Raw genomic sequence first — 55736 nt, 5'->3', positions numbered from 1 at the left:
CGCCGGTAGCGAGCTGCAAATCCACGACCTGAAATACGGTTTCCTGAAGGTGGACGCCGAGAACAATAAACAGCTACAGCTCTACGCCCTCGGCGCGTTGGCCTATTTCAGTCTGGCGCAGAACTTCGACCGCGTACGGTTGTTCATCCATCAACCACGCCTGAATCGTACCTCGGAATGGGCGCTCAGCGTCACTGAGCTGGAAGCGTTTTTCGAACAGGCAAGGGAAGCCGCGGCCGCGGCAATTGTCACGGCGAACATCACCGATTGCGAAGGGGTCGATACCCTGCCCGCCGACGTGTTCACACCTGGCGAAAAGCAATGCCGCTGGTGTAAAGCCGCCGACGGTCGCTGTAAAGCCGAGACGGAATACTACCTCAATCTGACCGCGGGGGATTTTGTCGACCTGACGCAACCGTTGGCCCCGCAACTGGCCAACGCGCCGAAACGGGTCGCGGCGCTTACACCCGATGAGCTAAAGCCAGCAACAAAGCCCACCCCTTGGTTATCGACACGGATCGCACCCCACTGGCCGCCGCCGATGGCAAACCCTACTCGGGTTGCTATGTCAACGCCACGACACCCTCTTCGCGTACGACAGCAAGGCAACAAAGGCATCTCCGCATCCCTCGGTGGGGTCCAGTTCCTGCGTGATGACGACGCTTTTGGCGGTGGCGCACCGGCGTCCGAAGAGGATTTCGAGGACCTGACCGTAGGTGCTAACGCGGAAGAATTCGCTTAAACCCACCGCATTTACCCGCCCGGCCTCGCGCCAGGTGCTCCGGTCAGCCATCGATAACGGATTTACCCTATGACTTCCCCACCTCCGCTTTTCGCGGACCTTGAGACGTACTGCGAAACGCCGCTTAACTGCGGTACGCACCGCTATGCTGAAAACGCCGAAGTACTGCTGTTTGCCTGGGCGATCGGCGATGGCCCGGTCAATGTGTGGGACCTCACTACCTGCGACCCGATGCTCGAGGCGTTAAGCGCTGTGCTTGATGACCCGCAGGTCATAACTGTCTGGCACAACGGCGGCATGTTCGACTCCGTGGTGCTGCAACATACTTTAGGTATCGATATTCCGCTCGAGCGTATACACGACACAATGGCCCAAGCCTATGCGCACAGCCTGCCCGGTTCGCTGGGTGCGCTGTGTGAGGTACTGAACGTCCCAACCAACCAGGCCAAGGACAAATCCGGCAGGCAGCTTGTTAAGATCTTCTGTAAACCACAACCACGGACTCACAAAATCCGTCGCCCGAACCGCGATACGCACCCGGAAGAATGGCAACGTTTTGTCGAGTACGCCGCGGCAGATATAGAGGCGATGCGGGTAATCTGGCAACGGATGCCACGCTGGAACCTCACCCCGTTTGAAATAGCGCTATGGCGTCTTGACCAGCACATCAATCGCCATGGCATGTGCATGGATATGGCGCTGGCCGAAATTGCGATGGCCGCCATCACAGAGGAGAAAAAACACCTCGACAAGCGCACGGAAGAGCTCACCGACGGCGAGGTGGGGTCCACCCCGGCGCGACGCCATGATCAACCATATCGTTAACGCCTTCGGCATTACCCTGCCGGATATGCAGAAAAGTACACTTAAGCGGCGTATCAACGACCCCGATCTGCCGATAGCGTTGCGCGAACGGCTGATCGTCCGTCTCCAATCCTGTACAACCAGCACCAGTAAGTACGAGAAATTGGTCGAATCCGTCAGCCGCGATGGCCGTTTACGCGGCACCAAGCAGTTTTGTGGTGCCTCACGTACCGGGAGCTGGGCGGGGCGGCTTTTTCAGCCCGACAACCTCCCTCGGCCATCCATGTCACAGGCAGAGATTGACCTGGGGATAAAGGCGCTGAAAAAGGGCGTGGCAGATTTGGCGTTCGACGTTATGCCGCTCACCAGTTCTGCACTACGCGCCTGCATCCGCACGCCCGAAGGTAAGAAGCTAGTAGTATCCGACCTGAGCAATATCGAAGGCCGGATGCTGGCGTGGCTGGCGGGCGAGGAATGGAAGCTGCAGGCATTCCGCGATTATGACGCTGGTATCGGCGATGACCTGTACAAGCTGGCCTACGCCAAGGCGTTCCACATCGACCCAAGCGAAATGACCAAAGCGCAAAGGCAAGTCGGTAAGGTGATGGAGCTCGGATTGGGGTATGGCGGCGGCGTGGCAGCCTTCGTGACCTTTGCCCTCGCCTACGGCCTTGACCTCGATGCGCTGGCCGATGTGGCCCTGCCCTCCATACCGGCGACAATTATCCGCGAGGCCGGAAACTGGTACGCCGAGTCCGTAAAGCGGAAGAAAACCTACGGGCTGACAGAGCGCGTGTTTGTTGCCTGTAATTCGATAAAACGCCTGTGGCGGGACGCGCATCCAAAGACCATCTCGTTCTGGCGGACACTGGAGGACGGGGTACGGCACACCATTGAACACCCGGGTGCACGCTGCCTTGTCGGCGCGTCAAAATCCGGCGCGACGGTGCGTGGCTGCGCATCGCCCTGCCCTCGGGCCGGGTCGTCTGTTACCCGGGAGAGGGGAAGTGACCTACATGGGCATGGACCCGTACAAGCACAAATGGGACCGGCTCAAAACATATTCCGGAAAAATTGCGGAAAATCTCACCCAAGCAGCCACGCGTGACGTGCTGGCAGCAGCCATGCCCGTGATTGAAGAGCACGGCTACGAGATTGTTTTAACGGTACACGATGAGGTGGTCTGCGAAGCGCCGGATACCGATGACTACACGCATGACGCGCTAAGCACCCTACTGGCAACTACCCCACATTGGGCCGATGGCCTGCCGCTTAACGCTGGCGGGTTTGAAGCGCTTTATTACCGGAAGGAATAACTCGATGAACATTGAAAAACCATCCATGACCATCGTACCGTTCGCCAACGCTAACTGTAACGCGTGGGACTTCGGCAACGGCAACGTTGTTTATGACTTTTTGACCGCTGACCGTATGGCAAAACCCTCGCCCAACACCAGCACCGGCGCTTTAGCGAGAGCCATTAATGACGGGAAGGCATAAGCATGTACTACCTAAGAGAAAAAGCCATCGAGCAACAGCTTATCCGCGCGGTAAAAGCCACCGGCGGCATCGCCTACAAGTTTGTATCGCCGAGCAGGCGGGCGTACCTGACCGTCTGGTCGTCTTACCTGGTGGCCGGGTGCTGTTTGTGGAATGCAAAGCGCCGGGGCAGAAAGCACGCCCCTCCCAGAGGCGCGAACACGACCGGCTCAGAGCGCTGGGGGGCGAAGTCATCGTGCTGGATGATAGAACGCCTGAAATCATATTTTAGCCAACGCCGAAGTATTCACTTCACATAGTCAGCCAAGTGATGCAAGACCTACGTCGCAATGGCAGCATTCGCGAAGACGATATCAACACACTTACCGACAACAGCTTCTGCACCTTTTTCTTTTACCATCTGGAGAAGAGAGTGCTTCTCGCGGTCTCCAAGGTTAGCAGCGTTGATGAGATTCTCTAATTGATCAAGGGTCTGTTTATGTATCTTGATTTCAAACGCATTAATCTCAGAGCCAACGGTGCCCACACGCCGACAGCAGTAAGGCCCATACATCCACGATTAAAATGCACCATCCCGTCAGCACCAATTATCGCTGCATCCGCCTGAACCAGACCGATGGATGTCAAATAGGTTAAATCACGCGCCAGAACATCGTCACCAAAGGTCTCCCGGAGGTGGTCGAACGTTTCTTCATCAATGGGTGCCATAAGACGGTCGGGATTGTTCAACGTGCGAAGTAGCATAGTATGCCTCTCGTTTAACGTTCGCATTTTTCTTTCCTCTCGTAGCTGTTTGGGATGAGCACATTTTAACCGATTCCTTTGCATTGGGGAATGCAGGAACCCTCGCCGCCTGAGAGGGTTATCAAATTAGGCACCACAAGCAATCTACGGAGAATTGGATCATGAAACTGGATAATGCACGGGTGCTGACCTTCAGGCACCCCAATATAGGAGAAGTGGTGGCCATCACCAACGGCGGCGAGAGTATCGACGATGCCCGCTATCTGGTCAGTCTGGGCAGGCAACCTAACGAAGACTGGGAGACCCGGACGCTCAGGGCAGTGATCGAATATATGGCCGAAGACAACAAGCGACTACGCAAGCAGGTTCGCCGTCTGACGCAGGAGGTATGTTGCTGAAAGTGGAGGGTCGAGCAGGCATCGAACCCGCGTCCTTACGGTTTGATAACACGTACGCTCTTCCAATCTGAGCTACCGACCCAATTGGCGCAGGTGTAGGTTAACACCCATAATTGATTTGAAAACAAAGAGATAAGGTATTTTTGCCGCACCCAAATATACACCCGATTGGCGCATTACAGAACAGGCATTACAAATGCTTTGACCACCAACGACAAAATACCGATAACCCCAAACCCCAGCATCCAGCGCATGAGTTTTTGCTCTGAGCGAATACCCGCCATCTCAAGCTGTAAATCTTTGCGGACTAACTGCATATCCTTACGAACGTCAGATATCTGCGCCTCTGTTTTCTCGAAGCGATGAGCTATATCCTTACGGACATCGGCGATCTCTGCGGATAGGTCCTTACGGACATCGGCGACATTCCGATTTACCTCAGCGATATCGGCCTTTGTAGCCACATCCGCCACTTCATGCGACTTGCGTACAACGAGCGAAATCGCCCGCGCTTGCTCTCTAGAGATGCCAGCGGTTTCAAGCTCTTCTAACGCCTGCAATGTATCAAATGCGACTTGGCCCATAGGGGATCCTCCTGTGTAAAGCCAAGTGTAAGCGATCTGACCGCCAATCTGCAAAATTTTGCAAGTTAGCCCCCTAATACCTTTTAAACAAATCCGTTTAATTATGGAGAAATCGTTATATCTAAATTAGTTGTCATTGAAAATACCGTTGTTCGCCAAGATGTTTTTGGGCGTTACTGCCTGAATGATCTGCACAAAGCAGCCGGAGGACTGGAAAAAGATAAGCCCAAATTCTGGCTTGCCAACGAAAAAACCGGAGACTTAATTGCTCAATTTGTAAGCGAGGGTGGAAATCCTCCCTCGGTTATCCGTGTGGGATCTGAACAGGGAACGTATGTTGCCAAAGAACTGGTTTTCGCCTACGCCGTAGACGCACCGGAGGGCTCCGCGACCGGCTCAAGTGAGGTCACACATTCGCTTACTGAACTGCTGGCTCTGCACGGTAAGCCCTCCAGCGTGCAATCTGGATATCGTCGGTTGGCAATGTTGGCGATCGTTGAGCGCAAGTCACGCCCCAGCAGTAAGCATCCCGACAAAGAGAAGCTGTTCTGGTCGCTAACGGAGAAAGGCTTACAGTTCGGAAAGAATCTGACCGATCCAAATAATCCGCGCCAGGCGCAGCCACATTTCTACGATGCACATTTCCCCCGCCTGCTGGCCGTCATGATGAATGAAGCCCCACTGGCTCTGGTTCAAAGCACTGAAGGGGTCGTCTGTGCCTAAGGCTGACTGGCAGATAATAGCTTCAAAAGCGGAAGCGCTGGAACGCCGGAGACTGTACCGGCGGGCCGCAACATTGTGGCGTCAAACAATCCCGCTGGCTGATTCAATCATGCAGATGAATCTCAGCCTTAGCGCCCTCGAGCGTTGCTCGAAGAGAGGTCAATACGGGCTTGGCACGAGCGGTGACTAAAGGAATACCCGAACAGAAGCGCCCACATCAACGCATTAATAAAAACGCATTAATAAATAAGCATAAAGCTATATTCTTTGAACTTTCTTTTTGATATTTTACCTTTACCATTGACTGACGGAAGAATAACCCATGCGCTATAGTCAATCCGCACCTGCAAATTCAGGTGTCGGGTTTGAGACCCCGGTTATCTAAGAAGGCGCATAACACGCCGAGAACGTGTTTTTTTATGCGTCAGTCCGCCATATCAGAATAATGGTGGGCTGGATGGGGGAGCCGCAAGGCTCGCCGGGTCCTTCTTAGCCGGTAGTCTCAACCCTGTTCAGCTCGCCACCAATATGAGTTTGAGACCTCTAGGTGGTGATGTTCCTTAACTAAGAAGGAAATCATTACTATGACAACCTTAATGTTCCGTAACACCATTCTTGAAACCATTCCCCACAACGGGCAGATCTGGTTCACCTCTACCGAACTTGCTAAAGCACTCGAGTATGCAGATCCTAAAGCAGTTTCCGGGCTTTATAACAGCAACGAAGATAAATTCGCAACAGGCATGTCATTGGTGGTCGAATCAACCACCAATGGAATAAACAATAGTTTACGTAAAATTAAAACCAGCATTTTCTCCCTGCGGTGCACATCTCGTCGCCATGTTTGCCCGTACGCCAATCGCCAAAGAGTTCCGCAAATGGGTGCTGGACATCCTCGATCGCGAAGTCGGCCAACCCGTTTACCAGCCTGAAGCACCTGCGCGTTTTACCCGCATCGATACCACCCGTAACCTTGCTCGCTTAGTATGGTGCATTACCCACGGCTTCCGTTTTGAACAGGCATGGACCAATGCCGTTTACTATTCTCTGCGCGATGTGACCGGCACCCCATCGCCGATGCCCTTTGAAGCACAGCACATCCCCTTGCTGGCCGAAGAGTGCCGCTGTATTTACTACGTCACCGAACCCCTGCGTGAAACCATCCACGAAGCGGAAAAGCAAACCCTCAAGCGCATTCTGCGCAAACGTGAAGACGTCCATACCGTGCTGGCCGATATACAGCGGCTTTTCGAGAACTGCCACCGCCAGCAGCAACGGGGCGTGGAAGATCGCCTTGACCACTGGCACGAAGACGAAGTTAAACACTTCCTGACACGCCACTAACCCAGTCATTCCGCCCCGGGATCGCACCGGGGTTCCATTAATCACATTAACTTGTGAGGAGCTTCAACATGCAAAACTTAATAAACGTACAAGATTTAGCCATCAATAGTGACAACGAAATCGACTCTCAGCGGTTGCTGAACATGGTCAACGAAACGCGCAAGGAGTACGGCGAACCGCCGATCCGCATTTTTGTAGGTCAAAAAAACGGCGCTGATATTGAAATTATCCATATGACGCTCAAGCAAGCTCTCCGCGTTGCGGCACGTGAATCCAAAGCGGTTCGCCGCTCGCTGATTGATAAGTTGGAGCAACAGGCCGCACCTAAATCACAGGCTGAGCTTAACCTTGCCTACGCATTGGCACAGGTTGCCCAAGAACACCGCCTGAAATCGGTGGAAACGCAAGTCGAGCAGGTTGCCGAAGAAATCGACCATATCAAACAAGGCATTATTCCCGCCGGTTATCAGGGCTACAGCTTCTGCAAGCGACTTACGGCCTCAGCAATGCCAAAAGCAAGCAGCTGGTCATGGCGTGGAGCGTCCCGCATAAAAAGGTTCCCCATGTCGCACCGGGCGGTCAGGTCACGCAAATGTCCGTTGTTCATGAAAATAATTTCGTTTCTGCACTGTGCAACATGATGCACGAGGCAGCGCGGCACTCAATGGTATCACCCGAAAATAGGACGCTTTTCTATTGCCGGATGGGAAAGCGATGGAAATATCGCTGACCATTCTGGCAATAACGGCTCAACCAAGCCATTAGCGCATTAATTTAAAAGGGAGAAAATTATGAATAACATTATTTGTAGCGACAGTGTAAGAGATATGGTTCTGTTTGATGACGCCTCATCAAAACTATGCACAACCGCCGCCGACGAAATTATGTCGCTCAAGAGCGAACTGGCAAAATGGAAGGCACTGGCTGAAGGGCAAGAATGGCTTTTAAAAGAGGGTGATGCATTCAAACGGTCAATTATTAACATCTACAAAAAGGGTTTGAAAAATAAACCCATATCAACTGAAATTCTTATCGATATTATCGTAGACAACTACGCCGCATTAGGATATTCGGGGGATAGCCATGAGCAGGAATTATAACCAAACACGCGTTGTGCATAATGGCCTCGAGAAATGGGAGTCAATTCATAACGGGCTTACTGTCTCTCGTAATCATGAAGGTCTTATTGTTATTGAAGCTAGCGAGATGGGCATTGCGCACGTTAAATTTGAACTCACCAATGAGCAGAGCGACGAGTTAGTAGAAATCCTCGCGCAGGCATAGCCACAAGCCATAAACAAGTCAGATATTCATATGCGCAAAATACTCAGGCGTAGGAAATTCTGTCTTTACGACGGACCTTACCACGGAGCTACTATTATGCTGCATTACGAAAACACATTAATTTTCACGGCGAAAGGCCAGCGCGGAAGATACAAAGGCACTCACCCCGACTTATATTGGGAGGCACTGAGTATCGGCTAGAAAAGTATTTACCCCGCGCCCTTATCAGGCGCGGATGGTAACACATATTCTCACACACCCGCACTGCAATATCTGGGCAGGCATGGGTATGGGAAAAACCGTTGCCACATTAACGGCGCTGGACACCTTATTCAAATCGGGCATTGAAACGCGACCGGCTTTGGTGCTGGCCCCACTGCGCGTTGCGACGTCCACCTGGCCGGATGAGGCGCTGAAATGGACGCATCTGCGTGGCCTCGTGGTGCAGCCCATCACAGGCACACCAAAGCAGCGACAGGCGGCGCTGGCGAAGGTGGCCCATAAATACGTTGACCGCTGAGTCAAGCTGACCGGCACCCCCGCCCCTAACGGCTTAATCGACCTGTGGAGGCAGGCGTGGTTTGTGGACCAGGGCAAGAAGCTTGGACGCACGTTCGGTTCGTTTGAAAGCCGCTGGTTCAGGAAACTACAGTTCCCCGACCAGCCGTTCTCAAAGCTGATACCGCTGGAGTACGCGCAAGAGCAGATACACGCTGGCCGAGTTCACGCTATCGCTCAACCCCGCCGACTGGTTCGACATCGACCTGCCTATCCACAACACCATTAACGTCACCCTGCCGCCAAAAGCCCGCAAGCAGTACGAGGAGATGGAGCAGGAGATGTTCCTTGAACTGGAAGATATCGGTATCGAAGCACCTAACGCCGCTGCCCGCACCATGAAGTGCCTGCAGCTTGCCAGTGTTGCTGTGTATACCGATGACGGCGGCGAGTGGTTGAACGTGCACGATGAAAAGCTCAAGGCGCTGGAGAGCATCATCAGCGAGTCCGACGGTACACCTGTGCTGGTACGCCTATCACTGGAAGCACGACCTTGAGCGTCTGCTTAACGCCTTTTCCGATGTCCTTCATCTGGACGCCAATCCGCAGACCATCAGCGACTGGAACGCCGGATGGATACCGCTACTGTTCGAGCACCCTGCCAGCGCCGGGCACGGGCTGAACCTTCAGGACGGCGGTAATGTCCTGGTGTTTTTCTCCCACTGGGGGGCCTTGAGCATTACCAGCAGATTATCGAGCGCATCGGCCCTACCCGGCAGGCACAGGCCAGGCACCCGCGCCCGTTATTTATTCACCACATTGTCGCCACTGATACCGTCGATGAACTGGTCATGGAGCGACGCGACTCAAAGCGTCAGGTGCAGGACATTCTGTTAGAGGCGATGAAACGGAAAAAGCATCGCCGATAAATACAGTCAGGAGAAAAGAGAATGAGTGAATTATTTCTTAAAAAAGAAGAAGTCATTAAATTGACTAAATATAAGTACAGTGCGTACCAGAAAAAATGGTTGGCTAAACGTAATATACCCTTTTGGGAAGATAGAGAAGGAAGCCCTGTTATCATGCGCTCGTATTTTTTGAATACTGAAAATACGAGCATAAGCGCAGAAGACAAACCCAATTTTGGAGCGCTTTAAATGGGCCGGAAACGACTTAACCCTGAGCATAACAAACTACCTAATAGAGTTTACACTAACGGCTACAGTTATGTCTGGAAACCAACATCAAGCGAATCAATCACGCTGACGCTAATCAAAGATGGCATTGCCGCTGTCTGGAAAAAATACGAGGAAGTTGTTAATCAGGCACGTAAACCCATTACCTTTAGCCAACTATGGGAAAAGTTTATTAGTAGCACGTATTTCATTGAGTTAAAACCTCGCACCCAACAAGACTACATGCAGCACCAGAAAAAACTATTTTCTGTATTCGGAGAGATGAAGGCCGATGGCATTAAACCGGAGCATGTCCGGGAGTTTATGGATAAACGTGGGCTACAGAGAAAAACGCAAGCGAACCACGAAATGGCGAGTATGTCCCGTGTCTATCGCTGGGGGTATGAAAGAGGCTATGTTAAAGCTAATCCCTGTGCCGGCGTTATGAAGTTTAAAGCTGTCAAGCGCGATCGGCATATTACCGATGAGGAATATCTTGCTATTTATCGAGCTGCTGACGATATAGTCAAAATTGCTATGGAGATAGCCTACCTTTGCGCCGCTCGATTATCTGATGTACTTGGGATGAAGTGGCAACAAATCACTGAGCAAGGAATTTTTATTCAGCAGGGAAAGACTGGAATTAAGCAAATCAAAGCCTGGACGCCAAGGATTCAAGCTGCGATAGATCGCGCCAAGGTTTTTTCCACACCAGCAAATGCTACCTCCGCCGTCATCATGGGGCAGCATAAGGGGCATTACAGCAAACGGGGCTTCAGTAATCGATGGATGGAAGCGCGTTCAAAAGCAGCTGCCCAACTTGGCTAAGATCTTGACTGTACATTTCATGATTTGAAAGCTAATGGTATTTCAGACTACAAAGGAAGTACAAAAGATAAGCAACTATTTAGTGGGCATAAATCAGAAAGTCAGGTTTTGGTGTACGACAGAAAGGTTAAAATATCGCCTACCCTTGATGCACCGCTCCCGCCGGACGAGGCAAAATATTCCAAGTGAATATTCCAAGTCAATTCTAAGAGAACTTTTTGAACAACCAGGAAATCAACCTAAGACATTGATAATTATGTATAAGTAGGTAAGATTCGAACTCACGAAAGGTCGCCCTTCGCCGGTCGCACAGACCGGGGAAGCATAAATTCTGCCATGGCGGGATGAATTTCAAAATTCGTTACACTAGGAAATCAGATTACTTCACTCATATTATAAAGTTTCTAATAATTGGAAATTTACATTACATTTGTTTTCGTCGGTTTTGCTGGCGGTAAACCCGGTGCCATTGCGGGACGCCTCTCGGCTATGACAATCAGTTAACTTACTGAATTAATTATAACTCTACATAAACCCTGCGTGACACTCACCCCAAGCGAGAATGAATCCTCGCGCCCTTAATTAGAAGCATTCTGATAAACCATAAACAGAGGTTTAGTTTCCGGTTAACATTTGTCCGCTCAACAACTGTTATAATGACCATTTATTCCCATAGATCAATAAGCCATCGTATATACTAATTGGCTGAAGAGGCGGCCTCATGGACGCCAGTATCCCAGTATCTAAAACAGGCGGAGAACAGCATGCCGAGCTTGACTGACCCATTATTGGTGATTACCGATTTAGACGGTTCTTTACTGGATCACCATACCTATAGCTGGCAACCCGCCGCGCCCTGGCTGGCGAAACTGAAAGCTAACGGAATACCGATTGTCATTTGCTCGAGTAAAACGACGGCTGAAATTGTCACTCTACAGGCGCAAATGGGACTGGTCGGGTCGCCGTTCATCGCTGAAAATGGCGCGGCCGTACAGCTTGATGCACATTGGCCAAACGCACAGGCATCGGTCGGTGGCTTTGCCGGAAGGACTACACCACCCTGCGTGCGGTGATGACACGCCTGCGTGAAGTCCAGGGCTATAAATTTTTTGGCTCTGGCGATGTAACCGCTAACGAAGTTGCAGAATGGACCAGCCTTAGCGTGAAAGAGGCGCAGTTGGCCAAAACCCGTGAAGCCTCGGAAGCGTTTATCTGGCGCGATACCGATGACAAACTCGCCGCTTTCGCCGCCGAATTGGCGATGGAGGATCTGGCCATCACCGAGGGCGGCAGATTTTACCACGTGATGTCCCGCGGTAGCGGTAAAGGCGCGGCAGTACGCTGGCTTCTCGATCAGTATCGCCAGCACGACGGCAGGGAATGGCATACCGTGGGATTGGGGGATGGCCCTAATGACATTTCCATGCTTGATGTGGTGCATTATGCCGTAATCATCCGTGGTTACAGCAAAACACCGGTTACATTGACCTCAACGCACCCGTCGGTTTATCGCACCCACGCCTATGGACCGGAGGGCTGGAGGGAAGGCCTGGACCATTTTATTACCGAGGCGTGATTAACGTCGTACCCGCAACAATTTAATAAAAACGACAGCCATTGGGGGTTAATTATGAGCGATTTTCACCAAAACGGAATTATTACCAATTTCCATAATCTCGCCGATAGAAAAGTGGAAGAACTGGAGGCCGAACTCGTCGGCTTTTCCCGCAAGCAAAAAATGGGACTGATACTGCCTTCACTGTTCTCCGAGCTTGAAGGCCCGGCGCTGACCCATATCATCGATGAATTGGCGCGTGTACCCTATCTGGAAGAGATAGTGATTGGTCTGGATCGCGCCGATCGCGATCAGTTCCTCCACGCCCGCGAGTTTTTTTCCCACCTGCCGCAACATCATCGTATTTTGTGGAACGATGGACCACGGCTGAAAGCTCTTGATGCGGAATTGGAAAAAGAAGGGCTCTCCCCTACCGGAGCCGGGCAAAGGCCGCAATGTCTGGTTTTGTACGGGTTACACGCTGGCTTCGGATCGCGCGATGGCGGTCGCTCTCCACGACTGCGATATCGTCACCTATGAGCGCGGTATGCTGGCGCGCTTACTCTACCCGGTAGTGCACCCCCGCTTCAGCTACGAATTTTGTAAAGGGTTTTACGCCCGGGTCGCCAACGGTAAGATGAACTGCCGCGTGGTGCATCTGCTGGTTGGGCCGCTGTTACGCTCGCTGGAAAATGTGTATGGTCAATCTGAATATCTGGATTACCTCAACAGTTTCCGTTACCCCCCTGTCCGGCGAATTCGCGATGCGCACCCGGGTAATACACGATATGAAAATCCCCGGTGATTGGGGGCTCGAGATCGGCCTGCTGTCGGAAATCTACCGCAATTACTCGCCCAATCACATTTGTCAGGTGGAAATCGCCGATAATTATGATCACAAACATCAGCCGCTGGCGGAAGAAGATGGTTCTGGCGTGCTGAAACGAATGAGTAACGATATTATCCAATCCCTCTATCGTAAACTGGCGACCATGGGGGTCAGTCTGACCAGCGACTCTTTCCGGGTTCTGAAAGCGACCTACTATTGTAACGCCTTGGATATCTTGGAGTTTTACCATCATGATGCTATCATAAACGGCTTGAGTTTCGACCAGCACAGTGAAGAAGCAGCAGTGGAATTATTTATGCAGTGTATTCTCGACGCCAGGCAGGCGTTTATCGAACGTCCGAACGATAAGCCATTCATCCCGATCTGGAGCCGCGTGCAATCCGCCTTTCCGGATATCATGCAGCGTATCTATGATGCGGTCGAAGAAGACAATAAAGGAAATGTTTGACGTTCCTCGCCGTTGCCGGCAGCGGCAGCTACGTCCTTTAGCCTCTCCTTGCCTGCGACAGCATCGGCAGCACCGCTGTCGCTGATAATAACGGCGTGTGCTGAATAAATAAAACAAATTAATATAATTGAATAAAAAAGAACTTTTATGAATAGCATTTGATGGCGATTAGAGTACTATAATTCAGTAGTTGAAAATTTCCCTGGTGTAACTTGAGATCTCTTAGCCCGCTTAAAGCGGGCTTTTTTAGTGCGCCCAGCATAGGCGCACTCTTGTGGGTGCAAGTCCCGCCGCAAGCTGGCCACAGTGAGCGAAGCACAACTGCGCAAGGGTGACCGAGCGTGGGGAGGAAGTGTGGAGCGAAACTGCGAGCCAATGAACAAGAATCGGATAGAAGGCGCTGGTGAGGGCGAGAAACCGTGAAACTCTTGTGGTCAAGGCGAGGTGGCGTAGTTCCGGCGGTTGTGCAGTGAAGGAGTGCGTTCTTACCTGGGGGGAGATCTCGCCTGAAAGGGCGACGGTGCAAGCCGGAGCGGGAAGTCAGCAGAGGTCGTAGTAGCCGCTCTGGGTGAAGGGCCGAACGAGAAAGGAGCGTCAAACGCCTTGCCGATGAATCGTGTATTGCATCAGATGTCCGCGCTAGCGGAGCAGATCGTTTCAGGGCGAAGTGAAACCTCGTCCAAAGCGCTCAGCGATGAAACCCGACTCCCGCGGCAAGAACCGGAAGACGCAGGGCGAGACTTGCTCATGCAAGCACTCGCGAGGGAAAATATGCAATGCGCGTGGAAACGCCTGAAGGCAAACAAGGAGCTGCGGGGGTCGATGGTCTGAGTATTGCGCAGACCGGACAACACCTGAAGTACGCGTGGCCGACCATCCGGCCACAACCGGTACGACGCGTAGGCATCCCAAAACCGGATGGAAGCGAACGTGAACTGGGGATACCCACCGTCATCGATCGTCTGATTCAGCAGGCACTGCTCCAGGTGCTGCAACCGCTGATCGATCCCACTTTTAGTGAATATAGATACGGGTTTCGCCCCGGTCGTCGTGGGCATGACGCTGTTCTTGCATCACATCAGTACGTACAAGATGGCTACCGCGTGGTGGTTGATGTTGATCTATCGAAGTTCTTTGATCGGATTAACCACGACATTCTGATTGATCGTTTAAGGAAGCACGTTAACGATGCTGGAGTGATCCGGCTGGTGCGTGCTTACCTGAACGCAGGAATCATGAAGGGCGGTGTGGTTGTCGAGCATGCGGAAGGGACGCCGCAAGGCTGCCCCCTCTCGCTTCTGCTGACCAACGTGCTTCTCGACGAAGTGGATCGGGAGCTTGAACTACGGGGACACCGCTTTGCCCGCTATGCCGATGACTGCAATGTCTATGTGCGCAGTGAGAAGACTGGCGAGTGATGAAACTGCTCAAGCGCTGCTACGACAAGCTGTACCTGAGGATCAATACATCGAAAAGTGCGGTTGCAAGCGGCTTTGGCCGCAAGTTTCGGGGTTATACCCTCTGGGAAGCCCCGAACGGCGAGATTAGACGCTTGGTGTCGAGAAAGGCGCTGGAGACGTTCAAGCAAAGGATCAGGCAATTGACTGGTCGATCGGGTGGACGCAGCATAAGCCAGGTAATCAAAGCACTACGCCGCTATGTACTGGGCTGAAAAGCGTATTTCCAACTAGCACAACACCTGTCGGCGGTACATAACGTGTTGACGATTGCTTACTTGGATTCCCTTGGCATGCCTAGCCTCACGTAACCTCAACTGCTCGAACCGCACGGTGCGGACCCGTATGCCGGGTGGTGTGGGAGGGGACCGGCCAGTTACTGACCGCCCCTATCCCGATCGTGCGCATTATATGACGCGTCTCTTAAATATTAGCTGTTTATCATAGATTTAATTTACTAGTGGTACGACATGCTTGCCATACAGGATTGATACGTTCGGTAGGAAAGTAAAATGCGAGGCAAAAAATGAAGCAAAAGTTTAATAAAAATAAACATAATGAAGCCCGGCACCCAGAATGAAAGACCAGCAAACTGGGGCGCTGGCCGGTGCCGAAGCTCAAAGGTCCATTTTTTAGCGCTAATAGCGGATGATGGTGCGAAGAGGACAGGGATTTTGTGGAGATGGTGCTGGCAGGCCGAAAGCCCTGCCAGCCGGGACAAACCTGGGCTCTAAGAACCCCACGCTGCCCTGCTCGCCCATGATCAAAGCCACTACGAGCGTAGCAATGCGCCAGTGAGCCAGCTTATCAGCCTTGGCTAATCAGCAAACGCTAAGCGGCTCCGTCAGCCGCCTTTGCCGTCAGATTTTACAGCCTTCGCAATCGTCTTCCGCCGACAGTGGCTCCGGCACTTCGTCAGCTTTCTTGTCGGCGTTTTTTTCTGCCTTCGCCAGTTCGGCATCAATATCAAATTCAAAAATGTCGTCATTCATCGCGCGATCTCCTGGAAGTCCTGGAGGTAGTATACCGGTTTTCCAGCCTGATTTTTATCACCCGGGGCTTTTTGGCACCGATAAATGACGTGGCGGCCTTGCGGGCCCGCAGACAAAAAACCCGGCTTCTCGCCGGGTTGACTGCAGTGAACAAACCGCTCAGATATCGAGGTCCTTTTTGCTCTTTTTGTCTGCACGTTTTTCCTTCAGTGTCTTCTCTGGTTTCTTCTTGGCCGCTTTATCTTTACCTCTGCTCATAAACGCCTCGCTTACTTGTGGGTTGAAGATGGGTTACCAAAAGATTCCCGATCATACACGGGCATAATTAGACCTACCAAACCTGGGCCGGGATTGCAAGCTGGACTTTGCCCGCCTCGGCAGCTAGCCTCAGCCTCAGCCTCAGCCTCAGCCTCAGCCTCAGCCTCAGCCTCAGCCTCAGCCTCAGCCTCAGCCTCAGCCTCAGAGACAAGTTCGTTAACTTGCGCGCGTCAAGGACTATTTTTTCTGGCCGTGCTCCGCCAGCCATTGCTGCATCGTTGCGATTTCAGCTTTTTGCGCGCTGATGACATTTTCCGCCATCTTGCGCATGGCCGGATCTTTACCGTACTTAAGTTCCACTTCCGCCATATTGATCGCGCCTTGATGATGAGGAATCATCCCTTGGGCAAAAGCGACGTCCGGATCGGCCGCTTTCACGCCGGCACTCATATCGCCGTGCATATCTTTCATCGAATCGAGATAAGCTTTACTGGCAGCGGAAAGCGTTCCCTGATCCTTTGAACCACTCATGCCGGCCATCTCATGGTGCGCGTCAGCGGCGCCGGCCACTAATGGCGCGATCAACAGTAACAGCGGAAAGAAAGGGTATTTACGCATCGTTTTCTCCTTAAGTTTTGTCTCCTAACGGTCAAACCTCTTAAGGCTTACCGAGTACAGTGCTATTGTCAAGACAAGGTTTCGCACCAAGCCCTGCGACGTTAGGCGTCCTTATCGCTATGCGAAATGATAAAGGAGGAAAACTGCGGCGACATCCAGGTGGTAAACCCGTGATCGGTTTTGGTAATCAAGAACACCGCCAAGCCTTCTTGCAGCGCCAGTTGCTTGGCTTTTTCCGTGCCGAGCACCATTAAACCGGTATCCCAACCGTCCGCTTCCAGCGCCGTTGTGGCAATGACCGTTGCCGAAACCAGTTTGTGATCTATCGGTCCACCGGTGACAGGATCAATAACATGGCTTACACGCTTCCCCTCAAGCTCATAGTAGTTCCGATAGCTGCCGGAGGTGCTGATACCGTGTCCCTGTAAATCCACGACAGCCTCCGCCGCCACGAATTCATCCGTCGGATGCTGGATAGCCACTCGCCAGGGCTGCTGGCAGGAAGACAAACCGCGGGTCAACACCGCGCCGCCTACCGACACCAGATAGCGGGTAATGCCCCGCTGCTCCAGCAAGGCAGCCAGGTGGTCGGTGGCATACCCCTCGCCGACGGTGGAAAGATCGACATACATGTCGGGCATCGATTTTTGCAGCCACTGCCCCTCACTGGTTTCAATAAGCCGCAGATGCGCCAGCCCAACGCGGGCGCGGGCGCTTTCTATTTGCTTAGCATCCGGCGTCTTTGTCGGTTGTTTTTCCGGGCCGAATCCCCACAGGTTCACCAGCGGCCCAATGGTAATATCCATCTCACCGCCGGTTTTCGCGCCAACACGCAACGCGGTAGAAATAATATCCGCCATGCCTGGGGTAATCGGTTGCGGCTCGGTGCCGTGATAACGGTTAAATCGTGATAAAATCGTATCGTCTTGCCAGGTGGAAATCTGGTGATTATCCTCAGCCAATCGTTGCTCTATTGCTTCATTGAGTCCCGTCAGAGCGGCCGCAGGCGGGTTTGCCACCAGCACGCGATAATAGGTCCCCATGGTTTTCCCTTCGGCACGCCAGGACTGCGCCTGTTCCGGCGGCGTGGCGCCGTCGCATCCGCCAAGCAACATCAGTGTTGCCATTATTACCCCTGTCAATCTGGTCATAGCATATCCTTTAACAGCCAATATCGCCGCCCAAAGCCTCAAAAATAGAGCCTTCTCCCAGCGGCAGAAAACGGTCAATATGCTGCCTGAGTCAACACGCAAAATCCATGCCCGCGCCGAATAAGAAAGGGGTAATTGATACAGGTGAGGTGTTGGCAGCCCAAAATACACCCGCTTTTTTTAAACGGTATTCAGGCAGACCATGAGCCGTCACGGCAAAGCCTAAGGGGTGGTGGTGACAAGACAAGCGAACTTCAGCCGCCAGCGCTGGCGAATAGCGCCAACGTCAGAAACCGTTTTTTACCCTCATAGCCCTGAATGCGGATTACCCTGGGCGTAATTAAACATTCGTTGCACCACCTCATCCGCGCCCTTGATGACTTCGGACAGATGTCGGTCGCTGCGATTCACCGCCTGGGAATAGGCTATTTCATGAGCTTCATCCACCATGGTAATGATCCTGTCGCGGGTTTGGACATCAAGATTACCCAGGATAGTGGTCAACACGACCTGATAGGCATGAGACGTCACCGTTAGTTGACGCTCCCGCGCCTCAAGCGCTTCAATACGGTCCAAAAGGACTTGATAATAGGGATCGTTCGCCATAATGATTTCCATTGCTTGACAAAAACAGCCGAAGCAGGATGATTGACTCAGCGCTCGACGGTAATTAAGGTCGCTTCGACTTTCGTCAGAGCGACAGCAATAATGGTCCGAGACGGCCCTTTGTCGAACGTTGCGATACCTAAGCCTTGACCCCATCATAGGCCCGTTCGTACTGACAAATAAAGCCCGACAGCCCTGCGCCGGCCGTCGTGGACGCGCGCACCGCTTAGCGACTGATTATCATTAGTATAGACAATTCCGGCACGACGGCGGAAACAGTAAGCGTCAGTTTGGCGAGAGAATAGCCCTGCCGGAGCAAAGCTATCATGGCAGATGAGAAAGGTCTAACGGCGGCTGGCAATCACCCAGACGGCATGGACAATGCCTGGGATATAGCCCAACAAAGTTAACAATATATTTAACCAGAATGCGCCGCGAAAACCCACTTCCATAAAAACGCCTACCGGCGGTAAAAGAATAGCAAAAATCACTTTAACGAAATCCATATCTACTCCTGATAAACACTCTTTCTCAGGACGAACATCGACAAACGTAATGGTCGAAAGCGCAGGGGGAACGTGAGATAGGTGTCACCGCCAGACGGCGCTGGCGGTGTTATTGCCTGTGGAAAGCCGGCGTTAAACGCCGTGAAGAACGGCTTTATTTCCCTTTATGCATGCCGCCTTTTTTTCCCTGCCTCAGAGGCTTTTTGTTTATCTTCAGCAAAATTTCCGGAACCGCTGAGATGTTCAGCCATAATAGCCTCCATTGATGATCATGACAGTATGTCATTAGCAAAAACCCGTGTTGTGCTTTGATATTGACAACGGAATGTATCGCGCTATCAATGCTGAAAGCGTAGTCAGCCGTTCACTCTTTCGCCAGACGGTCGAGCGGGCGAGATGGCAGTAATTGCTCTAGGCGCTTGATTGGAAAATTATTAACCTTTAATCATTAACTTATCGACTAAACAGAGTTCCGGGCTTCCGGTTGCTCCAACCAGGATGGCTCATTTGGCTGAGGCGTCATCGCCGGTGCGCCTCCCCACTCATCCGCGCTTATCAAGCACATCGGGTAAACCACCAGCAAATAAGCGACGCCGCGCAGACTATGACCACTCCCTGCCAGAAAGCAGAGGTTAAATCGACACCAGCCATAGGCTGGCGAACTCCTCCGAAAACACGAGGGTAAAATAAGAAGCGGTGGCAAGCAGTGTCATATTGCCCTGAATAATGCTGATGTTCCATGCGGCGTAAGACGTGCCCATTATGGCGCCGGCGTATTTCCGTGTCACATTGCAATAAAGGGCCCAAATGATGGCTCCGCAGAATGCCAGAGTGTAACTCAACGGATTTTGTCTGATATTGTGCAGCATAATGCGTAACGGAGTCCAGGTTCCATCAGCGCACATTAACCAACCAATACCGAAGAGAGAAAGCAATAACCCGGCATACACCGCCGGTCCCCCGCGCTGGCCGTTCATCAAAATTGCCAGCATCAGGTTAAACACGGCCACAGATAATTGATCATGCCCAATTCGATGGCCTGGCCCCGATCACTGGCATAACCAAGGGACAGCGCCAGGCAGATTTCGTAGATGGCAAACAACAGACCGCCCCAATAAAAATAGGCCCGGGAACAGCCGCGCATTTTCGGCCAACCGATGAGCAAGAATAAAAACACCGTGCTTACTCTATAAAGCATCGCAGCACCGCCCGCTGCACCTAACTCTTCACTGATATCGCGTATTAGCGCAACACTGGTGCTCCAGAGTAAAATCGCCGCGCCTCCCAGCAGCGTGGCGTTATTACGCTAAATAACAATTGGCATGATACAACAGTTTTCCTCTTTTACCTGTTTGGTGTCGCCGGTAACTGATGCCGCGGGCGGTAACCCCATAACGCTTAAGGTTGTGTGGCGGCAAGCAGGCAAATCTATCGGGTCAGCAAATAACTGCTAATAAAGGCGCTGACCGGTAAAAATTCAAAGCGCGAATGAAAATTATGGGCGCCGGTAAAGTAGTTAGGGGTAAATATTCCTCTGACGGACAGCGCCGCACCGCCAGTGCCGCCGCGCATGGGAATGATTTTAGGCGCAATCGCCAGCTGCTCCAACGCATGCAACAGTAAATTAATGGCGCGCCGGCCTATTTCAGCCGCAGCGGCGTTGAAGTTTTCATAGACCACCTCGTCTTGTTCACAGCAATCGATGGTATAGGCAAAATCCACCGCAAACCGGCCGAGATCCAGCGCTTTGGCGCCCCGCAGGCCAATTTCTTCATCGGGCACAAACGCCACCACAATATCACCATGGGGCGTCGCGGACGTCAGATTTTCCAACAGGGTCATGATCACACTGATGGCGGCTTTGTTATCCGCGCCAAGCACGCTCTGGTCCCGCGCTAAACAGAATATCTTGCCCGACATAGGGCAAAATTTCAGGATGCTCCGCCACCCGAAACCAAATATCCTGGCGCAGATTAAGGCAGAGATCGTCTCCGGTAAACGCTAGCCGCTGTCGATGAATGTCAGCCGACAGCCCGATATCCACAGTATCCAAATGCGCAATGAAGCCGATACGTGGCGCACCGGGCTTATTAGCCCGTTTGACTGCGGTGACCGTAGCTTGTCCATCGATGACGATGTCATCAAGCCCGAGAGAGGTTAACTCCCGGGCCAGCATAGCCGCAAGCTGCTGCTGCCCGGGGGTACTGTGCAGTTGAGCGGACGCCACATCGCTTTGTGACGTCACCGCCAGATAGCGGAAAAAACGGTGGACCAACTGACTTTCGATCGCATCAGACATGGGGGCGTCCTTGGGGATAACGGCTTAAATCCGACCTGGAGCAGGTTAACACCTGCAGGCATAATGATCGGTTTTGCCTGCGGGAACCACTCTTTGTCCGGGCGTCCCTCAATCAAGACAGAGAGAGTCTATTTCAATCCTGACTTCAGCTCTTTTTCCATCATGACCCATTTAATGCAACCACGTAGCACGCTGATAAGAACGTAGACAAAAAAAGCGACATTAAATGAACATCCTCCCCCTCGCGTGTGACCAGTCAGACAATATGCACCGAGGTATGGCCGAGCATCACTTCTGCCCGTGCGGCTAAGGCTATAATATCGGTGAATATTTGAATTTGAATAATTATTTTTTCGCATTGCCGTTAGATGGTAGCTTCATTAGGTCATCCCGCTCCGATGATGACGAAAGTGATGTTGGGCACCCACGTTTTTTTCGGTGGATGTTTTTTCGCTTGTAAGACGTCCGCCTTCAACGCCAGAGGTTAACGCCTGAACGCTATTTAATGAGATCGTCGAGACGTTCATCGGCGAGATAGCGGCCGGCTCCAGGTGTGCGGAAACCTCAGCCGCGACGAACAATGCCTTGACCGCAGCTTCGGCCCGATCGCAGATGGCATGCCCTGCATCGACGGTAAGTTGCCCGTCCACTTCCACATGCAGCTCCACGAAAACCCTGTCGCCGCCGTTGCGGGTACGCAGGTCATGTACCCCTTCTACGCCAGGACAATTGAGCGCCGCGGCGGTAATACGCCGACGATCGGCGCTATCCAGTTCGCGATCGAGTAATTGCAGCATAGCTGACTGAATTATACCGCGCGCATTCCATACCATATAGCAGGAAATCGCCAGCGCACCGCTGGCGTCGGCCCTGACCCATCCAAACTGATTTTCAAGGACCAGCGCGCAAAGAACCGCGATATTTACCGCTATATCGGTTATGTAATGCGCACGGTCGGCGGCTATCGCCGTCGATTGCGTATACTTCACTACCCGCGTTTGCATCGTCACCAGCAGGCTGGCGCATAGCGTACTGGCCACGATCACAATGATACCGAGTCTCTGCACGGCAAGCGGCTGAGGGGTGATTGGACGGCTGATGGACTCTACGCCCAACGCTACCTCCGCCGCCGCCAGCCGCCGCGCCTGCACGAAAGCGGCGATAGCTTCGGCTTTACCATGACCGAACCGGTGGCCGCGATCTGCCGGCCGCTGAGCATAATATCCCCCCACCAGCGTGACCATTGACGCCAATACATCAACCAAGCCATCCGCCGCTGAGGTCAGTAATGCAATGGAGCCGGTTTCAATCCATGCCCAAATTTTGATGTATACCAGCGTTAACGCAACGCCAAGGGATACCAGGGAGGCAAGACGCGTCAGGCTTTTTTTAGACAGCTTAGCAATCATGATGCTTAATCCAGATGATAATCATTTACCGTCTATGCTATAAAATAATAAAATTTATATGCTTATTATGTGAGTTCAGGTTTTAAAAAAAAGTTTTTTTTGCTAATGAGAAATTAAAGGCGCCAAATAACGCATTAGGCTCATACATTACCTTGCGCAAAGTAAAACAACGCCATAATGACTATTATCACCCCTTATAAAACGGCGCTACCGATAGGGTTCGCAGCTCGCTGGTAGCCCGCTTTCCAATAGAGACGTTCAAACTACCTCAGGGAGATTATAGGTAATACATCACCTCTACACTTATCACCAAGGTGATAGAGAACATTTACTTATTCTTCTCTTTTTGTGGAAAGGCGCCGATCAGGTTCATCGTCTATCGAAAAAAGGTTGCTCAGGGATTAATCTTAAACTTTGCACATCGCGGCTATGTGGGGGAGGTCTTGTAGCCAACATCGTTATAACTTCGTCCCCACGATGATCGTAAGGCAGATATGTTGGATTGGGACATCATGAAAATCAAACTATAATTATTCTCATCAAGACTTTTCAGTAAGATTACCCGTCATGAGGCATCCCAGACAGTGACTTACGATTTATTGCTAGCAATTAGCACTGAGTCACTTTTTCGCACCCTAGAGGAAGTATGACATATTTCCCCCAACGGTTAACTCTGGTAAAGGTAAGCTAAAATTATTATGCATACATTTATCTTTTACCTTGAAAGGATTAGCTATGAAATTGACATTTTCTTATCTGACGTTAATCAGTTTTATGATGGGTATTTCTGCTCAAAACGCGCTGGCGGCGAGCGGTTGTACGGCCAAACAGCAGTCGGTACAAACGCAACTATCTCATGCCCGCGCCCAGGGTAATACTCTGCGCGTGCAGAAGGTCTGGAGAAAGCATTGTCTGAAATAGCCACCCATTGCCACGATGACCAGCTTCAGGCAGACCGTCAACATCAAGTCATCGACAAGAAAAGCAAATTGGCGCACGGCAACGTGAACTCGCCCAGGTCCGCCAGACGGGCGATAGCGATAAAATTAACAAAAAAAGGTTGCGCGCGCTGAGCAAGAACTGGCGGAGGCACAATCTGCATTAAAGCAGTAAGTCGACGCGCAGACGAGGAAACGACTATTAACCTATAAGCGCTGCGTAACGGCGCTAGCCGTCAAAAGAACAGTCTGTTTTACCAACACAAAAATATGCGGTAATGCTAAGCCTTCTTTTACGACGTCGCCGTTTACGCCATTTTCTTCGTTTCTTACATCAGGTATATCCAAATGCCGAAAGGAGATCGCGCTGCGCAAAAACCACGCTTGCCACCGGGTAAGTTTTAGACGAATTTTTTACGTATTGTCGTAATGCGCGATTGACTGGCAGCGGGCGACTCGCTTTTTACTCCCCTGCCCGTCGCAGCAATCTGCTCAGCGCTGTATACAGCGCTTCTTCATTATCGTCTTCTAGAGTGATTCCCGCATTGTTAACAATAGTGGACAACTCTCTATTTATTGCATCCATCCATTCTTGACTATTCATTTCAGGGGCGACGTTCCCTTTCTGGGCATTATCGCCCACCACCGCTATCAGTTTTTTCATGGCGATATCCTGGCTTGGGCACAGCTGTGTTTGGCCGCACCGTTTATTACCACCGTAATGCTTACACGAAACAAAGTCGCTAATCATTACGATGTCAAATACGTTAAACTGCTAAAGATAATTCTGAAAAATCCCCTGTCTATCTTTGTTCTGCGGCAGCTCCAGTTGCATTAGGCACGATTGGATAACGCCCATCGATAGGAAAGCATTATGCTTTGGCGAAGACTATCAATTCTAACGATTAATACTTTTGATTCTTTTATAAGGTTAAAGCTGAGGGCTCAGATGTGAAAAGTGCTCGCTTTACCGACCTTATACGGTAACACTCTTAAAGGTGACATAGAGACCGTATCATTTTCATTAATTAATTAAAGCAAATAATTTTAAATCATCACTTGACGTCATCGGAATCCCTCCAACCTATACATACCGGAGATAAGCAATCTGGCCAGCAGTTTTTGGGTCGTCATAGAATAACTATTAAACGGAATGTGTCGCTTGTCAATACATTTCCCCCAACCCTGAAGATTTATTTCTTAAGGAATTGGCATTCAGGCCAATGGGCCAATATTATCCACAAGAATTCACCGAACGCCATCAGAAAAATCCTTTTATTCTAGCAAGTGTTAATTTGATCGAATGGTTCTAACGCCCTTATTGTCCAGAAGTAGTCCCCATCCTATATGGGTATAATTATATAAAGATTAATTATAAAAGAAATTTTTTACATTTCACGCAGTTAACCACATAGCGACACTCCCGCATTGCTGTATAGAACGTTGGTGCTAATGCTTTCTCACCGTCGACGTGAGTAACAGGGAGCGTAGGATGCCGTTTTACTGGACGTGCACCCCTGACGTTGTGTGACCCGGGGCATCTTTGCCTTAATGCGTTAATCATTCTTTATTAAGGGCTAACTACCGCCATTTTCCTCTGAATGGCATAACCAATGCCAGCCAAGGCAGGTAAACAACGCCAAGTTTAAGACGGTCGGGTTTGGGGTCGCGTTAAACATGTGTTACCGGAGCGCTGATTCGTTATCTGCTCGTCCTGGCCTCAAAAGGAATTTAGTTTACTTTAAAAAAATTATATTAATTATTATTAAAATAAATTTAATAAATAATACAATGCTACAAAAGCCGCATGATAAAGGGTGCGTGAATTTCTCGCCAGAGCGGAAGTTTTGCTGCTATTATTCACAACGCTCGTAGCACCTAGGCCAAGAGAAACAGGTGAATGCAATTCAAAATTTATATATAGAACAATAATATATTCACAAATTTTATTTATTGGGATCGCGTAATTAGAGACGCGCATCTTTTTAATCGACCTCAGGGAGAAGGCGTGAAAATTTTCATCATCAATCTGAAAGAATCCTTTAGGCGCCGTCAATGTATTGAATATCAGTGCCGGCGTTACAATCTGGATTATGAATTTACCGAAGCCGTAAATGGTCACTCTCTCAGCAGCGAGGAAATCGTGCAGCATACACGTACCATCAATTACGCCACCCGTCCGGGTGAAATAGGGTGTGCGCTTAGCCATATCTATATCTATCGCCTTATTTGCGAGCGGGGCCTGGAACAGGCTCTGATCCTTGAGGATGATGCCAAGATTACGCCGGAAGCCATTCCGCTTATTCAACAAATCGCTCTGCGCAATGATCCCAATCGGCCGCTGCTGACCCTGCTCACTACCTGCAATCAATACTTGAAGAAACCCATTCATGTGCTGGATAAAACGCATAGCTTGCACAGGGTCATTGATGCCGCCATGACGCACGGCTATGTCATTAATCGCGCGGCCGCGCGCAATATGGCGGCGGCCCTCTATCCGGTATGGATGGTGGCGGACAAATTTTCTCTCTTTCAGGATTACTCGCTGTGCCAGGTTCGCGCCGTCGTGCCGCCGGTCATTTTGCATAGCATACATGCCGGTCAGTCCAACATCGCTAGCACCCCTAAACCCACGGCGACGCGCCTGGCCATATGGCAAAACTTAAAGCATCACATGCCCTGGCGGGTGAAATGCAAACATTCGCTTTGGCGACTATTAGTCAGACCGTTTTTGTCTATAGTGAAACATCGCTAATCCATGGGCCTCTCCATAAATGATGCCGCCGACCCGACGCTGGCTCAGCTCCACCTTGATCCGAACAAAGGGGAGCTTTAACGAAGTCATGGAAGAAAAGCTTTCGCAACCAGCCAGAGCAAAGAGGTAATGATCCATCCTTATCGGAATCTCCTCACTGTAAATCGCGCATTTAGACGAATAATGGCGTTTCCCAAAAGGTCCCCTGTCCTTATGTGCATACACCCTTCTTGGCTCTGAAAAGCAGATATTATGTCACTGACAGGTCTAGTCTGGTGGTGCTCTATCACCCGGCAAAGCGCCGCCACAGCCCGGTGATGTCGATCGTGATCCCCTGCAGGACAGCGCTTTTGGGCCTATGACTCAGTCTCGCCAGTGGAAAAGAACCCTGGTTCAAAGATTCGCTCGATTCTTCCTTTTTCCCCTTATTCGTATCAGGCCGCGAAAACTTCCGCGCCCAGTCTTTACCTTTAAAGCCCGTTAATGGGCCTGATAGACGAACACCCATTCCAGGATAACGATACCGTTTACGTATAGCCGGGCGGAGCGAAGCCGGACTTTCATTAATGCCACGCGCGCATAAATCTTGTCTATGGTCTACACGCCTAAGTTAGCTGTAAGGAAAAGAATAACTTTATTAGAGTGAGATTCATCGCGTTACTTCATCAAATAAAAAGGGCTTTCATCTGCGGATTAAGACCGTTTTTTTGCAGACGGAATTGTATTTGCCACGAACGTAAGTAGCGCAACAAATGATAGGCGCGTAGCCCATTTCGCCAGCTTCAGCGCCCGTCAACTCTGACGCATTTAACCTCCCCCCGTATCGGGGGCGGATTTCAGTGTCTTTCGCTAAATGTCGTTTTCGTGGTGCCTCACTGCCATTTAGCTTAATTCCCTGAATATTAATATAATAATATGGAGATCGTTTGAAATGGAAGAAACAACAAACATACCTATCGTTCTGGTTCATGGCTATCATGGCAACCCCAGCGTCATGAACAATCTTGAGAATTTCTTTCTACAACACAACCAACCTAATATCTACAAGTTTGACTATAGTAAATCAACGTAACAACGCATTGAGAATAACGCCAATAGACTCTGGGCATGGATAAATAAAACTATTTCACCCATAGGAAAAATCATTCTGATCGGTCACTCTATGGGCGAGTTGGTCATCATAAAGATGGCTGCTGACCACCCTAGCCTTGATGTGGTGAAGTTGATCACGTCAGCCAGTCCAAACTATGGTGCCATGCTTGTGGGTTGGTGTCCTAGCCCAATCGGTGGCATATGCACAGACGCTGTTAATGATATTGCGCCATCCTCCTCTTTTTGAAAAAATTAAACGAAAAAACTAGCAACACCTATTCTGAAGACAGCGTATTGACTTATGTTATTGAAAATGATGAATTGGTCAAGGTAAAACAGGGCATTATCGAGTAGGCGTTGTATCTGGTGGTCAATGCCGATCTAAAGCGGGGAACCAGTGAGAAACACAGTCGTATTCTAGAACAGCACGACGTTTTTGAGGTTTTATTAAAGTTTATCCAAGGAAAGATCAGAACCATTGCAGCCGGTCCTAAACTGTGGGACGCAGAGTGTTCGAAGAGTTTCACTCTTCATGATAGCGATGCGGAAAGGATGTCAGATTACGCAAGATCCCGCGGGGAATAAGATGTTTAAGGGTCGCCCAGAAATACGATATTCAGACATCGCCCAATAGAAAGTAACGTGCTCGTAGAAAATCTGAAATTCAGGTCACTGCGTCGCAGAGGCAGCATTTTGCAAGCTTAGAGAAAATTCATTATTTTGCGGAAATCAAATCTTGATTTGGTGAAAATTATAGTGCGGAGTGCTCAACAGAGCAAAAAACTTGTCATGAGCTACTGAAAATGGCAGAGAGACAGAGATTTGAACCCTGGAAGGGATTGTTCCCTTAACGGCTTTCGAGACCGGTTTAAAATCATTATTTTTCAATTTCTTACTACAAATCCTTGGAATAAAAGGTTAGATTTCATACACGAAATGGCTTTGTTGAATAAATCAGAACTTGTGACTACGCCCCCCTAGCAGATCGATTGTTACGCGATCCGGATGCTGTTCGGCATTCCTAACAGCGTCATTTTGTTAAGCGCTTTGACCATCGCCATTGCCTCACCTACCTGCGCATCATAGTCACGCAGACTTAGATGATCGCCCATAAGCGTTTTGAACCGGAATATCGCTGTTTCAGCCACTGAGCGTCGATGATAGCCCACTTGCTTTTTCCATACATCGTTACTGCCGCTTAGATGCTGATTCGCAACGGCGTAGTTACGCTCATGGTATCGGTCTGGCCAATATTGCGCCCCACCTCGTGGAGGAATAAGAGGCCTTATTTTCTTCCTCAGCAGAGCATCATGACAGTAGCGGGTATCGTAAGCGCCATCAGCCGACGCTTCCCTGATTTTCCGCTGGGTCTGGTTTATCAGAGCGGGTAGGGCCTGAGCATCCGTCGTACCGCTGAGCGATAAGTCAGCACAGATAATCTCATGCGTTACACTGTCTGCGGCCATATGCAGCTTACGCCACACCCTCCGTCTGTCGGCACCATGCTGTCGGACTTTCCATTCGCCTTCGCCAAAGACCTTCAGGCCGGTTCCGTCAATGACTAGAGGTGAGATTTCACCACGGGTAGGCGTTTTTATGCTGATCTTAACTGTCTTTGCTCGCTTGCTGATCAGCGAGTAGTCTGGGCATCTTAGCAGCAGCACCATCAGTTTAAAAATGGCGTCAACGAAGCCCTGTAAAGCGCTTAACGAAAGGCCAAACACGCGTTTCATCATCAGAACAGTGGTGATAGCCATATCTGCGTAGTGAAGCGGCCGGCCACGCCGTTCAGGCGTTGTTTTTTCCGTCCATGCAACAATTGCCGACTCATCCAGCCATATCGTCAGAGCCCCGCGCTGCTTGAGAGCTTTGTTGTAAGTGGACCAGTTGGTTATTTTAAACTTTTGCTTTGCCATGGAGTGCAGATGTTGAAATGACGGTAGTGATCTGAGCAGACGATCACCTAAAAGTTATATTTATCCAACAAAGCCTTGGAATCCTGTAGCATCATTTTCGGTAGGGCCTATTCCGCAATGGTTTAGTAATATCTATTGGCTAATGTATGGACTCGGCGGTATAATTAATATCTTTTTTATTAATAATCCCAAAACCTACATTCTGTCTGCATCTATATTTTTATTATTTACATTTTATGCAATATACAAATCCCATGTAATTAGCTCATTAAAAATATTCATTACATTATCTTTGCTTGGCATCATGCTATCCTTTATCATTAGTTCTACTGAAGACGAAGAAAAACACGCTCAATTCTTTGTGAATATAATATATTTAGGTCTTTCTATTATATTTACCGCAGCCATTAAATCAAAAAATAGTTAGTGTGTTTTTTATCTCTATTTTATTCTTATCTCAACTTTATTCTCATACTCAAGAACCCAAAAAACTACTACCCCGGTCCGCAAATCAATTATATACCTTTGTTAAAGAGAACAACCTAACTTATGGTTATAGTCTTTATTGGGGTGCTCAAGCATTGGCTGTCAGTTGGATTTCAGGATGGCATAACATTATACGACCTGTAATGTTCGATAAAAAAAACGGCTCTATAATATTTTCAGGACGATCCCAGACTTTCACATATTGGTATAATAATGTTCATAAAGGAAGAACTTTTATTGCCATCATGAAAGATGTTGAAGAGTGTCATGACTTAGATAGATGCTTAATCGGAGTAAAACATCGACCAGGAGAGCCTGATGAAATACTAACTCATAAAGATATGACATTTTATATATACAAAAACGGCATATTTATTAAATAATCTATGAAGCCAATATTCAGTATATATTGACATTTATATTTCTTCATGTATTCATATACATTGTAACCACCTCATCATGCCGTTTAAATCAAAGAAGCAGTAAGACCTGCTTCTTATTCTACTACAAGCTACACAGGTGGATTTACGATTGCATTTCTAATCATTGTAAAACTATTATCATCATAGAAAAAACCATCATAATACATCTCTGGCTGACAAAATGTTTTCTCGTCGTACCTAACGGTGTAATAACCGTCGTGCTTATAGTCATCGCTGGCGACAATGATATTTTTAACCCTGTTGCTGTTTTCAGGTATCAGCGCATACGATCCTGTGTGTTCCTTTATAAGTACTCCTCGACAATAATCAGACCATCGCCACCGTGTCCAGAACCATAGTTAGTATTTTCATCGGCATAGGCCCCCATCGCACTGCCTCCACCGGGAAACGAACCATAATCGCCACTTGTAGAGACATGGGGCAGTGCGTTATAGCTGCCAAAAGAAGCCCCGCCGACGCCGTTGATTAAAAAACCGGAAGCGTAGGTTCCCCCTTCCCGGACTGCCCACCGACCATCATTACGTTTCCACCTGCGGGTTCACCGCCTTTGGCTAACCCTTTGCCAATCAGACCACCCTTGCCGCCGCCACAGATAACATGCTTGCCAAAATACGACCCGCCCCCATCGCCACCATCCAGTGAAACACCGTCTGCCGATGCGGCTCCGCCCGTACCCACTTCAACACTCACGGACGAAAACGACGTTGCATCCAGTAGCACCTCGGCATAGGCCCCGCCCGCGCCGGACACCGAACCCCGACTTTGTTTGGACATGCGTGCACCACTGCCGCCAGCGCCCCAGCATTTCACGCGGATTTTCCGTGTCCCCGGCGTGGGAGTATAGATGCCGCTTTCGGTGAAGGACTGGATATTCAGCAGGCGGCCACCACTGAGATTATCGACTATCGCCTTCACGGCTTTTGGCATCGCAGCCAGCGTCTCACTGTCGCTGTTAGTGGCGCTGCTGAGTTGGGTGATACCCGCCGTTTTCAGTGATGCGGCTGGCACGGTATTATTGACATTCTTAGAGAGCGCTTGAATTAACCCCGCCTGAAGTTTATCCAGGTCGCCGTCGTCAGCCACATCACTATTATTGGTATCGGCAATAAACTGCGCCACCACATGCGCAATCACCGATGCCTGCCGCCAGACCGTATTGAGCTCCTGCGAACGGGCGACACCCGCGCTAAAGCCATTACTGCGCGAGCGCAACGTCTGATAGTCTTCCGCCGACAAAACGTTAGCGCCGTCTGCCGTCGCAAACGGTAAAAATTCATTCTTGGCCATCATTATTCCTTACAGTTTTACCGACCAGCTGCCGGTATCAAATCCATCCACATAACCATTACGGATATCAAAACCAAAAATGCCGTTGTCGCCCTCTGAGCCACTGTAGGCATTGAGCTTCACCCCTTCTGGTTTGATATTGAGATACCCCTGACGTATTACCGCCTTGATGACTTCAGGCACCACCCCGCCGGTCAGATAGACGTCCATCGACATATCCTGATTGTCGGTAAAGAAGATATTCACCGTTCTATCCGGTATCACCCCTTGATAAATAGCCGCCAACATCTCACAGGTACCGTCCCAGTGATTGGCTCGAATTTTGGCCCGCAGTATGGCGCGGTAGGTCTCATCATCCAGCTCGGTAAAACCGCTGTCGGCATCAAAGCGCCTTTTCCAGCTGCCCTGGTCGAATCCCACCCGGTCAGTATCGAGGGCAAAATACACCCCGGTAATCGGTGTTTTCACATAGCGCGATAGCCCTATCCACTCTCCGATGGCATCCAGTTGTTTCCCAAAGGCGCCCTCCAGGCTGAACAGCGCGTTAAGCTGGCCCGCCAGCGCGGCGATATCTTGAAGCGGCCGCGTCATAAGCTGGATATGGCGCACAAACTTTGGCGCCGCCCAATGCTGCGGCGTCACGAAGTCGGTGTAATCCCTCATGTGGTCACCACCAAAGTGAGATGCTCGGTTGTGCCGCTGAGCGCCTCATTGAAGGCCACAAGCAGATTCTCTTCTTTAACCGCTTGGGCCGAGCGCCCGATTTTTATTGCCGTGATGTCGTAGGTCTGTCCTTCTTCGTCACCGGGCAGATTGGCCGGCAGATACAGACGCGTCAGATAAAGATTATCGCCAATCAGCTGCTGGTTAATGTAGGCCGCCACCGCTGAGCGGATTTTATCGCCGGTTAGCGTAGTGTAGCCGGTAAAGGCAGTCAGGGTTATTTCCACCGCCACGTTGACTTCGCGAGGACGGGAAAAGCGGATATCTTTCGGCAAACCGTAACGGTCGATGACCTTGACCAGGGTATCGCCATAGGTGCCTGCGCCAGGCGTTTTTTTCAACGCTATCGCCTGGGCAATCGCATTGACATCACCGCCATCAACTATCATGGCAATAGAGTGCGCTGGCAGGCCGTTTTTATCTGTCTCGCCCGTATCATTTTCAAATCCCCGCAACCGTACCACACCGGGCAGTAAACTGACCGCGCCCTGAATACCGTCCAGCACCGTGCGCGACGGTAAGGCAACGGATTTCTTCTGCCGAGCACGTAATGCGCTGTCCCGCTCAACCGGCCTGCCGGGTGTGGCAGCGGCCGGGTTGGTCACCGTCTGCCACCCCCGCGTCGGGGTCGCTATGTCGCTGATATCGCCGGGAGCCGCCGTGATATTACCGGCTGCCGTACAGACGGCGGTCACTCTGGCCTCACCGTGCGTATCGAAAGTCACCCGCTCAGGCAGGCGCCAGGTCTGGCCATTGCGGTCGCTTACGCTGCCGTGGGTAATAACGGTGCCAACCTGACCGGTCAGCAGGACATCAGCCTGGGAATACCCCGAGGCATGCCGGGTGATACCGTTAATCGCCACCGTGTTAGACAGGGCCGCGCCGGTACTGGTCATGGGGCTAAAGCTGTTGTAGGCGGCGATAACCGCGTTGTTGGCATCGTGGAGAGCCAGCGCGTAAATCGCTATCATCTGGCCGTCCTTGCTGTCCGGCGACAGATAGCACTCCCGGCCGTAAATCTGGCGAAAATAGCCGGTGAGCTGTTGCAGTATCGTCTGATAATCAGGTGCAGTGATGCCGCTGTCGGTGACGGTCGCCGATAGGCCAAGGGTATCGAGACAGATTAATGCCAGGCTGAATAAGTTCGGCTCGATAAGCCGCATCGCCTGTGCGGCCTTCCAGCTTATCCAGGCGGGCCATGATGGTTTTTATGTAAGACGGCACCGCTTCACTTTCGTCCGCCGTGGGCTCCACAATGGCTTTCGCCTCAGGCGGCAGAGGCTGTTGAGGTGGAAGGTTAATGTTGATGACGCCGGGTTGATCGTCTGCATCGCCTGTGATGGTGCGAGGCGCATTCTGCATCAGTTCAGCCGTGGTGTCGGCGTCGCCCGTTTTGATGGCACTTCTGAGCTTCTGATACCAGCTCTGATGACATTTGCTCATTGTGAAACTGTCTCTATCGAGCAGATAATTCCGGCTCTGCCTTTAGGGACAAGAGCCACATGATTACCGGTGATCTGGTACTGTATTGCCTTACCGGGTCCGGTTTGCCTGTACTTCGCGTCATAGCCGCAGGACATCTCTCGCAGGCCGCTATCGATGGCCTCTATCGCTATCTCGTCCTTGATAATAAGGTCGGCGATCAGTAACCCCGACGGCTCATCGTCTCCCTGGCGAATATTGCTGACATGGCCCACGGCCAAAAAGATATTTCATCAGTGACTCGAATGCCGGGCCACCAATATTGATAAGCTGACGCAATTCCTTGACTTTGTAGGTACGAAGATGCGCTTTATACACCAGCTGTGCGGCCCCCATGGTCGCGCTGTCAAAGGCTGTCAGCCGGTCCAAATCCGCTCAACAACAGACATGCCCCACTCGTTTTCCGTCAGGGCCTGCTGATACGGCAGCGTCACACCGTCAAATCGAATTAATCGGCTGTGATGAATGCGCCAGGCGGGGATCCCCGTTGCGGTAGTCACAACATCGTAACATTCTGGTTTTCCCAGGTGTGGCCCCATTTCCTTAATACGGCGACTGAGGTTAGGGTTGATCATTCAGCGGTCGAGCGGCAGGATGCCTTTAAACTGTCCTTCGCCAATAGTTTCCAACCTGAGCGGCGTAAAAGGGGCCTGTCCCTCAATCATGATAAAGCCAACCGCGCCACCATAAAGACGTGACCACTTGATGATGTCATTCAGCCGATCCCATATTTCCAGCTCATCAAACAGCGATTCCAGAATACCGCGCGCGGTGGGGTCAATCTCAGAGGTAATGCGTATGCCCTTGCAGGTCATATCGTCAGCGATGGCATCGACTGCTGAGCCAATAATTGCTGATGACCGGTAAGCCCATTCAATCTGCAAGCGGTTACGACTGGTGAAATTAGCCCGGTAAATCGATGCCTTTCCACTCGTTCAATTCCGTGCCAAACACGCTGGCAACGGCTTTGTCCGTTTTTAATTCGGCGCAGGCTGCATTGAGTTCCTGCATGACGCTGCGCTTGCGTGGATTGGTAACCTGACCTTTAGTCCAGTACTCATAAAGTACGTCATCGCATTCATTTTGATACTGAACTACCTTGTCGCGAATTTCGGACTTCACCTTGTTGGGGTTAATCGTTTGAAGCCAACCAGCAAGTTTACGCAGCGGAAGGCAAAGCATTTTCCTGTATTTACCGTCATCTGCAACTATTTCGATTTCCGAAAATATTTAGGCAAGCCGTTGTTTTAATTTCATAAATTGTGCTACCCAAACCATCCTCATACCTTCAACGATAGGTTTTATCGGGGTATAGGGTTCGCCGTTATGTGCGCACCTGTCCGCCAGAGACGACCAACGCAATAATGGCGGTCACGACACATACAGGGCCGGCAACGTGTTTAATGCTCATCGCGCTTCGTCATAAAACGGTATTCCTTGTGCCGGTAAATCCAGTTAAGCAGGAAGGTCGCCAGCGTACAGGCGATACCGGTAATCAATGCCCATTCACTGAGCGAGAATGCACCCAGCAGGCACGTGACAAGGGCCCAGCTGTAGGCAGAGCCGGTAGTAAGTTTTTCCATGGGTATTATTGGGGTTATTGCGCTACTTCGTCCGGAGTGGCTAGCTAGCAGTCAGAAAAAAGCTACGCCGGAGCGTAGCCTTGGAGGTATGTTATTGCTTTGGAGATAGCGTACCTAGACTAAAGTCCAGGATTATATTTACCTAAAATTGCGATATCTTCTTCCGGTTATATATTCTCTTGAAAGAAAAGGTCTTTGACCACCCCTTTTAAATTTCTGCTGGTACGGTAAAAAGGGGTTACTTTTTTATCACAAGAATTTAATAACCGTCAGTTGTAAATAATTTTCATTTCTTTTTTGAGTTTTATCACTTTAAATAATAAAAAGCCCCAACCACCAGAAGGAGTTGAGGCTTCATGTCGTGCGGCGCTTTTGCCACAGCGTGAGGGTATTATGTGGGGTCCCGGGGACCCAGTCAAGCATTTAACTGATCGTTTGATCAGTATTTTCATGCAACAACCAAAATAGCGTCCACTTGACCAGCAATGTATGCTTCAGCGCGAGTTAGAATAGCAGTAACATACTTTTGGTCTCGATCAATTTCCCGGCCTATCCCCCTGCACGAAGCCTTACCCCGGTAATAAGCCACCACGATATCGTAGCCCAGCGGGTCGAAGACCTTCAGCCGCCCTACCGCCCGGTCAACTATCTCCCCGTCCTCATCGGACAGCATGGGCCGGATATCGCTGCTAGCGGTGACAATGGGCCATGCAGCCTTGTACTCAGTGCCAATGCGTGAGCCGCTCCAATGTCCCCATGCCGTCAACAGGTATAGAATATCTTTCATGCTGCCTCCCCACAATATGCATCAATCACCACCACACACTTCCCGCCCTTGACACCGTCGTTGTCGTCAATCTTCTTGACAGTCATCACCCGCACCTGCCCGTCGTCGTTCCAAATACCCGCTTTGGTTAGCGCATCAAATACCTCTTTACTGTAATTATTGACATCTCTCATGCGTTTATCCGGAAGATAGAGATTCATCAGCACCGACACCTCTCCGCAGAATTTTTGATGCCCGTATTTCATGCGCGCTTTGGCGACAGCTACCTCAGTCAGGCGTTTAAAGCGTTTGGCGGCTTCACTGAGATAAACACGTCTTGCGTTGCGCACCCAGTAGTGATTTACACTCGGCGGGAAAGGTAATTCGATAATCATGCTCGTCCCCACATGCGGTTAATCAATTCATCTTTACTACGCCTATTCCGCGCCGAGTACGGGCGCGCATCATCTGCACATCACGAATATGAGCGCTGTAGTCGTAAGTGGTTACCGCCGCCTCGGCCGGTATCTCGCGGGCTTTGTTACGCGAGCGCTCGGTCGGCCTGAATAAGCAGTGCTGCATCATCCCAGGCTTGCGCATATTCGATTAAACTGTTCATGCGCTTCACGCCCATCTGAGCCGTGCTCTCGCGGATGCTGCAAAACTCCCCCTCCAGCCCTGTAACGACTTCTCCCGGCCTGCCTGTGGCGATGGCATGGCCTGAGACGAACAACGCTTTCCAGTCCAAAAGCGGACGCGGTTTATCTGCCCACAACACTTGCCGAGAGACATCGGTGCATAGCGCATGAAACAAATTGTTCTGCGGCAAATTTCTTGTGCTGTCGTTGATGGTAATTTCGAGAGGGCGGTGTTCGTCGGTGGGGAGTGAATCAATAAACGCTTTCAGGTTTTCTCGTATTCGTTCATCACGCAGCAGGAAGCGTGTTTTGTCCATTAACCACCTCTGAATTTATCCACCCAAACAAAAAGGGCTGCAATGAAAAGCAGCCCCACGATTAATTCTGTTAAATATGCCGTCATCCGTATTTTCCTTGCTTTAAAATCCCATGACTTCTTTCAGCGGCTTTCTGTTCGCCTGTTTACCGCTCGCAGCTCTGCCTCTTGCTGGTCACAGGGGTAAATTTCCACATCGCGCCGGTCAACGTACACTGTCCCCGTCTTACCATGGCGATTGAGGCGAAAAATGAGTTCAGTAAGTGTTTCGTCGGCGCGGTCGTCGTAGACGCGCTCCTTGTAAATACCCAGCCAATCACAGTCCTGTTCAACCTGACCACTTTACTGGCTGTCGCTGGGCATGGGGCGTTTGTTGGCGCGCTCTTCCAGATTGCGGTTTAGCTGGGTCAGTAATACCACGACGGTATCTAGCTCTTTGGCGAGGTTCTTTAGCGCCTTGGTGATATTGCCAAACGCCAGTGCGTTAGTATCCGCTTTGTCGGTCGTCATCAGCGTCAGGTAATCCACCCCAATCATGCCGATTTTTCCTTCGCGCCGTTTCAGCTTCCGGCACTCCGCCTGGATGTGTGCCAACGTCATGCCCGGTTGGTCATCCAGCCAGATACGAGGGTGATTACGCATCCGCTCAACCACTGCATAAACCTTTTTCCAGTCTTCCTGATTTTTTGCCCCTTGATAGAATATGTCGGTGTTCACATGTGCCTGCTGCCCTACCATGCGCTCGAAAATCTGCTCTTCCGGCATTTTCAAACTGAACATGGCGACGGGGAGTTTAGCAACATCACCCACATGAAGAGCCATCTCGGTCATCACCGTGGTTTTCTCCATCTTGGGCCGCGATGGGCTTCGGGATTGTTCCAACGCGCTTCAATCGCAGAAATTCACCGGTCGGCGACTTCGTCAATGCGCCGCAATCCCTTCCGGTTGCCGGTTTGAGCGTAGTCTGTGGCTTCAGTTATCAATCGTTGAGCGACGTCCAGTTTTTCAGCGGCACTCATGCCGTTGCGTTCGTAAAACAACGCCGTAATCTGGTTAGCCTGACGCAATGCAAAACGCTCTGTTGCCTTGTCACGCACGACGTTGGCATACCCCAACACGTTAGCGGCACTGTCCTTGAGCACGGAAAATATCGCCCTGCACGGGCTGCTGTGGAACGATTATGGCTTGAGGAATGCCAGTGCCTGTTGAGTATTATCGCTCTGCACATCCAGTAGCAGGCTACCGATTACCCCTTCCTCGGCGTCCTAGCTGTACGGCATGGTCCGAATACTGTGGGTCATAACGCGCCCTCTCGGGTTTTCAGCAGGGTATCGCTGCGCAGCAGGTAATCAAAATTGGCCTACCACTGGCGGGGATTTTCGCCGAAGTAGAACGGCTTGGCGGTCTCCATGAAGTACTGGAAATACTTTCCGGCGGCCTCTGGCGTGGGCTCTGCCAGTTCGCCCAGCAGTCGCTTGATAGCACGGCGGCGGGCGTCGTTCAGGGTCGAGGCATTGGGCAGGCGATTTCCCGCGGCATCGTTGTAAGCTTCAAGTACCGCCTGATAGTTCAGTGGTGCGGGTTTGTTTTTTTGGCTTTGCAGGGAAGACCCTTCATCGCCCCCGAGAGGGGGTAAGGGGGTTTTGTTTTTAATCTCTGTAGTAGTCTCTGGTAATGGTTGGGTCAAACTGACCATTTGTGTTGGGTCAAATTGACCTGATGCATCGTTCATAGGTTTGCTTATTTTGACCTGCTCCATTGGAGCAACCTGAACTGATGTAGGAGCCGTAAACTCACTTTTGCTTTCAAAGCGTCTCAAGGTATCGTAATTGATGCTGTACCATTTAGTCCGGTCCCGGCGGTCTTTGTTGTAATTGGCAGTAACGACAAGCCCCTGACTTTCCAGACTGGTAAGTGCCCGCTTAACCGTCGCTTCGCTCCAAAATGGAAATTGAGTTTGCCATTCAGCAACGCTGTTATAGACCCACTTGCAGTCATCGTAAACATGATAAGAATTACCCAGCCAGTAGTGAATTTGCTGCAATACCATGGCCTCATTCAGACCAATGGCGCAGGCCAGAGATGGGAGCACCTGCAACAGATTTTCATGGATAAGTAAACGACTAGTGCTCATTTTTCTGGTTAGCAGAGTAAATAAATCGATATCCCCCATCACCCTAACGGATTTATTTCAGTACAAAGCGCAAATCACCCTTTCCGCCCAGAAGCACATACAAGCCAGATATCCACATCGCGGGGCGGTTGTAGAATTTGAGGAGGGTTCGTGCTGTTTGGAGAATGTGGCGTTATTCCAAGCGGGGTTTAGAAAGCAGACGGGGATATTTTCAGCGAGGTAATCATTTAACGACCGGAGAATAGTCGATGTCCATAATTTCTATCCTTGGCGGTGACAGCATGTGTTTAACAAACATTACCGCCAACATAAAGTTCGATATTGCTGAATTAAAATACGAAAATCGTGCAACAGTAAGTTGGCCTTCGATAGGCGAAGTTAGCACGAGAATTGCTAGAGAATTTGCGCGTGAAATTATACATGTTGTTGATGAGATAGAAAATAAGCTTGAGGAAATCAATAGACTCAGTCTGTAAGCTCATAGCGTCGTCAACATTACCACGGAGACCACCATGTAAAAGCTCATTGACGAATTCGACCACCTGATAGCGCCGGGGACGATTGTTACTGAAATCATCCTGTCTGGCGTTGTAGACGACTACGGCGATATAATGCAAAAGAATGATAATAATGATTTTTTTAGCGTCTATATCTGAGGCCACGACGGCTTGCTACAGGCCATCGGCGACTTCTCCGACCGTGAGGATGCACTCGCTTATGCCGCAAGGATGGTTGAGAAATATCAAGCTTCACTTACGTGACAATACCCGATTACCATTAAACGATTAGGAGCATTAAATAGATTTATGGCAGATGATGTCGATTTAGACAGCCAACACGAAGAAGCTTTCCGCCAACACCATATTGCCCATTATCGAGAAGAGGAATTACTCCTAACCGGTCGTTGCTATAATTGTGAAGATCCAGCGGAGGGTAATTTCTGCTGCAAAGAATGTAAGGAAGATTGGGAGAAGCGAAAATATTTTAATAGCCAACGGAGGATTGAATGATGCAACTTAACAAGCCTCGTATAACGGCCTTCAACCATCCACATTTCGGTGAGATGGTCACCGTCACCGACGGCAGTAATAATATTAACGATTCGCGTTGTTGGATGAGCATAGAAGAGTATCCATACGACAACCAAGAGACAATGATATATAAATCAATTATTGGCTATCTTATGGAGAAAAATCAGCGGCTTAAGAAGCAGGTGCACAAATTAAAACGGGTTACATAATTGGTGGGTTGTGCAGGGCTCGAACCTGCGACCGATGGATTAAGAGTCCACTGCTCTGCCAACTGAGCTAACAACCCCAACAGTTACATTTTAAGAATAGCAGCAATAATGCTGACACCATCCGCCACCATTAACCCAAGTCGGATGGTCATCTGCATGCTAAGTTTATCAAACCCCGCAGCCATATCCTTACGGACATCAGCTATCTGCGCCTCGGTCTTCTCGAAGCGAGCCTGCATCTGAGCTTCATTCTTCTCGAAACGTGCTTCCATATCCTTACGGACATCGGCGACATTCCGATTTACCTCAGCGATATCAGCCTTAGTAGCCACATCAGCCACTTCATGAGACTTGCGTACGACGAGCGAAATCGCCCTGGCTTGCTCTCTAGAGATGCCAGCGGTTTCAAGCTCTTCTGACGCCTGCAATGTATCAAATGCAACTTGGCCCATGGAAAATCCTCCTGTCTAGGCCAAGTGTAGCGTATCCACCACATCAACGAAAGGAGTTATCTCCATGAACTATAACCAAACGCTTATCGTGCCTAATGGCATTGAACATTGGGAGCCACGCATCACTGGCCTTTAAGTCTACTCTGGCGAGCGAGACAGAATCATCCGGAAACCCACGGAAATGGGCGTTGCCGCTGCACGTTGGTCGCTCACGGCAAAAATGCGTGAGGCATTCATAAAGCTTTTGATTCAGGCGTAATCCCACGCCGAACCCAGCAATTCCGCCTCTGGATCGCGCCGGGGTTCCATTAATCACATTGACTTGTGAGGAGATTGATCATGTCCAAATCACAGCAACTAATTACAATCAAAACTAATAGCATCAATGGCGAAGCTGTCCAGACGATAAATACCCGTGACCTGCACGAGTTCCTGAAGGTCGGAAAGGACTTCACCACATGGATTAAGGACGTATCAGCCAATATAGCTTTATTGAAAATCAGGACTACGTGATTGTTGATAATTTGAGCTTCCCAAAATCGGGGAGCGCAAAATCTCGCCAACAACCGATCAAAGATTACGCCATCAGCATTGACATGGCGAAAGAGCTTTCGATGGTAGAGCGCAACGAGAAAGGTAAGGAGGCGCGCCAGTACTTCATCCAGTGCGAGAAACAAGCCAAGGCCATCCCACCGACCCCATCCAGATGCTCAACGACTCGGCGGCCATGCGCGGCATCCTGCTTACCTATACCGAAAAGGTTATCGCCCTCGAAAGCAAAGTTGAGGAAATGGAACCAGACGTGAAAGCCCTGCACCGTATCGCTAAATCTGACGGCGGCATGTACATCACCAACGCCGCCAAGGAGTTGCAGGTGCGCCCCAAAGACCTGTTCGCCTTCCTCCGGGAGCGTGGCTGGATTTATCGCCGTGTGGGTGCCAAGAACTGGATGGCTTACCAAAGCAAAATCCAGTCCGGCCACCTCGAGCATAAAATCTCGATTATCCCCTGCGACGATGGCACCGACAAAATCCGCGAACAGGTGCTCGTGACGCCTAAGGGACTGGCGAAACTCTCCCAAACGTTCTGCCTCGAACCGGCATAACCCATCAACCTCAATACGGACAAACACCATGACCAAAATCATTGCCTACAAAGGCTTTAACGCCGACCTGACTTGCCGTGGTTATCAGTTCGAGATCGGGAAAACCTACCAGCACGAGCGCGCGGTAGAAGTTTGCAGTTCAGATTTTCACGCCTGCGAATATCCGCTTGACGTCTTTAATTACGACGAGCCTGCAAATCATCGTTTTGCCGAGGTTGAAGTATCCGGCGATATCGCCCATGAAGCGGGAAGCAGCAAACTCGCCAGTAGCACAATTACCATCAAGAAGGCGCTGTCCCTCCACCAAATGGTTGGCCGCGCCGTCGAGTGCATAGCGAGTAAAATTGATAAGTCCGCAGAACAGACGATCATTGAAGGCGACGGGTCCGCCGCAGACGTTAGTGGCGTCGGATCGGTTGCCGCGTCTCTCGGCGCACAGGGTAAGGCTAAAGCCGCTGAGGGCAGCGCAATCGTACTGTGCTACCGCAATAGTGAGGGCGACATTATCCACATTCGCGCCAGCAAGATTGGCGACAACGGCGTGAAACTGGATACCTGGTATGTGCTTAATGCAAACGGCGAATTTGAAGAAGACGATGGTTGATCACACCAAAATGTGAAATATAAAAGGAATTTAACCATGTTTAAAACGTTCTGGACACTGAAGATTATCAACGCGCTGTTCATTATTTCATGCGTTGCCTGTCTGACGCTGGCCTTTGCATCGCTCAGCAGTACAGCGGCGCCTTACATGCAAGTCACCGACAGTATATTGGCATTGCTGACACTGCTCGGCGTCCGGCTGACGCTTGAATGTATTGCAGGGCTTTGTTGAATAAATATAACTTTTAGGTGATCGTCTGCTCAGATCACTACCGTCATTTCAACATCTGCACTCCATGGCAAAGCAAAAGTTTAAAATAACCAACTGGTCCACTTACAACAAAGCTCTCAAGCAGCGCGGGGCTCTGACGATATGGCTGGATGAGTCGGCAATTGTTGCATGGACGGAAAAAACGACGCCTGAACGGCGTGGCCGGCCGCTTCACTACGCAGATATGGCTATCACCACTGTTCTGATGATGAAACGCGTGTTTGGCCTTTCGTTAAGGGCTTTACAGGGCTTCGTTGACGCCATTTTTAAACTGATGGTACTGCCGCTAAGATGCCCAGACTACTCGCTGATCAGCAAGCGAGCAAAGACAGTTAAGATCAGCATAAAAACGCCGACCCATGGTGAAATCTCACCTCTAGTCATTGACGGAACCGGCCTGAAGGTCTTTGGCGAAGGCGAATGGAAAGTCCGACAGCATTCATGATGCTCTGCTGAGGAAGAAAATAAGGCCTCTTATTCCTCCACGAGGTGAGGCGCAATATTGGCCAGACCGATACCATGAGCGTAACTACGCCGTTGCGAATCAGCATCTAAGCGGCAGTAACGATGTATGGAAAAAGCAAGTGGGCTATCATCGACGCTCAGTGGCTGAAACAGCTATATTCCGGTTCAAAACGCTTATGGGCGATCATCTAAGTCTGCGTGACTATGATGCGCAGGTAGGTGAGGCAATGGCGATGGTCAAAGCGCTTAACAAAATGACGCTGTTAGGAATGCCGAACAGCATCCGGATCGCGTAACAATCGATCTGCTAGGGGGGCGTAGTCACAAGTTCTGATTTATTCAACAAAGCCGTCATAAGACCGAAAGCCAAGTACTTGCATACGACAGAAAGGTTAAATTATCACCAACTTTAGACAGGCCTATCCTAAAAGAGGAGTGAGCAACAGCCTAGGAGAAGCTATGAAATATACCAAGAGAATATACCAAGTAAATACCAAGAGTTGTTTTGGTATCCACCGCTTTTCTTTATAACTCCTTGAAAAGTGGCGGAGAGACAGGGATTTGAACCCTGGAAGGGATCGCTCCCTTAACGGTTTTCGAGACCGTCCCGTTCAGCCGCTCCGGCATCTCTCCTTTTTTACGGTTGCTATCATGCCCTGTTTTGCGGCATTTTAACAGTATTAATCCGTCCCCAGGATTCAAGTGACGACTTATCGAGCAACATGATGATCAAATGGCCATGGCAAACGACACATTCCGCCAGCTCAGATGAAACGGACTGGGATCGGGCGGCGTCGATTCCGTTATTGACTCCGCTCTCAACCGATGAGCGGCAAAAATTAGTCACTCTGGCAAAGAAATTCCTGCTCCAGAAAAAACTGCTTCCCTTACAGGAACTGGTATTGGATGCACAGCAGCAGGCACGGATCGCGTTATTATTTTCTTTGCCGGTGCTTGAGCTCGGGCTGGAATGGCTCGATGGCTGATCTACCCGGCTCCGTTCGTGGTGGCAGATAGCCTGGCAGGATGATTTTGGCCTAGTGCATCAAGGTGAGGTCGTGCATTCCAGGCAAAGCTGGGATCAAGGACCGGTGGTATTGAACTGGCTCGAAATTCTGGACTCGTTCGATTTGTCGGGTTTCAATCTGATCATCCATGAAACCGCACACAAACTCGATTTACGTAACGCAGGAATCGTGAACGGCATTCCTCTTATCCCGCTACACGAGGTCGCCCGCTGGGAGCAACTGCTACATGGCTCCATGGTGGATCTGCAGGATGAAGTGGAGCAGGTCGGCGAAGACGCGGCCAGTATGGATGCCTATGCCACCAGCGATCCCGCGGAGTGCTTTGCCGTGTTGTCGGAGTACTTCTTTAGCTCTCCCGAACTGCTGGCGGAGCGGTTTGCCGAACTTTACCGCTGTTTTGTCCATTTTTATCGCCAGGATCCGCTGTCACGGCTCACGGCCCTGCACGCCGTCCGCACACAGGATGCGCGCGGCGTGACTCAGGCTCCTGATCGTGACAACCCGCATCCCTGAAACGGGCGCATCCGCGGGGTCGCAACGGCGCGTAACGTCCGTATCAGGCGCTGAAAATCACCAATTCGGCTAAGCCTTGCGCAATCGCGCCGTTTCATACGGTTATCCGTTGACACCCCAATCGGTGTCCAGATATGATTCGCCCCGTTCTCGCGATTCCTCTGTAGTTCAGTCGGTAGAACGGCGGACTGTTAATCCGTATGTCACTGGTTCGAGTCCAGTCAGAGGAGCCAAATTCTTTTTTTCATGCCGCCTGCGAATAATGTTAGTATTCGGATTCAATGTGTTAGCGTGAATCTCTTTTCGCTGGCTGTTCTGTTTCTTCTTCGCATTATGAAATCCGGCGAGCCTCGCCTGTGATCAAATCTCATGTCAACAACAGTGCGCAATCGCCTTCCGAGTGGGATCAATTCAAAACCGTCAATCCCCCAATTGATAAACCCGCGCCGCATTATGGTAAAAAAAACCACTGCCGCCTCATCATCCTTCAGCTCGGCCGTCAGGCGGTCAAACGTCTGATAAAGGTCATGTAAACTCCCGTAAAGCTTATCGACCGGAAATTGGCGCTGTGCTTCCAGCGTCGCCTGGATATCCGACCGTTCGAGCGCGCCCGCGCCACGATGCCATGGGGAAAACCGTACTCATCGGCCAGACTTTGCAGCAGCCGGGTTTCCCCGACCGGATCCTCGGGGACATAACCGCTGTCTAAATGCACGCTTTTCACCACCCCGGCTGCCCGTACATCCGCCAGGTAATCCCCGATCCAGTAATCCCCTGCAATGGGCGTGAGATCGGGAAAAACTGCCGTCGGACGCTCGGCATCCGGCTGGAGCCACAGGTAGGAATACCGTGAGGGGCGCCACAGATGATGATGACAATCTATGTGGGGTATCGTGCACATCAGTGGCTAAGCCTGCCCGGTGTTTTCGCCGCCGCCAGCACGGTGACGATAATCAGGCCGGTCACCAGATAACGTGTACCGGGGCTAACCTGCAGGATGTTAAGCATGGTAATGGTCTGTACCAACAGCATTGCCGCACACCAGACGCCAAGGGACGTTGCATAGCCGCCCGAGACCGAGGTGCCGCCCAAAATAACGCAGGCTATCGACATTAATTGATAGTCCTGTCCTAGGTCCAGGGTGGCCCCGCGGATAAAGGAAGCAAGCAGCAAAGTGCGGCAAACAACGCCGAGGCAATATAGGCGGTGATGAGCGGGCAGCCCCGTCAGTTGGGCCGCACGCCTATTCTGCCCGGTAGCCAGTAGCGTGCGCCCGGTGCGGTTTCTTTTTAGCCATTGTGAAATGCCCGCTGCCAGGATCATGATGACGATTGCCAGCAGCGGCACCTGTAACACGCGCATGCCCACCCAATCACTGAGCAGCGTCGGCGGTAGCGGGCTCGCGCCGCGATACAGGCTATCGCCAGCAATTGTGTAACAAACATAATGGCTGGCACGGGTCAGACGCCTTTAAGGCGCGGGCCAGCCTGAGAATAAATGGCCCGGTTAAGCAGACAGCTTTATTCAAGGACCCTAGCCCGTGGCGCGCGCTTTCATCAACCATTATTGGTTGCCGTATTTCCGTTAAGGACGGCAAGGCCGCCATCGGCAACAGAGACGTCACCAGAATACGAGAGGACCAGCAGGCGAGTTCAACGCTGGTCCATCTGCCAGCGGCAGGCGGCCGGTACGGCGCCCCGCCATCGGTAATCTGGCGGCGCCGGTGAACCTGACGCCATCGCGAACCACAAAATCAGGAGCCATTATGTCCACTAACGTGACCAAAGTCGCCGCCGCGCAACCGCAGTTGTCTCGATTTTCAGCCCGGCTGCGTGAGGGCGAGTCAGCACTTTACGCCTTGCTGCGCATCGTCTTTGCCCTACTGCTGCTCACGCACGACTTACCCAAAGCACTCGGCACCTCCCAAGGCTCCATGTCCAATCCTATGGCGCGCTCGATTGAGCTGATGCAGAACGCGATGGGCTTACCCTTCGCCCCGCTATTGGCGTTCATGATCATGCTGTTGGAAACGGGAGGCGCTGTCCTGCTGGCAATCGGTTTTTGTACCCGCCTCGTGGCATTGCTGTTTGTCGCACAGATTGCGGGGATAAGCTATGCCCTCGGGCCAACCTGGCCGTGGTTCGAGCGCGGCATTGAGTTTCCGGTATTAATGGGTTTTTTGGCGCTCTACATGGTGGCCCGGGGCGGCGGCGCCTGGGCATTGGATGCGCGTCTTTTTCGTTAACCGCTGCAATTGTTAACCCGTTCGGTACACTACGGCTTGCAGCGGCGTATAAGGAGAGAGAATGGCTTAACAGAAGGCTTTAACCCTTGCTGGTCATTGGCATCCAGCATACGCGTCATTGCGATGACGATTATCGTGCGCCGGGGGCCAATTGCTTATCAGGGCGCAGAACAAGGTGAGACGCAGCAGGTTACTTGGCAAAACGGAGCATCAAGCGGGAATAATCAGCTTATCCCCGGTAAAGGTTTCACCACGGACCCCGCGCCCAGGCAAACGGAAACCGGCCCCCTAATCTTCGTTATAGTGCTCTTTATAAGAGGCAATTTTGACGTCTTTCCTATAAGGCAAGGTCATTCTGACGTTTGCCAGCTGCGACAAATCAATATTGCCATAGACCAGCGCTTCCCCTTTGTCGGTGGCCCGGACAACACATTGGCCGTCCGGCGCCATGATCTGGCTGCCGCCAAAGAGGCGTAGATCGCCCTCCTCGCCCCAGCGGTTAACCGCGACCAGAAACACGCCGTTTTCCAGCGCCCGAGCGGCGCAGTTGATATCCCAAATATAGGCTTCAGCCTCGCTCCAGGCGGCAATCACAAACAGAATGTCGACCTGACGCAGCGCAAAAATGCGCGCGACTTCTGGAAACCCCAGATCATAGCAAACCATGACGCCTATCTTGCCCAAGGGCGTGGCGATAATTTCATACTGTTCGCCTTCGCTAAACCATTTTTTCTCGTCTCCCCATAAGTGAATTTTACGCTGCGCGTGCAGCCAGCTTTGACCCTCGGGCGCCCACACGCCTGCCGAGTTGTACACTTGGCCTGTTCTTTCACCGCGCTCAACAAAGCCGGCGATGATATGCAGCCCCAGTTCCCCGGCTAATTGTGACAGTAATTGATCGGTCTCCTCGCCCCGGCTTTCGCTAAGGTGCCATAATCTGGTTCCTAACAAATCAGGCGTATAGCCTGTCGTCGCTAATTCAGGAAAACAGATAACGTCAGCCTTATTATCAGCCGCCTCTTTACATAGAGAAGCGATATAACGCAGATTTTTTCTTTTGTTACCCAGCTCAGTATCAATTTGTGCCAATGCTACTTTAATCATATTAATTCCCTATATGATAAAATCACAAACAATAATGGAATAACGAAAGCCTACCCTACGGCCTATTCCCCGGAGAGTCAGATGCCGCCTTGCTCGCGTCCCTGGCACAGGCAGACAGGATGGCAATAGCGGTTGGCTTAGGCCGAAAACCACGTTTGCGCATTTTAGACATTTTCATATTCCATAATAGGTGCCATAAATAGAGTAAATATTACCTGATATCGAGGGTGTGGGCAGCCTTATTGCTTTCCGCTTCTTCGGTAAATAAGGATTTGTCGCTGGCATAAGGCGTGCTTGTGAGTCAATGCGTTATTGCGTAGTCATAACCAACGCGTTTCGCGGCGTTTAGGGGATAGAGTACCCCTCTATAAACTCGATGGCACTAATTGCAGTCAACAGCATGACCCGGCAATACACCTGCTGTCAGGTGAGTAACTAAGAATAACCAAACCTTTTATCGTCGTTCCGGGTCAAGCAAGATTGCAGCCAAATATCGCCCGTTAAGGTAAACACCGGTTGGCCGCACACCTCGCCACCGTCACATTAGCGCCGCCGCTGTACGTATGTGCCCAATGGTCAACCGAGCCGCGTCTTGCACGCATCCACTCTAATCCGCTTCGATCTGCCTTGCATAACGGCAATCAGTCCCGGTAGAAAAACGGATTATTCATTTTGTTATATTGACTTAGAGGCAGTAAATATTTCAGCGCCCCTAAAACTGTAAAACTTAATTGCAGCGCGTCGGTCGTCATAAGACCTTGAAATTTTCTTGCCATACGATGAAGTAATAAACCATGGCAACAATACATCTTTTAAAATGGCAACTATATCATCATATTAACCCAGGGCTTGCCTTAAGTTTTCCTCATTTTCCCCTCAATATCGATGCAAGATAGCCGTTATTGCAGCTTACCGCAGTTTGCGCGCACAGCCGTACTCACACATTAAGCGCGAGAAATTCCCAGCATAATGCTTAATAGAGAATATATTGATATTCAGGCACTTTGAACATGTCGCGCTGCGCTTTGCCCTGGGTCTGATGTCTTAACGGATAACGCGCCCCAGGCTCGGTAACCGATCATTGCCCACCGTCTAACGCAGCACGCCTTGCATGACGCATGTTCAACACAGGTGCAACAACAAGATGGCAAGGAATGAAATATGGACAATGAAATACGGCCAGGCGCGCGAGACCCTGGATCATCTGCATTATCGTTTTGATAATCGGCCTGGCGCTCACCGTCGGTGGCGTTTGGCTCCTCACTCTCGACGTCTCAGCTTATTATCTGGTTGCCTGGCTGGCGTTGCTATTATCAGCCGGACTATTGTGGGCCAAACGCAGTGCCGCCCAATGGGTAATGGCGCTCGTGCTTATCGCTACCCTGGTGTGGTCACTGTATGAAGCGGTGTTAAACTTCTGGCAGTTGGAGCCACGGCTGGTGATGCCTGCCGTCCTAGGTATTCTGCTCTTGTTGCCTTGGGTGCGACGAAAGCTATTTCCGCTGGCTCGGACCGCTAATCTGAGCTTGGTCGTGGCGACGGTGGCGGTGTTGGCTTTTGCCGCAACGCGGCAGGTGGGCATTGCCGGCAGTGCTGATTTCACCGCGCATGGCGATCGTTACTCTCCGTTGGATCAAATTAATGCAGGCAATGTGCAAAATCTGCAATTGGCGTGGCGCATGCGTACCGGCGAAGATCAGGGCGGTACCGATGCCGGTCACGAATTCAACTTTGAAGATACCCCAATCAAAGTCGACGACACGGTCTATGTTTGTACTGGCCATAGCTGGGTCGAGGCTATCGATGCCAGTACCGGTAAACTGAAATGGAAATTTGATCCCAACGCCGATACCCGCCCGGATGTTTATCTGGCCTGCCGCGGCGTGAGTTATTACAAAGCGCCGGCGGGAACCGTTACCGACTGTCCCGAACGTATCATCGCGCCGGTATTGGATGCGCGCATGATGGCCCTCAACGCCCAGACGGGTCAGCTCTGCCGGGATTTCGGCGATAACGGTTATATCTCGCTGAAGCAATATCTGGGCAATATGCCGGCGGGTTATCATTTTGTCACCACGCCACCGATGGTAGTCAACGATAGACAGATTCTGAGAAGAAAATCCATGACTAATGACCAACCGATGTATGAGCAAATCAAAATGTCTATTGACCGACGTATCGAGGCGGAAGAATGGCCGAGTGATTTTCAAATACCCTCAGAAGACCAGTTGGCCGAGGAGTTTGGCGTCTCCAGTCTCACCGTCAGGCGGGCGCTGCGCGAGCTGCAGGCGGAAGGCGTGCTGATCCGTATACAGGGACGCGGCACCTTTGTGGTCGGCCCGCGCATGCAGTGCGCAGTGTTTACCTTGTCCAATATTTCGGAAGACATCGCCCAGAGTGGCGGCGTGCATTCTTGCCAGGTGCTCGCCCATCTGACGCTGCCGCCAGACAGCCCGTTGCGCAGTATGCTGCCTTTGCCGGCCGGGCAAGACATCTACCATTCCCGCCTGTTGCATATCGAAGACGGCACGCCGATTCAACTGGAAGACCGGTTTGTCAACGCCGCGGAAGCGCCGGGCTATATGGCGCAGGATTTTACCACCCAGCCCTCCCACAGTTTTTTGGTGCGTAACACGACGGTGACGACGGTCGACAATATGATCCGCGCCGTACGGGCAAATGAGGAGGCCCAATCGCTGCTGCACATCGATGCCGGGCAGCCCTGCCTGCTGCTCGACCGTGCCACCTGGCGTGACGGCGTTCCCGTCACCCGCAGCCGTTTTCTTTATCCGGGAGACCTTTATAGTCTGCGCAGTTCCCATGAAGCGCGGCCCAGCCGTATTACTTCTTCTTTGTTCAACGTCAAAAACAGATAAGGTCTAGCCATGAGGGAGTTTATTCGTCGTCTTGAACAACGCGGTTGTCTGTTGGTGGTTGAAAAAGAGATTGACCCGTTTCACGAATTGGCCACCGTCACGCAGCTGGCGCAGGCGGCGATGGCCATTAGCCCTCTGGCGCTCGAGCGTTACCATCAGCGGTTGATGCAGGAAACGACGCTCTGGTGGCTGCTCAGCAATCAGGCACCACCGGTCTGATGCCGCGGTAAGGCCGACGGTGCAGTTTTTGCCGTAGCGCTCAGTGCAAGCCGCTATGCCGTTACCCTGCCCGTAGGTAACACCACAGCAAAGAACTTGCCTGTAACCCCTCATCGAGCAGGTTGCCGCAGGCTTTTTCACAGCGTCGACGCCAGCTTTAAGCCAAAACACGGTCTCTACTTTGCGCCTTAATTCAAGACGGTCGGCAGGTCATTACCGGCTGAGGTAGAATTATTTCCAGTAGCTAATAAAAATCGTTACATTATCGCCGTCGATCCGATGGCTTGTTCAATAATGAAATTAACATCAAACTGATAGGGGGTTAAACAAATGAGCAACTAAGTAGTAGATTGATGTCAATAACACGGGCGCGCTTATATAAGGCGCCATATTTACATCGGGAATGCATTCGACAATAACCGTTACGGTTACCGAAAAAATATTTACGTAATTTTAGGAATGTTTTAAGCAGCAGTATAAAAAAGAGGTATTCTTGCCTTTCAGGCTGACTTCTGGCGGAATATTTCCCCGCTATGCCCGGAAAGGGATAGTATAGCATTCTTTCACTACTGTATAGGGTGATAATGGATTAAGCACTTTACACGCCTGGCTTCCCAGCTCGATGCCAGCGGCTATGCGTCGTCGGCATTGGAGGCTGACGCCAGCAAGGGAGGTATTTTTCCTTAAACGGCACCGCACGCCTTTTTCTTTACGCTAAACATTATTCCTCTGACAATATAGAATTATTTCATTCACGGCGATTATCAATTGGGTTCGCCAATATTAACTCACAAAGGACACCCCTCATGAAAAGATCTTTATTATTTATTTCGTCGTTATTGCTGGCCAGTTTGAGCCTTCCGACTTTCGCCGCAGAGCCGATTAGCCGCCAGGAAGCCGTAGATAAACAGGCGCTGGGCACTATTAGCATCACTGGTGCCGCCACTTTAGATCACCTGGAGCATAATATTGCCCAGAAAGCAGACCAAGCCGGCGCGAAATATTATGTAATTATCGCAACGACCGGAAAGAACCGGCTGCATGGTGATGCCTTGATATACCAATGACGAACGCATGACGTCATGTTTGGAATTACTGTCGCAGCCTGGAAAGAGAACCGTTGCGGCACTCGCCCATGCCGCGTCTTTCAGGGTATGATGCCAAACAACAAATTGTTCATGCCTGGAGGCGAAAATGACGGCACGGGACCCGGCGCTGCCGCACTGTACTTGGGCACGCAACGATGCGCTCATGCGCGATTATCACGACACCGAATGGGGCGTGCCGCAGCATTACGATCGCCTGCTATGGGAAATGCTGATGCTGGAAGGGTTCCAGGCCGGCCTGTCCTGGATTACCGTGCTGCGTAAACACGCCGCTTTTCGCGAAGCGTTTTGCGGCTTTGATCCGCACCAGGTTGCGGCGTTTACCGAACATGACGTGCAACGTCTGCTTGGCAATCCGGGCATCATCCGCGCCCGTGCGAAGATTGAGGCCACGATCACCGGCGCCCGCATTTATTGCCAGATGGCAGCTCAAGGGGAATCATTCAGCGACTTTTGCTGGCATTTCACCAACGGTCAGGTGCTGGAGGGCGACAGGGTGACGCAGATCGCCTCCACGCCTCTTTCAGCGCAGATCTCGGCAGCTCTGAAAAAACGGGGCTTCAAATTCGTCGGGCCAACAATCGTCTACGCCTGGATACAGGCCGTAGGGATAGTAAACGACCACAGCGCTGAATGCTTTTGCCGGCGGCGACAAGACGCCGGTTACTGAGCGTTGCCGAACCATAGAGTGCGGGCGTTGCCTGGGGGGTGTTATGTGCCCGTCCGGTTTGCGGTCGACCCTCCACCCAGTCGGGGCACAATCGCCATCAGCGCCGGTGATATTGCACGCCAGCATTACTGCCCAGCGGTAATGCCGCACGCCATTACTGCTGCCCGGCGCGATAAGTGTAAGATGCCGTCAGGCGCGGTCTCGCCGGACGCGTTGCAGACTGTCTGCCAAAGCCCCGTCCAGCGTGCCCACCAGCCAGTCTATATCCCCCATCTGGAACGCCAGCGGCGGACGCAATTTTAAAACGTTGCCGAATGAGCCTGCGACAGCGGTCGCGCAAGGCCTCAATGACTTCCAACGCCAGCGCTTTATCCGGTGTTTTACACTCTCGATCGCTCACCAACTCAAAACCAATAAACAACCCCGCGCCACGCACGTCGCCCACGCAGGGATATTTTGCCGCCAGCGTCTGCAGTTCCGCCTGCAGCCGGTTGCCTACGTCCAGGCTATGGGCCTGGAGACCTTCACGCGCAATCACCTCCAGCACCACCCGCGCGGCGGGACATCATCGCACTGGAAGCACAGGGGATACTGCGGCGGGTCCACGGTGGCGCAGTGGCGGTCAGACCGGCGTCGGAGCCGCCGCTTGCCGTTCGCAGCGGGGTTCGGGCCAGGGAGAAACACGCCATTGTCCGTGCCGCGACGCGGCTGTTGCAGCCAGGACAAACCCTGTTTCTCGACGCCGGCAGTACTACCACGATGCTGGCGGAGGAATTAAGCGCCTTGGCCGGTTTGACCATATTGACCAATAGTCTTGACGCCGTGCGCAAACTGGCGGCGGCCGGTGAGTGCAAGCCCTGCACACATCAGATGACGCTTATCGGCGGTGAGCTGGCGCCCGGCGGACATGCGATCATCGGTGCTACCGCAATCGCCAGTATCTATCGCTATCGGGCGGATTTTGCCATACTGTCGCCGGTCGGTATTGATGCGCGCGAAGGCGCCAGCAGCTATGACCATCAGGAGGCCGAAGTGGCGCGAGCGATGGCGCAGCGGGCGACCCGACTGGTTATTCTGGCGGATCATGGCAAGCTTGGCGTCACCAGTCGCGCGGTTTACGCTTCCCCGGACGGTATTGCGCTGCTGATAACGGATAAAGCCGCGGCGGACAAACCGGCGTTCCAGGCGTTAAATCGGGTATTGACCGAGGTCATCGTCGCAGGATAAATGAACTATGCTTATCACTTCGCAGGACGTAGCGTCATGCGCCCCCGTCTGCGGCTGATATCAGCAGCGCGGTTAATCGCCGGAGAGGGCTGCGGATGTCGCCGCCTTCGCGCGGAGATGCAACGCGGCCACGCCGTCCCGACAGGCAAGCAGCGACGCATCCCCACCCGAGCCAGAGAGACTATCGATGAACAGCCGCAAACGGGATTTCCCAACGGAAAAAGCGCGTCAATATCTGGAACCTGGTCCTATAGTGCTGCTCTCTTCGCACTACCCGGCCAGAACAATGTTATGACGCTGGGATGGCATACGATGCTGGAATTTTCCCCTTCGCTGCTAGGCTGCGTTATTGCCGCCGGTAATCACAGTTTCTCACTAGTTCGGGACAGCGGCGAATGCGTGATCAATCTGCCCACCACCGACCTGACCGAATAAGGTGGTAAAGATAGGTAACACCCACGGCGCAGAGGTGGACAAATTCCAGGCGAATGATCTGATACCGCTGAAGGCAGAGCGGGTCAGCGCGCCGCTTATTGCCGAATGTCACGCCTGCTTCGAGTGCCGCCTGTTTGATGATCAACTGGTGGACCGCTATAATTTTTTTATCTTCGAGATAGTGAAAGCCCATGTCGTCGCGCGGCTGCAACACCCGCAGACGCTGCATTATACCGGAGAGGGCGTGTTTATGGTGGCGGGGAACATCATTAGCCGGCACAGTCAGTTCAAACCCGAGATGCTGTAGAGCTCTTCTCGTCGACCCACCTCTTTATCCGGGTACCGCGCGCCGTGCTATTACCGTTAGCTACCCCGCTCCGGAGCCCTGCGCGGGCCAAAATATTTGCGCACCGGGACCTGCCTTGGACACTCTTGGGGTCAGCGGTCTGTCCTTTAGCGCGGCGCCGTTTTCGTAACGGGGGTTAAGCTGCCCATAGCGCCACTCTGCGTTGTCGCCCCGGACGTGGGCCATGTGCGGCGGCAGAATATCTTGTCGTGGCGGAGAATATGATCGACGTTGAGCGTTACCGGCGATATGATGTGGCCGCTCCGGCATGTCAGTCACCCGCCGCCACCACTTCGGCCAGGCCGGGGGCGCTTGCCCTGATTTGGTGCTTCGGCACCAGCAGGGTGACACTGCCGCACCGCATTATCGCCTCCGCGCTGAGCGTTAATGCCTGCGGGACCTTCATGCCCGTTGAGAACCTGATTAATCACCCTTAATCGGGTTTTTTCTGTCCTGCGCCGGTGTCAGAAGAATGGCATAACGATTGCTTGGGCAGTGC

General features: G+C 51.3%; 54 protein-coding genes, 4 tRNA genes and 18 pseudogenes (1 of these 76 cut by a window edge). 39 read left to right on the top strand and 37 right to left on the bottom strand.

Features of this window, described 5'->3' with window-relative positions:
• The 5 genes and pseudogenes from SGP1_RS27150 to SGP1_RS10055 form a co-directional block, all read left to right on the top strand.
• A pseudogene (locus SGP1_RS27150) lies at positions 1–373 on the top strand (DUF2800 domain-containing protein); its annotated part reaches 413 nt to the left of the window's first position; the annotation flags it as partial.
• A gap of 107 nt (positions 374–480) precedes the next feature.
• Positions 481–742, top strand: a pseudogene (locus SGP1_RS27145) (ssDNA-binding protein); the annotation flags it as partial.
• A 69-nt stretch (positions 743–811) separates the two neighbouring features.
• Positions 812–2862 (top strand): annotated as a pseudogene (locus SGP1_RS25585) (DNA polymerase).
• A gap of 4 nt (positions 2863–2866) precedes the next feature.
• Positions 2867–3046: a hypothetical protein gene (locus tag SGP1_RS10060; RefSeq protein ID WP_041866496.1), complete on the top strand. Its 180-nt coding sequence runs from the start codon at positions 2867–2869 to the stop codon at positions 3044–3046.
• A 2-nt stretch (positions 3047–3048) separates the two neighbouring features.
• Positions 3049–3317, top strand: a pseudogene (locus SGP1_RS10055) (VRR-NUC domain-containing protein).
• Positions 3318–3365: 48 nt separating this feature from the next.
• On the opposite strand, the gene SGP1_RS30700 reads toward SGP1_RS10055, so the two are convergent.
• Complete coding sequence (locus tag SGP1_RS30700) at positions 3366–3572, bottom strand: hypothetical protein (protein WP_158302372.1); 207 nt, start codon at positions 3570–3572, stop codon at positions 3366–3368.
• A 379-nt stretch (positions 3573–3951) separates the two neighbouring features.
• Here SGP1_RS30700 and SGP1_RS10045 point away from each other — a divergent pair, with 379 nt between their 5' ends.
• Positions 3952–4188, top strand: coding sequence for a hypothetical protein (locus tag SGP1_RS10045; RefSeq protein ID WP_041866846.1), 237 nt, complete (start codon positions 3952–3954; stop codon positions 4186–4188).
• Between the two features lie 3 nt (positions 4189–4191).
• Here the strand turns inward: SGP1_RS10045 and SGP1_RS10040 are convergent.
• Both SGP1_RS10040 and SGP1_RS10035 read right to left on the bottom strand, forming a co-directional pair.
• Positions 4192–4270, bottom strand: a tRNA-OTHER gene (locus SGP1_RS10040).
• 94 nt (positions 4271–4364) lie between these two features.
• A complete protein-coding gene (locus SGP1_RS10035; protein WP_011410988.1) occupies positions 4365–4772 on the bottom strand; it encodes a hypothetical protein in 408 nt (135 codons plus the stop codon).
• Between the two features lie 117 nt (positions 4773–4889).
• On the opposite strand from SGP1_RS10035, the gene SGP1_RS10030 reads away from it, so the two are divergent.
• From SGP1_RS10030 to SGP1_RS33160, 12 genes and pseudogenes are all read left to right on the top strand, one after another.
• On the top strand, positions 4890–5495 hold the full coding sequence (locus SGP1_RS10030) for a KilA-N domain-containing protein (protein ID WP_050747556.1): 606 nt from the start codon (positions 4890–4892) through the stop codon (positions 5493–5495).
• An 840-nt stretch (positions 5496–6335) separates the two neighbouring features.
• On the top strand, positions 6336–6839 hold the full coding sequence (locus SGP1_RS23885; RefSeq protein WP_243466216.1) for a hypothetical protein: 504 nt from the start codon (positions 6336–6338) through the stop codon (positions 6837–6839).
• A 68-nt stretch (positions 6840–6907) separates the two neighbouring features.
• Complete coding sequence (locus tag SGP1_RS33175; protein ID WP_050747555.1) at positions 6908–7480, top strand: hypothetical protein; 573 nt, start codon at positions 6908–6910, stop codon at positions 7478–7480.
• 150 nt (positions 7481–7630) lie between these two features.
• On the top strand, positions 7631–7939 hold the full coding sequence (locus tag SGP1_RS10010) for a hypothetical protein (protein ID WP_041866844.1): 309 nt from the start codon (positions 7631–7633) through the stop codon (positions 7937–7939).
• Between the two features lie 419 nt (positions 7940–8358).
• Positions 8359–9550 (top strand): annotated as a pseudogene (locus SGP1_RS10005) (SNF2-related protein).
• 21 nt (positions 9551–9571) lie between these two features.
• Positions 9572–9778, top strand: a complete 207-nt coding sequence (locus SGP1_RS10000) for a DUF4224 domain-containing protein (protein ID WP_041866843.1) — start codon at positions 9572–9574, stop codon at positions 9776–9778.
• A pseudogene (locus SGP1_RS09995) lies at positions 9779–10813 on the top strand (site-specific integrase). It abuts the gene before it with no gap.
• Positions 10814–11388: 575 nt separating this feature from the next.
• Positions 11389–11697 (top strand): HAD-IIB family hydrolase, encoded by a 309-nt coding sequence (locus SGP1_RS33170; RefSeq protein WP_243466215.1) that lies wholly within the window; start codon positions 11389–11391, stop codon positions 11695–11697.
• Positions 11631–12200, top strand: a complete 570-nt coding sequence (locus SGP1_RS09990; RefSeq protein ID WP_243466214.1) for an HAD family hydrolase — start codon at positions 11631–11633, stop codon at positions 12198–12200. Before SGP1_RS33170 ends, SGP1_RS09990 begins: the two co-directional genes overlap by 67 nt.
• A 54-nt stretch (positions 12201–12254) precedes the next feature.
• Positions 12255–13477, top strand: a pseudogene (locus tag SGP1_RS09985) (glycosyl transferase).
• Between the two features lie 776 nt (positions 13478–14253).
• Positions 14254–14895 (top strand): reverse transcriptase domain-containing protein, encoded by a 642-nt coding sequence (locus tag SGP1_RS33165; protein ID WP_243466213.1) that lies wholly within the window; start codon positions 14254–14256, stop codon positions 14893–14895.
• Entirely contained in the window at positions 14895–15149 is a 255-nt protein-coding gene (locus SGP1_RS33160; protein WP_243466212.1) for a hypothetical protein, read from the top strand. Before SGP1_RS33165 ends, SGP1_RS33160 begins: the two co-directional genes overlap by 1 nt.
• A gap of 645 nt (positions 15150–15794) precedes the next feature.
• Here the strand turns inward: SGP1_RS33160 and SGP1_RS35075 are convergent.
• The 9 genes and pseudogenes from SGP1_RS35075 to SGP1_RS09945 form a co-directional block, all read right to left on the bottom strand.
• On the bottom strand, positions 15795–15926 hold the full coding sequence (locus tag SGP1_RS35075) for a hypothetical protein (RefSeq protein WP_279379453.1): 132 nt from the start codon (positions 15924–15926) through the stop codon (positions 15795–15797).
• 495 nt (positions 15927–16421) lie between these two features.
• Positions 16422–16802 (bottom strand): CopM family metallochaperone, encoded by a 381-nt coding sequence (copM, locus tag SGP1_RS09975; RefSeq protein WP_011410986.1) that lies wholly within the window; start codon positions 16800–16802, stop codon positions 16422–16424.
• A gap of 101 nt (positions 16803–16903) precedes the next feature.
• On the bottom strand, positions 16904–17953 hold the full coding sequence (gene apbE / locus SGP1_RS09970; RefSeq protein WP_011410985.1) for an FAD:protein FMN transferase ApbE: 1050 nt from the start codon (positions 17951–17953) through the stop codon (positions 16904–16906).
• 306 nt (positions 17954–18259) lie between these two features.
• Complete coding sequence (locus SGP1_RS09965) at positions 18260–18559, bottom strand: hypothetical protein (RefSeq protein WP_041867474.1); 300 nt, start codon at positions 18557–18559, stop codon at positions 18260–18262.
• 344 nt (positions 18560–18903) lie between these two features.
• The gene (locus SGP1_RS25580) at positions 18904–19065 is read right to left on the bottom strand and encodes a YqaE/Pmp3 family membrane protein (RefSeq protein ID WP_011410983.1); all 162 of its coding nucleotides are present in this window, start codon (positions 19063–19065) and stop codon (positions 18904–18906) included.
• A 160-nt stretch (positions 19066–19225) separates the two neighbouring features.
• Positions 19226–19316: pseudogene (locus SGP1_RS29610) on the bottom strand (KGG domain-containing protein); the annotation flags it as partial.
• 304 nt (positions 19317–19620) lie between these two features.
• A pseudogene (yddG, locus tag SGP1_RS09955) lies at positions 19621–20356 on the bottom strand (aromatic amino acid DMT transporter YddG).
• 137 nt (positions 20357–20493) lie between these two features.
• Positions 20494–21364 (bottom strand): annotated as a pseudogene (locus SGP1_RS09950) (peptidase T).
• Positions 21365–21744: 380 nt separating this feature from the next.
• Positions 21745–22773, bottom strand: a complete 1029-nt coding sequence (locus SGP1_RS09945; RefSeq protein WP_011410982.1) for a cation diffusion facilitator family transporter — start codon at positions 22771–22773, stop codon at positions 21745–21747.
• Between the two features lie 735 nt (positions 22774–23508).
• Here SGP1_RS09945 and SGP1_RS29605 point away from each other — a divergent pair.
• Positions 23509–23694 (top strand): DUF1090 family protein, encoded by a 186-nt coding sequence (locus tag SGP1_RS29605; protein ID WP_041866842.1) that lies wholly within the window; start codon positions 23509–23511, stop codon positions 23692–23694.
• The gene (locus SGP1_RS36335) at positions 23682–23846 is read left to right on the top strand and encodes a hypothetical protein (protein WP_158302371.1); all 165 of its coding nucleotides are present in this window, start codon (positions 23682–23684) and stop codon (positions 23844–23846) included. The genes SGP1_RS29605 and SGP1_RS36335 overlap by 13 nt, the downstream gene beginning before the upstream one ends.
• 328 nt (positions 23847–24174) lie before the next feature.
• Here SGP1_RS36335 and SGP1_RS09935 read toward each other — a convergent pair whose 3' ends face one another.
• Entirely contained in the window at positions 24175–24375 is a 201-nt protein-coding gene (locus tag SGP1_RS09935; RefSeq protein WP_041866841.1) for a hypothetical protein, read from the bottom strand.
• A 1344-nt stretch (positions 24376–25719) separates the two neighbouring features.
• On the opposite strand from SGP1_RS09935, the gene SGP1_RS09930 reads away from it, so the two are divergent.
• A complete protein-coding gene (locus tag SGP1_RS09930; RefSeq protein ID WP_011410981.1) occupies positions 25720–26466 on the top strand; it encodes a glycosyltransferase family 25 protein in 747 nt (248 codons plus the stop codon).
• A 2084-nt stretch (positions 26467–28550) separates the two neighbouring features.
• Here SGP1_RS09930 and SGP1_RS09920 read toward each other — a convergent pair.
• Positions 28551–29474: an IS5 family transposase gene (locus SGP1_RS09920; protein WP_011409963.1), complete on the bottom strand. Its 924-nt coding sequence runs from the start codon at positions 29472–29474 to the stop codon at positions 28551–28553.
• 428 nt (positions 29475–29902) lie between these two features.
• Between SGP1_RS09920 and SGP1_RS29595 the strand changes: the two genes are divergently transcribed.
• Positions 29903–30343 carry a hypothetical protein gene (locus SGP1_RS29595; protein ID WP_148203317.1) on the top strand — a complete coding sequence of 147 codons (441 nt, stop codon included), beginning with the start codon at positions 29903–29905 and terminating at the stop codon, positions 30341–30343.
• A 525-nt stretch (positions 30344–30868) separates the two neighbouring features.
• Here SGP1_RS29595 and SGP1_RS33155 read toward each other — a convergent pair.
• The 15 genes and pseudogenes from SGP1_RS33155 to SGP1_RS23865 form a co-directional block, all read right to left on the bottom strand.
• Positions 30869–31693, bottom strand: a complete 825-nt coding sequence (locus SGP1_RS33155) for a phage tail protein (RefSeq protein ID WP_011409962.1) — start codon at positions 31691–31693, stop codon at positions 30869–30871.
• Between the two features lie 6 nt (positions 31694–31699).
• Positions 31700–32353 (bottom strand): DUF2612 domain-containing protein, encoded by a 654-nt coding sequence (locus SGP1_RS09905; RefSeq protein WP_011409961.1) that lies wholly within the window; start codon positions 32351–32353, stop codon positions 31700–31702.
• Positions 32350–33576: a baseplate J/gp47 family protein gene (locus tag SGP1_RS09900; RefSeq protein WP_011409960.1), complete on the bottom strand. Its 1227-nt coding sequence runs from the start codon at positions 33574–33576 to the stop codon at positions 32350–32352. Before SGP1_RS09900 ends, SGP1_RS09905 begins: the two co-directional genes overlap by 4 nt.
• Complete coding sequence (locus SGP1_RS31400; protein WP_166506343.1) at positions 33476–33856, bottom strand: hypothetical protein; 381 nt, start codon at positions 33854–33856, stop codon at positions 33476–33478. The genes SGP1_RS09900 and SGP1_RS31400 overlap by 101 nt, the downstream gene beginning before the upstream one ends.
• The gene (locus SGP1_RS31395; protein WP_050747297.1) at positions 33853–34110 is read right to left on the bottom strand and encodes a DUF2213 domain-containing protein; all 258 of its coding nucleotides are present in this window, start codon (positions 34108–34110) and stop codon (positions 33853–33855) included. Before SGP1_RS31395 ends, SGP1_RS31400 begins: the two co-directional genes overlap by 4 nt.
• A gap of 13 nt (positions 34111–34123) precedes the next feature.
• A pseudogene (locus SGP1_RS27115) lies at positions 34124–34818 on the bottom strand (anti-CBASS protein Acb1 family protein); the annotation flags it as partial.
• A pseudogene (locus tag SGP1_RS23870) lies at positions 34799–35257 on the bottom strand (phage antirepressor N-terminal domain-containing protein). The pseudogenes SGP1_RS27115 and SGP1_RS23870, both read right to left, overlap by 20 nt.
• Before the next feature lie 38 nt (positions 35258–35295).
• Positions 35296–35478: a phage holin family protein gene (locus SGP1_RS09880; RefSeq protein ID WP_041866839.1), complete on the bottom strand. Its 183-nt coding sequence runs from the start codon at positions 35476–35478 to the stop codon at positions 35296–35298.
• 448 nt (positions 35479–35926) lie between these two features.
• Entirely contained in the window at positions 35927–36265 is a 339-nt protein-coding gene (locus tag SGP1_RS09875; protein WP_041866838.1) for an antiterminator Q family protein, read from the bottom strand.
• Positions 36262–36639: a RusA family crossover junction endodeoxyribonuclease gene (locus tag SGP1_RS09870; protein ID WP_041866837.1), complete on the bottom strand. Its 378-nt coding sequence runs from the start codon at positions 36637–36639 to the stop codon at positions 36262–36264. Before SGP1_RS09870 ends, SGP1_RS09875 begins: the two co-directional genes overlap by 4 nt.
• A gap of 22 nt (positions 36640–36661) precedes the next feature.
• The gene (locus tag SGP1_RS36330; protein WP_424141166.1) at positions 36662–36826 is read right to left on the bottom strand and encodes a NinE family protein; all 165 of its coding nucleotides are present in this window, start codon (positions 36824–36826) and stop codon (positions 36662–36664) included.
• A complete protein-coding gene (locus SGP1_RS09865) occupies positions 36786–37199 on the bottom strand; it encodes a recombination protein NinB (protein WP_011410980.1) in 414 nt (137 codons plus the stop codon). Before SGP1_RS09865 ends, SGP1_RS36330 begins: the two co-directional genes overlap by 41 nt.
• A 341-nt stretch (positions 37200–37540) precedes the next feature.
• Positions 37541–38020 (bottom strand): DnaB-like helicase C-terminal domain-containing protein, encoded by a 480-nt coding sequence (locus tag SGP1_RS36325; protein WP_424141146.1) that lies wholly within the window; start codon positions 38018–38020, stop codon positions 37541–37543.
• An 80-nt stretch (positions 38021–38100) separates the two neighbouring features.
• Entirely contained in the window at positions 38101–38340 is a 240-nt protein-coding gene (locus SGP1_RS36320) for a hypothetical protein (RefSeq protein WP_424141145.1), read from the bottom strand.
• A 218-nt stretch (positions 38341–38558) separates the two neighbouring features.
• Positions 38559–39371, bottom strand: a complete 813-nt coding sequence (locus SGP1_RS23865; protein WP_424141144.1) for a replication protein RepO — start codon at positions 39369–39371, stop codon at positions 38559–38561.
• 209 nt (positions 39372–39580) lie between these two features.
• On the opposite strand from SGP1_RS23865, the gene SGP1_RS29575 reads away from it, so the two are divergent.
• Together SGP1_RS29575 and SGP1_RS09845 are read left to right on the top strand one after the other, a co-directional pair.
• A complete protein-coding gene (locus tag SGP1_RS29575) occupies positions 39581–39808 on the top strand; it encodes a hypothetical protein (protein ID WP_148203458.1) in 228 nt (75 codons plus the stop codon).
• Positions 39809–40338: 530 nt separating this feature from the next.
• A complete protein-coding gene (locus SGP1_RS09845) occupies positions 40339–40572 on the top strand; it encodes a DUF1374 domain-containing protein (protein WP_041866835.1) in 234 nt (77 codons plus the stop codon).
• A gap of 1 nt (position 40573) precedes the next feature.
• Here the strand turns inward: SGP1_RS09845 and SGP1_RS09840 are convergent.
• Positions 40574–40649: transfer RNA gene (locus SGP1_RS09840), tRNA-Lys, on the bottom strand.
• Positions 40650–40655: 6 nt separating this feature from the next.
• Positions 40656–41024 (bottom strand): hypothetical protein, encoded by a 369-nt coding sequence (locus tag SGP1_RS09835; RefSeq protein WP_011410978.1) that lies wholly within the window; start codon positions 41022–41024, stop codon positions 40656–40658.
• A gap of 339 nt (positions 41025–41363) precedes the next feature.
• Here SGP1_RS09835 and SGP1_RS36315 point away from each other — a divergent pair.
• The 6 genes and pseudogenes from SGP1_RS36315 to SGP1_RS36310 form a co-directional block, all read left to right on the top strand.
• Positions 41364–41593 (top strand): annotated as a pseudogene (locus tag SGP1_RS36315) (antA/AntB antirepressor family protein); the annotation flags it as partial.
• A gap of 95 nt (positions 41594–41688) precedes the next feature.
• Positions 41689–42129 (top strand): phage antirepressor KilAC domain-containing protein, encoded by a 441-nt coding sequence (locus tag SGP1_RS27100; protein WP_243466211.1) that lies wholly within the window; start codon positions 41689–41691, stop codon positions 42127–42129.
• Between the two features lie 28 nt (positions 42130–42157).
• Entirely contained in the window at positions 42158–42733 is a 576-nt protein-coding gene (locus tag SGP1_RS09820; protein WP_011410977.1) for a DUF7666 domain-containing protein, read from the top strand.
• A gap of 36 nt (positions 42734–42769) precedes the next feature.
• Positions 42770–42964, top strand: a complete 195-nt coding sequence (locus tag SGP1_RS09815) for a hypothetical protein (protein ID WP_041866834.1) — start codon at positions 42770–42772, stop codon at positions 42962–42964.
• Between the two features lie 64 nt (positions 42965–43028).
• Positions 43029–43764, top strand: a pseudogene (locus tag SGP1_RS27095) (IS5 family transposase).
• Between the two features lie 50 nt (positions 43765–43814).
• A pseudogene (locus SGP1_RS36310) lies at positions 43815–43907 on the top strand (hypothetical protein); the annotation flags it as partial.
• A gap of 104 nt (positions 43908–44011) precedes the next feature.
• Here the strand turns inward: SGP1_RS36310 and SGP1_RS09800 are convergent.
• Positions 44012–44101 (bottom strand) — tRNA-Ser (locus tag SGP1_RS09800).
• Positions 44102–44190: 89 nt separating this feature from the next.
• Between SGP1_RS09800 and SGP1_RS09795 the strand changes: the two are divergent.
• Positions 44191–45009 (top strand): annotated as a pseudogene (locus SGP1_RS09795) (zinc-dependent peptidase).
• 157 nt (positions 45010–45166) lie between these two features.
• A tRNA-Asn gene (locus SGP1_RS09790) sits at positions 45167–45242 on the top strand.
• A gap of 266 nt (positions 45243–45508) precedes the next feature.
• Here the strand turns inward: SGP1_RS09790 and SGP1_RS09785 are convergent.
• Both SGP1_RS09785 and SGP1_RS09780 read right to left on the bottom strand, forming a co-directional pair.
• A complete protein-coding gene (locus tag SGP1_RS09785; protein ID WP_050747552.1) occupies positions 45509–45910 on the bottom strand; it encodes a hypothetical protein in 402 nt (133 codons plus the stop codon).
• Positions 45910–46371, bottom strand: coding sequence for an ABC transporter permease (locus tag SGP1_RS09780; protein ID WP_050747551.1), 462 nt, complete (start codon positions 46369–46371; stop codon positions 45910–45912). The genes SGP1_RS09785 and SGP1_RS09780 overlap by 1 nt, the downstream gene beginning before the upstream one ends.
• A gap of 403 nt (positions 46372–46774) precedes the next feature.
• On the opposite strand from SGP1_RS09780, the gene SGP1_RS09775 reads away from it, so the two are divergent.
• Positions 46775–47254 carry a DoxX family protein gene (locus SGP1_RS09775; protein WP_041866833.1) on the top strand — a complete coding sequence of 160 codons (480 nt, stop codon included), beginning with the start codon at positions 46775–46777 and terminating at the stop codon, positions 47252–47254.
• A 288-nt stretch (positions 47255–47542) separates the two neighbouring features.
• Here the strand turns inward: SGP1_RS09775 and SGP1_RS09770 are convergent, their stop codons facing one another.
• Entirely contained in the window at positions 47543–48358 is an 816-nt protein-coding gene (locus SGP1_RS09770) for a nitrilase-related carbon-nitrogen hydrolase (RefSeq protein WP_011410975.1), read from the bottom strand.
• Between the two features lie 1217 nt (positions 48359–49575).
• On the opposite strand from SGP1_RS09770, the gene SGP1_RS29570 reads away from it, so the two are divergent.
• The 4 genes from SGP1_RS29570 to SGP1_RS09750 all read left to right on the top strand — a co-directional run bounded on the left by SGP1_RS29570 (position 49576) and on the right by SGP1_RS09750 (position 53229).
• A complete protein-coding gene (locus SGP1_RS29570; protein ID WP_148203457.1) occupies positions 49576–51234 on the top strand; it encodes a UTRA domain-containing protein in 1659 nt (552 codons plus the stop codon).
• Between the two features lie 9 nt (positions 51235–51243).
• Positions 51244–51453: a hypothetical protein gene (locus SGP1_RS09760; protein ID WP_041866832.1), complete on the top strand. Its 210-nt coding sequence runs from the start codon at positions 51244–51246 to the stop codon at positions 51451–51453.
• An 806-nt stretch (positions 51454–52259) separates the two neighbouring features.
• A complete protein-coding gene (gene bhsA / locus SGP1_RS09755) occupies positions 52260–52520 on the top strand; it encodes a multiple stress resistance protein BhsA (protein ID WP_011410973.1) in 261 nt (86 codons plus the stop codon).
• A gap of 148 nt (positions 52521–52668) precedes the next feature.
• Entirely contained in the window at positions 52669–53229 is a 561-nt protein-coding gene (locus SGP1_RS09750) for a DNA-3-methyladenine glycosylase I (protein ID WP_424141165.1), read from the top strand.
• Between the two features lie 189 nt (positions 53230–53418).
• Here SGP1_RS09750 and SGP1_RS09745 read toward each other — a convergent pair.
• Positions 53419–53788: pseudogene (locus SGP1_RS09745) on the bottom strand (aminotransferase class III-fold pyridoxal phosphate-dependent enzyme); the annotation flags it as partial.
• A 56-nt stretch (positions 53789–53844) separates the two neighbouring features.
• Here SGP1_RS09745 and SGP1_RS09740 point away from each other — a divergent pair.
• Both SGP1_RS09740 and SGP1_RS09735 read left to right on the top strand, forming a co-directional pair.
• Positions 53845–54456, top strand: coding sequence for a DeoR/GlpR family DNA-binding transcription regulator (locus SGP1_RS09740; RefSeq protein WP_243466275.1), 612 nt, complete (start codon positions 53845–53847; stop codon positions 54454–54456).
• Positions 54457–54643: 187 nt separating this feature from the next.
• Positions 54644–55198, top strand: a pseudogene (locus SGP1_RS09735) (flavin reductase family protein).
• A 310-nt stretch (positions 55199–55508) separates the two neighbouring features.
• Here the strand turns inward: SGP1_RS09735 and SGP1_RS35070 are convergent.
• Positions 55509–55643 (bottom strand): hypothetical protein, encoded by a 135-nt coding sequence (locus SGP1_RS35070; protein WP_279379452.1) that lies wholly within the window; start codon positions 55641–55643, stop codon positions 55509–55511.
• Positions 55644–55736: the final 93 nt, after the last annotated feature.

The organism is Sodalis glossinidius str. 'morsitans' (assembly GCF_000010085.1).
GTDB classification, from domain to species: domain Bacteria; phylum Pseudomonadota; class Gammaproteobacteria; order Enterobacterales; family Enterobacteriaceae; genus Sodalis; species Sodalis glossinidius.
This window is presented reverse-complemented; position numbering and strand designations above follow the sequence as displayed.

Bases quoted from the DNA above. Each gene is read 5' to 3' on its own strand.
- SGP1_RS10060 (WP_041866496.1), top strand. From the start codon at position 2,867: ATGAACATTGAAAAACCATCCATGACCATCGTACCGTTCGCCAACGCT.
- SGP1_RS10045 (WP_041866846.1), top strand. From the start codon at position 3,952: ATGAAACTGGATAATGCACGGGTGCTGACCTTCAGGCACCCCAATATA.
- SGP1_RS10035 (WP_011410988.1), bottom strand. From the start codon at position 4,772: ATGGGCCAAGTCGCATTTGATACATTGCAGGCGTTAGAAGAGCTTGAA.
- SGP1_RS23885 (WP_243466216.1), top strand. From the start codon at position 6,336: ATGTTTGCCCGTACGCCAATCGCCAAAGAGTTCCGCAAATGGGTGCTG.
- SGP1_RS33175 (WP_050747555.1), top strand. From the start codon at position 6,908: ATGCAAAACTTAATAAACGTACAAGATTTAGCCATCAATAGTGACAAC.
- SGP1_RS10010 (WP_041866844.1), top strand. From the start codon at position 7,631: ATGAATAACATTATTTGTAGCGACAGTGTAAGAGATATGGTTCTGTTT.
- SGP1_RS10000 (WP_041866843.1), top strand. From the start codon at position 9,572: ATGAGTGAATTATTTCTTAAAAAAGAAGAAGTCATTAAATTGACTAAA.
- SGP1_RS33170 (WP_243466215.1), top strand. From the start codon at position 11,389: ATGCCGAGCTTGACTGACCCATTATTGGTGATTACCGATTTAGACGGT.
- SGP1_RS33165 (WP_243466213.1), top strand. From the start codon at position 14,254: ATGCGCGTGGAAACGCCTGAAGGCAAACAAGGAGCTGCGGGGGTCGAT.
- SGP1_RS33160 (WP_243466212.1), top strand. From the start codon at position 14,895: ATGAAACTGCTCAAGCGCTGCTACGACAAGCTGTACCTGAGGATCAAT.
- SGP1_RS35075 (WP_279379453.1), bottom strand. From the start codon at position 15,926: ATGAATGACGACATTTTTGAATTTGATATTGATGCCGAACTGGCGAAG.
- copM (WP_011410986.1), bottom strand. From the start codon at position 16,802: ATGCGTAAATACCCTTTCTTTCCGCTGTTACTGTTGATCGCGCCATTA.
- apbE (WP_011410985.1), bottom strand. From the start codon at position 17,953: ATGACCAGATTGACAGGGGTAATAATGGCAACACTGATGTTGCTTGGC.
- SGP1_RS09965 (WP_041867474.1), bottom strand. From the start codon at position 18,559: ATGGCGAACGATCCCTATTATCAAGTCCTTTTGGACCGTATTGAAGCG.
- SGP1_RS25580 (WP_011410983.1), bottom strand. From the start codon at position 19,065: ATGGATTTCGTTAAAGTGATTTTTGCTATTCTTTTACCGCCGGTAGGC.
- SGP1_RS09945 (WP_011410982.1), bottom strand. From the start codon at position 22,773: ATGATTGCTAAGCTGTCTAAAAAAAGCCTGACGCGTCTTGCCTCCCTG.
- SGP1_RS29605 (WP_041866842.1), top strand. From the start codon at position 23,509: ATGAAATTGACATTTTCTTATCTGACGTTAATCAGTTTTATGATGGGT.
- SGP1_RS09935 (WP_041866841.1), bottom strand. From the start codon at position 24,375: ATGAAAAAACTGATAGCGGTGGTGGGCGATAATGCCCAGAAAGGGAAC.
- SGP1_RS09920 (WP_011409963.1), bottom strand. From the start codon at position 29,474: ATGGCAAAGCAAAAGTTTAAAATAACCAACTGGTCCACTTACAACAAA.
- SGP1_RS33155 (WP_011409962.1), bottom strand. From the start codon at position 31,693: ATGATGGCCAAGAATGAATTTTTACCGTTTGCGACGGCAGACGGCGCT.
- SGP1_RS09905 (WP_011409961.1), bottom strand. From the start codon at position 32,353: ATGAGGGATTACACCGACTTCGTGACGCCGCAGCATTGGGCGGCGCCA.
- SGP1_RS09900 (WP_011409960.1), bottom strand. From the start codon at position 33,576: ATGCGGCTTATCGAGCCGAACTTATTCAGCCTGGCATTAATCTGTCTC.
- SGP1_RS31400 (WP_166506343.1), bottom strand. From the start codon at position 33,856: ATGAGCAAATGTCATCAGAGCTGGTATCAGAAGCTCAGAAGTGCCATC.
- SGP1_RS09880 (WP_041866839.1), bottom strand. From the start codon at position 35,478: ATGGAAAAACTTACTACCGGCTCTGCCTACAGCTGGGCCCTTGTCACG.
- SGP1_RS09875 (WP_041866838.1), bottom strand. From the start codon at position 36,265: ATGAAAGATATTCTATACCTGTTGACGGCATGGGGACATTGGAGCGGC.
- SGP1_RS09870 (WP_041866837.1), bottom strand. From the start codon at position 36,639: ATGATTATCGAATTACCTTTCCCGCCGAGTGTAAATCACTACTGGGTG.
- SGP1_RS36330 (WP_424141166.1), bottom strand. From the start codon at position 36,826: ATGCAGCACTGCTTATTCAGGCCGACCGAGCGCTCGCGTAACAAAGCC.
- SGP1_RS09865 (WP_011410980.1), bottom strand. From the start codon at position 37,199: ATGGACAAAACACGCTTCCTGCTGCGTGATGAACGAATACGAGAAAAC.
- SGP1_RS36325 (WP_424141146.1), bottom strand. From the start codon at position 38,020: ATGGCTCTTCATGTGGGTGATGTTGCTAAACTCCCCGTCGCCATGTTC.
- SGP1_RS23865 (WP_424141144.1), bottom strand. From the start codon at position 39,371: ATGGGGGATATCGATTTATTTACTCTGCTAACCAGAAAAATGAGCACT.
- SGP1_RS29575 (WP_148203458.1), top strand. From the start codon at position 39,581: ATGTCCATAATTTCTATCCTTGGCGGTGACAGCATGTGTTTAACAAAC.
- SGP1_RS09845 (WP_041866835.1), top strand. From the start codon at position 40,339: ATGATGCAACTTAACAAGCCTCGTATAACGGCCTTCAACCATCCACAT.
- SGP1_RS09835 (WP_011410978.1), bottom strand. From the start codon at position 41,024: ATGGGCCAAGTTGCATTTGATACATTGCAGGCGTCAGAAGAGCTTGAA.
- SGP1_RS09820 (WP_011410977.1), top strand. From the start codon at position 42,158: ATGACCAAAATCATTGCCTACAAAGGCTTTAACGCCGACCTGACTTGC.
- SGP1_RS09815 (WP_041866834.1), top strand. From the start codon at position 42,770: ATGTTTAAAACGTTCTGGACACTGAAGATTATCAACGCGCTGTTCATT.
- SGP1_RS09785 (WP_050747552.1), bottom strand. From the start codon at position 45,910: ATGTGCACGATACCCCACATAGATTGTCATCATCATCTGTGGCGCCCC.
- SGP1_RS09780 (WP_050747551.1), bottom strand. From the start codon at position 46,371: ATGCGCGTGTTACAGGTGCCGCTGCTGGCAATCGTCATCATGATCCTG.
- SGP1_RS09775 (WP_041866833.1), top strand. From the start codon at position 46,775: ATGTCCACTAACGTGACCAAAGTCGCCGCCGCGCAACCGCAGTTGTCT.
- SGP1_RS09770 (WP_011410975.1), bottom strand. From the start codon at position 48,358: ATGATTAAAGTAGCATTGGCACAAATTGATACTGAGCTGGGTAACAAA.
- SGP1_RS09760 (WP_041866832.1), top strand. From the start codon at position 51,244: ATGAGGGAGTTTATTCGTCGTCTTGAACAACGCGGTTGTCTGTTGGTG.
- bhsA (WP_011410973.1), top strand. From the start codon at position 52,260: ATGAAAAGATCTTTATTATTTATTTCGTCGTTATTGCTGGCCAGTTTG.
- SGP1_RS35070 (WP_279379452.1), bottom strand. From the start codon at position 55,643: ATGAAGGTCCCGCAGGCATTAACGCTCAGCGCGGAGGCGATAATGCGG.